The 54494-nt window shown below is 72.3% G+C and carries 54 protein-coding genes (2 of these 54 only partly in view); 18 read left to right on the forward strand and 36 right to left on the reverse strand.

Annotation, left to right across the window (positions count from 1 at the left end):
• The 13 genes in view from ACFPLC_RS37405 to ACFPLC_RS37465 are tightly spaced (at most 15 nt apart) and all read right to left on the reverse strand, a layout consistent with a single transcriptional unit that may run on beyond the window.
• Positions 1–217 carry the beginning of a zinc ribbon domain-containing protein gene (locus tag ACFPLC_RS37405; RefSeq protein ID WP_378197960.1) on the reverse strand. The gene continues 764 nt to the left of window position 1, outside the view, so the window shows 217 of its 981 coding nt (coding positions 1–217); its start codon is at positions 215–217; the stop codon falls past the left edge of the window.
• A gap of 5 nt (positions 218–222) precedes the next feature.
• Positions 223–762 carry a phage tail protein gene (locus ACFPLC_RS37410; protein WP_378197958.1) on the reverse strand — a complete coding sequence of 180 codons (540 nt, stop codon included), beginning with the start codon at positions 760–762 and terminating at the stop codon, positions 223–225.
• A complete protein-coding gene (locus tag ACFPLC_RS37415; protein ID WP_378197956.1) occupies positions 759–2720 on the reverse strand; it encodes a putative baseplate assembly protein in 1962 nt (653 codons plus the stop codon). The genes ACFPLC_RS37410 and ACFPLC_RS37415 overlap by 4 nt, the downstream gene beginning before the upstream one ends.
• Positions 2720–3130, reverse strand: coding sequence for a GPW/gp25 family protein (locus tag ACFPLC_RS37420; protein ID WP_378197954.1), 411 nt, complete (start codon positions 3128–3130; stop codon positions 2720–2722). The genes ACFPLC_RS37415 and ACFPLC_RS37420 overlap by 1 nt, the downstream gene beginning before the upstream one ends.
• Before the next feature lies 1 nt (position 3131).
• Positions 3132–3413 carry a PAAR domain-containing protein gene (locus ACFPLC_RS37425; RefSeq protein ID WP_310972882.1) on the reverse strand — a complete coding sequence of 94 codons (282 nt, stop codon included), beginning with the start codon at positions 3411–3413 and terminating at the stop codon, positions 3132–3134.
• A gap of 12 nt (positions 3414–3425) precedes the next feature.
• Positions 3426–5249, reverse strand: coding sequence for a VgrG-related protein (locus ACFPLC_RS37430; RefSeq protein ID WP_378197952.1), 1824 nt, complete (start codon positions 5247–5249; stop codon positions 3426–3428).
• Positions 5242–6009, reverse strand: coding sequence for a CIS tube protein (locus ACFPLC_RS37435; protein ID WP_191306137.1), 768 nt, complete (start codon positions 6007–6009; stop codon positions 5242–5244). The genes ACFPLC_RS37430 and ACFPLC_RS37435 overlap by 8 nt, the downstream gene beginning before the upstream one ends.
• Before the next feature lie 3 nt (positions 6010–6012).
• Positions 6013–6459, reverse strand: coding sequence for a phage tail protein (locus ACFPLC_RS37440; protein ID WP_086680386.1), 447 nt, complete (start codon positions 6457–6459; stop codon positions 6013–6015).
• Positions 6460–6470: 11 nt separating this feature from the next.
• Complete coding sequence (locus tag ACFPLC_RS37445) at positions 6471–9134, reverse strand: hypothetical protein (protein WP_378236068.1); 2664 nt, start codon at positions 9132–9134, stop codon at positions 6471–6473.
• A 6-nt stretch (positions 9135–9140) separates the two neighbouring features.
• Positions 9141–9299, reverse strand: coding sequence for a DUF6760 family protein (locus ACFPLC_RS37450; RefSeq protein ID WP_003098516.1), 159 nt, complete (start codon positions 9297–9299; stop codon positions 9141–9143).
• On the reverse strand, positions 9296–9742 hold the full coding sequence (locus tag ACFPLC_RS37455) for a hypothetical protein (protein ID WP_378197949.1): 447 nt from the start codon (positions 9740–9742) through the stop codon (positions 9296–9298). The genes ACFPLC_RS37450 and ACFPLC_RS37455 overlap by 4 nt, the downstream gene beginning before the upstream one ends.
• 4 nt (positions 9743–9746) lie before the next feature.
• Positions 9747–10190 (reverse strand): phage tail protein, encoded by a 444-nt coding sequence (locus ACFPLC_RS37460; protein WP_086682601.1) that lies wholly within the window; start codon positions 10188–10190, stop codon positions 9747–9749.
• A 15-nt stretch (positions 10191–10205) separates the two neighbouring features.
• Positions 10206–11759, reverse strand: coding sequence for a phage tail sheath family protein (locus tag ACFPLC_RS37465; RefSeq protein ID WP_378197946.1), 1554 nt, complete (start codon positions 11757–11759; stop codon positions 10206–10208).
• A 190-nt stretch (positions 11760–11949) separates the two neighbouring features.
• On the opposite strand from ACFPLC_RS37465, the gene ACFPLC_RS37470 reads away from it, so the two are divergent.
• Complete coding sequence (locus ACFPLC_RS37470) at positions 11950–15207, forward strand: phage tail protein (RefSeq protein ID WP_378197944.1); 3258 nt, start codon at positions 11950–11952, stop codon at positions 15205–15207.
• Between the two features lie 28 nt (positions 15208–15235).
• On the opposite strand, the gene ACFPLC_RS37475 is transcribed toward ACFPLC_RS37470, so the two are convergent.
• From ACFPLC_RS37475 to ACFPLC_RS37485, 3 genes are all read right to left on the reverse strand, one after another.
• Positions 15236–16000 carry an eCIS core domain-containing protein gene (locus ACFPLC_RS37475; protein WP_378197942.1) on the reverse strand — a complete coding sequence of 255 codons (765 nt, stop codon included), beginning with the start codon at positions 15998–16000 and terminating at the stop codon, positions 15236–15238.
• A 103-nt stretch (positions 16001–16103) separates the two neighbouring features.
• On the reverse strand, positions 16104–18089 hold the full coding sequence (locus ACFPLC_RS37480) for an ATP-binding protein (RefSeq protein WP_378197940.1): 1986 nt from the start codon (positions 18087–18089) through the stop codon (positions 16104–16106).
• Positions 18086–18745, reverse strand: a complete 660-nt coding sequence (locus tag ACFPLC_RS37485) for a Pvc16 family protein (protein WP_378197938.1) — start codon at positions 18743–18745, stop codon at positions 18086–18088. Before ACFPLC_RS37485 ends, ACFPLC_RS37480 begins: the two co-directional genes overlap by 4 nt.
• A gap of 118 nt (positions 18746–18863) precedes the next feature.
• Between ACFPLC_RS37485 and ACFPLC_RS37490 the strand changes: the two genes are divergently transcribed.
• Positions 18864–19307, forward strand: a complete 444-nt coding sequence (locus tag ACFPLC_RS37490; RefSeq protein WP_378197936.1) for a GNAT family N-acetyltransferase — start codon at positions 18864–18866, stop codon at positions 19305–19307.
• A gap of 141 nt (positions 19308–19448) precedes the next feature.
• Here ACFPLC_RS37490 and ACFPLC_RS37495 read toward each other — a convergent pair whose 3' ends face one another.
• Entirely contained in the window at positions 19449–20246 is a 798-nt protein-coding gene (locus tag ACFPLC_RS37495) for a hypothetical protein (RefSeq protein ID WP_378197934.1), read from the reverse strand.
• Positions 20247–20849: 603 nt separating this feature from the next.
• Here ACFPLC_RS37495 and ACFPLC_RS37500 point away from each other — a divergent pair.
• A complete protein-coding gene (locus ACFPLC_RS37500) occupies positions 20850–22340 on the forward strand; it encodes a right-handed parallel beta-helix repeat-containing protein (protein WP_378197933.1) in 1491 nt (496 codons plus the stop codon).
• On the opposite strand, the gene ACFPLC_RS37505 is transcribed toward ACFPLC_RS37500, so the two are convergent.
• Together ACFPLC_RS37505 and ACFPLC_RS37510 are read right to left on the reverse strand one after the other, a co-directional pair.
• Entirely contained in the window at positions 22324–22821 is a 498-nt protein-coding gene (locus ACFPLC_RS37505; protein WP_378197931.1) for a hypothetical protein, read from the reverse strand. The genes ACFPLC_RS37500 and ACFPLC_RS37505 overlap by 17 nt on opposite strands.
• Before the next feature lie 16 nt (positions 22822–22837).
• Positions 22838–24262: an amidohydrolase family protein gene (locus ACFPLC_RS37510; RefSeq protein WP_378197929.1), complete on the reverse strand. Its 1425-nt coding sequence runs from the start codon at positions 24260–24262 to the stop codon at positions 22838–22840.
• A gap of 130 nt (positions 24263–24392) precedes the next feature.
• Here ACFPLC_RS37510 and ACFPLC_RS37515 point away from each other — a divergent pair, with 130 nt between their 5' ends.
• The 5 genes from ACFPLC_RS37515 to ACFPLC_RS37535 all read left to right on the forward strand — a co-directional run bounded on the left by ACFPLC_RS37515 (position 24393) and on the right by ACFPLC_RS37535 (position 29068).
• Positions 24393–25205 carry an IclR family transcriptional regulator domain-containing protein gene (locus ACFPLC_RS37515; RefSeq protein WP_378197927.1) on the forward strand — a complete coding sequence of 271 codons (813 nt, stop codon included), beginning with the start codon at positions 24393–24395 and terminating at the stop codon, positions 25203–25205.
• A gap of 107 nt (positions 25206–25312) precedes the next feature.
• Positions 25313–26470: a CaiB/BaiF CoA transferase family protein gene (locus tag ACFPLC_RS37520; RefSeq protein ID WP_378197926.1), complete on the forward strand. Its 1158-nt coding sequence runs from the start codon at positions 25313–25315 to the stop codon at positions 26468–26470.
• Positions 26463–27257: a citryl-CoA lyase gene (locus ACFPLC_RS37525; RefSeq protein ID WP_378197924.1), complete on the forward strand. Its 795-nt coding sequence runs from the start codon at positions 26463–26465 to the stop codon at positions 27255–27257. Before ACFPLC_RS37520 ends, ACFPLC_RS37525 begins: the two co-directional genes overlap by 8 nt.
• Positions 27258–27268: 11 nt before the next feature.
• Entirely contained in the window at positions 27269–28129 is an 861-nt protein-coding gene (locus ACFPLC_RS37530) for a dioxygenase family protein (protein ID WP_378197922.1), read from the forward strand.
• Positions 28130–28132: 3 nt separating this feature from the next.
• The gene (locus tag ACFPLC_RS37535; protein ID WP_378197920.1) at positions 28133–29068 is read left to right on the forward strand and encodes a quinone oxidoreductase family protein; all 936 of its coding nucleotides are present in this window, start codon (positions 28133–28135) and stop codon (positions 29066–29068) included.
• Positions 29069–29096: 28 nt separating this feature from the next.
• On the opposite strand, the gene ACFPLC_RS37540 is transcribed toward ACFPLC_RS37535, so the two are convergent.
• From ACFPLC_RS37540 to ACFPLC_RS37555, 4 genes are all read right to left on the reverse strand, one after another.
• On the reverse strand, positions 29097–29252 hold the full coding sequence (locus ACFPLC_RS37540; RefSeq protein WP_191306152.1) for a hypothetical protein: 156 nt from the start codon (positions 29250–29252) through the stop codon (positions 29097–29099).
• Entirely contained in the window at positions 29249–29533 is a 285-nt protein-coding gene (locus ACFPLC_RS37545) for a hypothetical protein (protein ID WP_378236069.1), read from the reverse strand. Before ACFPLC_RS37545 ends, ACFPLC_RS37540 begins: the two co-directional genes overlap by 4 nt.
• A 53-nt stretch (positions 29534–29586) precedes the next feature.
• Positions 29587–30120: a carboxymuconolactone decarboxylase family protein gene (locus ACFPLC_RS37550; RefSeq protein ID WP_378197918.1), complete on the reverse strand. Its 534-nt coding sequence runs from the start codon at positions 30118–30120 to the stop codon at positions 29587–29589.
• A gap of 102 nt (positions 30121–30222) precedes the next feature.
• The gene (locus ACFPLC_RS37555) at positions 30223–31965 is read right to left on the reverse strand and encodes a glycosyl hydrolase family 18 protein (RefSeq protein ID WP_378197916.1); all 1743 of its coding nucleotides are present in this window, start codon (positions 31963–31965) and stop codon (positions 30223–30225) included.
• Positions 31966–32224: 259 nt separating this feature from the next.
• Here ACFPLC_RS37555 and ACFPLC_RS37560 point away from each other — a divergent pair, with 259 nt between their 5' ends.
• From ACFPLC_RS37560 to ACFPLC_RS37570, 3 genes are read left to right on the forward strand one after another with little or no spacing between them, the layout of a single operon-like run.
• The gene (locus ACFPLC_RS37560) at positions 32225–34807 is read left to right on the forward strand and encodes an FtsX-like permease family protein (protein ID WP_378197914.1); all 2583 of its coding nucleotides are present in this window, start codon (positions 32225–32227) and stop codon (positions 34805–34807) included.
• Positions 34800–35492: an ABC transporter ATP-binding protein gene (locus ACFPLC_RS37565; RefSeq protein ID WP_378197912.1), complete on the forward strand. Its 693-nt coding sequence runs from the start codon at positions 34800–34802 to the stop codon at positions 35490–35492. Before ACFPLC_RS37560 ends, ACFPLC_RS37565 begins: the two co-directional genes overlap by 8 nt.
• Positions 35489–36157: an ABC transporter ATP-binding protein gene (locus ACFPLC_RS37570; RefSeq protein ID WP_378197910.1), complete on the forward strand. Its 669-nt coding sequence runs from the start codon at positions 35489–35491 to the stop codon at positions 36155–36157. Before ACFPLC_RS37565 ends, ACFPLC_RS37570 begins: the two co-directional genes overlap by 4 nt.
• A 36-nt stretch (positions 36158–36193) precedes the next feature.
• Here the strand turns inward: ACFPLC_RS37570 and ACFPLC_RS37575 are convergent, their stop codons facing one another.
• A complete protein-coding gene (locus ACFPLC_RS37575) occupies positions 36194–37378 on the reverse strand; it encodes an FAD-dependent monooxygenase (protein WP_378197908.1) in 1185 nt (394 codons plus the stop codon).
• 147 nt (positions 37379–37525) lie between these two features.
• Between ACFPLC_RS37575 and ACFPLC_RS37580 the strand changes: the two genes are divergently transcribed.
• Positions 37526–37879 carry a VOC family protein gene (locus tag ACFPLC_RS37580; RefSeq protein ID WP_378197906.1) on the forward strand — a complete coding sequence of 118 codons (354 nt, stop codon included), beginning with the start codon at positions 37526–37528 and terminating at the stop codon, positions 37877–37879.
• Here the strand turns inward: ACFPLC_RS37580 and ACFPLC_RS37585 are convergent.
• Entirely contained in the window at positions 37876–38715 is an 840-nt protein-coding gene (locus ACFPLC_RS37585; RefSeq protein ID WP_378197904.1) for an oxidoreductase, read from the reverse strand. The genes ACFPLC_RS37580 and ACFPLC_RS37585 overlap by 4 nt on opposite strands.
• 97 nt (positions 38716–38812) lie before the next feature.
• On the opposite strand from ACFPLC_RS37585, the gene ACFPLC_RS37590 reads away from it, so the two are divergent.
• On the forward strand, positions 38813–39715 hold the full coding sequence (locus ACFPLC_RS37590) for a LysR substrate-binding domain-containing protein (RefSeq protein ID WP_378197902.1): 903 nt from the start codon (positions 38813–38815) through the stop codon (positions 39713–39715).
• Here ACFPLC_RS37590 and ACFPLC_RS37595 read toward each other — a convergent pair.
• Positions 39703–40038: a rhodanese-like domain-containing protein gene (locus ACFPLC_RS37595; RefSeq protein ID WP_378197900.1), complete on the reverse strand. Its 336-nt coding sequence runs from the start codon at positions 40036–40038 to the stop codon at positions 39703–39705. The two genes, ACFPLC_RS37590 and ACFPLC_RS37595, sit on opposite strands and share 13 nt — an antisense overlap.
• 10 nt (positions 40039–40048) lie before the next feature.
• Positions 40049–40678 carry an FMN-dependent NADH-azoreductase gene (locus tag ACFPLC_RS37600; RefSeq protein WP_378197898.1) on the reverse strand — a complete coding sequence of 210 codons (630 nt, stop codon included), beginning with the start codon at positions 40676–40678 and terminating at the stop codon, positions 40049–40051.
• 62 nt (positions 40679–40740) lie between these two features.
• On the opposite strand from ACFPLC_RS37600, the gene ACFPLC_RS37605 reads away from it, so the two are divergent.
• Together ACFPLC_RS37605 and ACFPLC_RS37610 are read left to right on the forward strand one after the other, a co-directional pair.
• Positions 40741–41373, forward strand: a complete 633-nt coding sequence (locus ACFPLC_RS37605) for a TetR/AcrR family transcriptional regulator (protein ID WP_378197896.1) — start codon at positions 40741–40743, stop codon at positions 41371–41373.
• Between the two features lie 43 nt (positions 41374–41416).
• On the forward strand, positions 41417–42496 hold the full coding sequence (locus ACFPLC_RS37610) for a GDSL-type esterase/lipase family protein (protein ID WP_378197894.1): 1080 nt from the start codon (positions 41417–41419) through the stop codon (positions 42494–42496).
• Positions 42497–42660: 164 nt separating this feature from the next.
• Here the strand turns inward: ACFPLC_RS37610 and ACFPLC_RS37615 are convergent, their stop codons facing one another.
• Positions 42661–43128 carry a winged helix-turn-helix transcriptional regulator gene (locus ACFPLC_RS37615; protein WP_378197892.1) on the reverse strand — a complete coding sequence of 156 codons (468 nt, stop codon included), beginning with the start codon at positions 43126–43128 and terminating at the stop codon, positions 42661–42663.
• Between the two features lie 37 nt (positions 43129–43165).
• Between ACFPLC_RS37615 and ACFPLC_RS37620 the strand changes: the two genes are divergently transcribed.
• Positions 43166–44401, forward strand: a complete 1236-nt coding sequence (locus tag ACFPLC_RS37620) for an MFS transporter (RefSeq protein WP_378197890.1) — start codon at positions 43166–43168, stop codon at positions 44399–44401.
• On the opposite strand, the gene ACFPLC_RS37625 is transcribed toward ACFPLC_RS37620, so the two are convergent.
• From ACFPLC_RS37625 to ACFPLC_RS37640, 4 genes are read right to left on the reverse strand one after another with little or no spacing between them, the layout of a single operon-like run.
• Complete coding sequence (locus ACFPLC_RS37625; RefSeq protein ID WP_191306169.1) at positions 44298–44597, reverse strand: hypothetical protein; 300 nt, start codon at positions 44595–44597, stop codon at positions 44298–44300. The genes ACFPLC_RS37620 and ACFPLC_RS37625 overlap by 104 nt on opposite strands.
• Positions 44584–44808: a hypothetical protein gene (locus tag ACFPLC_RS37630; protein ID WP_191306170.1), complete on the reverse strand. Its 225-nt coding sequence runs from the start codon at positions 44806–44808 to the stop codon at positions 44584–44586. Before ACFPLC_RS37630 ends, ACFPLC_RS37625 begins: the two co-directional genes overlap by 14 nt.
• A gap of 46 nt (positions 44809–44854) precedes the next feature.
• The gene (locus tag ACFPLC_RS37635) at positions 44855–45310 is read right to left on the reverse strand and encodes an Lrp/AsnC family transcriptional regulator (protein ID WP_176169504.1); all 456 of its coding nucleotides are present in this window, start codon (positions 45308–45310) and stop codon (positions 44855–44857) included.
• A complete protein-coding gene (locus tag ACFPLC_RS37640) occupies positions 45307–46449 on the reverse strand; it encodes a M24 family metallopeptidase (RefSeq protein WP_378197887.1) in 1143 nt (380 codons plus the stop codon). The genes ACFPLC_RS37635 and ACFPLC_RS37640 overlap by 4 nt, the downstream gene beginning before the upstream one ends.
• 208 nt (positions 46450–46657) lie before the next feature.
• Here ACFPLC_RS37640 and ACFPLC_RS37645 point away from each other — a divergent pair, with 208 nt between their 5' ends.
• A complete protein-coding gene (locus tag ACFPLC_RS37645; protein ID WP_378197885.1) occupies positions 46658–47602 on the forward strand; it encodes a 5'-3' exonuclease in 945 nt (314 codons plus the stop codon).
• Here ACFPLC_RS37645 and ACFPLC_RS37650 read toward each other — a convergent pair.
• The 4 genes from ACFPLC_RS37650 to ACFPLC_RS37665 form a co-directional block, all read right to left on the reverse strand.
• Positions 47599–48816: a GNAT family N-acetyltransferase gene (locus tag ACFPLC_RS37650; protein WP_378197884.1), complete on the reverse strand. Its 1218-nt coding sequence runs from the start codon at positions 48814–48816 to the stop codon at positions 47599–47601. The two genes, ACFPLC_RS37645 and ACFPLC_RS37650, sit on opposite strands and share 4 nt — an antisense overlap.
• Positions 48817–48868: 52 nt before the next feature.
• On the reverse strand, positions 48869–50071 hold the full coding sequence (locus ACFPLC_RS37655) for a GNAT family N-acetyltransferase (RefSeq protein ID WP_378197882.1): 1203 nt from the start codon (positions 50069–50071) through the stop codon (positions 48869–48871).
• A gap of 69 nt (positions 50072–50140) precedes the next feature.
• Positions 50141–50908, reverse strand: coding sequence for a DUF4333 domain-containing protein (locus tag ACFPLC_RS37660; protein ID WP_378197880.1), 768 nt, complete (start codon positions 50906–50908; stop codon positions 50141–50143).
• 159 nt (positions 50909–51067) lie between these two features.
• Entirely contained in the window at positions 51068–53845 is a 2778-nt protein-coding gene (locus tag ACFPLC_RS37665; protein ID WP_378197878.1) for a DEAD/DEAH box helicase, read from the reverse strand.
• Positions 53846–53966: 121 nt separating this feature from the next.
• Between ACFPLC_RS37665 and ACFPLC_RS37670 the strand changes: the two genes are divergently transcribed.
• Positions 53967–54494 carry the 5' portion of a hypothetical protein gene (locus ACFPLC_RS37670; protein WP_378197876.1) on the forward strand. 48 nt of this gene lie beyond the right edge of the window, so 528 of the gene's 576 nt are visible here — the first part of the coding sequence; it begins with the start codon at positions 53967–53969; its stop codon lies beyond the right edge, outside the window.

A 54494-nucleotide genomic window follows, 5' to 3' on the forward strand; every position in this document is an offset into this window, starting at 1 on the left:
CGCCGGGGCGGAGGACCTGCTCCTCCACGGTCTGCTGCACCGGCTGCCGGACCGGGGCGATCGGCTCCGCGGGCTGCACGACCTGCTGTTGTTGCACCACCGGCTGCGCCTTGACCGCGACCGGGCCGTCGTCGTCCCACTTCAGGTAGCGGCCGCATTCGCCGCAGAACTCGACGTCGGCGGGCCCCTGGTGCCCACACTCCGCGTAGATGACCATCTCCGTCAGCCCTCCAGCACTTCCACCGTGACCCGCAGGTGGGCGGGCACCGCATCCACGACCGTCGCCGTCAGCCGGCGCACGTCGACCCGGGCCGGGTCGGGCACCCGCACGCGCACCTGCACCCATGGCGGCCCCGGGTCCGGCAGCGGCGCGCCCGGCCGCGGGTCGGCGACGACGCCCCCGCTGTCGGTCACCTCGACGACGCCGCCGGTCAGCAGCCGCACGTGCTCGGTGAGGCCGCGCCGCGTGCCGCGCCACCGGTGCAGCTCGACCGAGCGCGTCACCAGCTGCCGCAGCTGCTCCGGGCTCCAGCTCTCGTCCACGCGCAACGCGACCCAGTGGGCCAGCCAGCCGACGAAGTCGGCGGGCGCGACACCCGGGTCGAGGTAGCCCGCGAAGTTGTCCAAAGTGGAGATGACGGGGGCGAGGACCTCGTCGAGCGCGCCGGTGAAGCCCTGCACGAACCGGTCCTCGGCGTACACCGCGGGCAGTTGCTCGCCGATCGGGTGCGGGCTGGCCAGCCCGGGGATGCCGGTCCTCATGCGCCCGCCTCCCGCACCCGCACCTGGTGCCCGAACGAAAACGCCAGCGCGTTCGGCGGCAGATCCAGCCGGTCCACCTGCTCGCCGCGCTCCCGCGTGATCGGGTTCGCCGCGAACAACCGCACGTCCTCCACCAGCTCGACGCCGGGCAGCCGTTGCAGCACCGCGAACACCTCGCCCGACTGCACCGGCCGCCCGAACGGCCAGCCGTCGCCATCCGGGCCGCCGCTGATCGGGTTGAAGTAGTCGTACAGGGCCTGGCTCGCCCGGGCGCCGAGCGTGCCCGCCGTCGTCCGGCGCCGGGCGCGCAGCCGCGCCACCACCGTGACCCCCTGGTAGAAGGGCGGCTCCACGGACACGAGCGCACCCACGCACCGCCGTTCGCCGAGGTGGCGCTCGATCCGGGCGCGCATGCCGGCTTCGAGCATCAGCGTCGCGAAGGCGAGTTCGCCGGTGTCGGGCACCGCCGGCACGACCAGGACCCGGATCGCGCCGGTCTCCCGCCCGTCGGTGCCGTGCGCGGGGATGCACCGCACCCGGGCCGCCTCCGGCGCCGCCTCGCGCGCGAGCTGCTCGTAGTCCTCGGCGGTGACCGCGCGGTCGCGGGTGCGCAGCAGCAGCGGGCCGCGGACCGCCGCGTCGCGCACCGACTCGCCGTCCACCCCGCCGATCGCCGGACGGCGGTTCACCACGCTGCTGACGAACGGGATCGGGTCCCGCTGCACCTCGAGCACCTCGCGGGCGACGTTGCCGCGCCGCCCGCCCCCGGACCGGTACTCGGGCACGCGGATCGCGGCGGACTTGGCCGGGACGGCCCCGTAGTACCGGAGACCGCCCTCAGGCTGGCGCACCGCGGGCCCGAACTCGACCTGCCCGCCGACGCGGTCGAGCATGACGTGCCGGTCGTCCGGGCCGGAGTCGGCGAAGGAGCGGACCTCGGTCCACGGCTGCCAGCCGTCCGGGCCCGAGACCTCGACGACCAGCTCGCCCTCGCCGACGACAACCGGGGGCCGGCCGAGCGGGAACCGCTGGCCCGGCGTGCCGTCGGAGGTCCCGACGACCTCGTTGCGGATGATCTCGGCGTGCACGGCGGCGACCGTGCCGCCGATGGTCGAGGCCTCGGCCGTGTGCAGCCGCGGCGAGCGCTGGTAGAACGGCTGGTTCTGCTTGGCCTCGACCAGGCGGCAGCGCAGCCAGCCGGCCCGCTGCCGGGCGAGCACCGACATCGCGTGCCCCTCCGGGACGTGCACCACGATGTCGCCGGCCCGGTTGAACGCGCCGGTGCTGTCCCGGTCGACCTCGCACGCCGCCCAGCCGGTGCCGTCCCAGGCCTCCCACAGCCACGGCGGGTCGCGCGGGTCGACGCCCTGGCCTTCGACTTCGCAGTCCATCCGCAGCAGCACCGCGCAGCCGGGGACGGCGTCCGACAGTCCGAAGAGGACCGCGTCGCCGGGGGCCGGCGTCTCGGGGAAGGCCGCGGGGCCACCGCCGACGAGCAGTTCGTCGGTGCGGTCGACCGGCGGCAAGCCGGTGTCGGCCGTGCTGGTCGCCAGGTGCGCGAGCGAGCACGGCACGATGTTCAGCGTGCGTTCGACGGTGAACACCACCGGGTCCTCGACCTCGTTGCGCACGCTCGCGACCTGCTTGCCGGCCGCGACGACCACCGGGACGTCCCGGGCGGCCGAAAGCCAGAACGTCACGTCGGTCCGCGCCGCGGCGGGCGGGAACAGCCGGACGCCGATCAGGTCGAGGAAGCGCAGGTAGTGCAGGTCGGGCACCCGGTTGAGCCGGTAGAGCAGCTGGTCGACCATCTGCGCGAAGGTCTCGATCAGCGTGACGCCGGGGTCGGAGACGTTGTGGTCGGTCCACTCCGGGCAGTTGCGCTGGACCAGGTACTTGGCTTCGTCCACCAGGTCCTGGAACCGGCGGTCGTCGAGGTTGGGCAGCGGCAGGGACATCACGCACCGTCCACTGCGGACTCGTGCGGCGGGATGACGTAGAACGGGAAGACGAGGTTGCGCGGGTCGTTGGTGCCGCGCAGGCGGTAGCGGATGTCGATCAGCAGGGTGCCGCGGTCGGCCTGGTCGAAGCTGACGACGACGTCGTCGAGGGTGATCCGCGGCTCCCAGCGCTCGAGCGCGACCCGGACCTCGTAGGCGATCTGCCCGGCGGTCGCCGCGTCGGCGGGCGCGAACACGAGGTCGTGCACCGCGCAGCCGAACTCGGGGCGCATCGGGCGTTCGCCCGGCGAGGTCGCCAGGATCAGGCGGATGCTTTCGACGACCTCGCGTTCGCCGCCGACCAGCGCGATGGAACCGGTCGCGTCGGTGTGCAGCGGGAACGCCAGTCCCCGGCCCAGGAAATCCATCTCAGCCTCCGATCAGGACGGTCGGGCAGCCCATGACGATCGGCGCGCCGCAGGCGGCCATGTCGCCCATCCGGGCCGCCGGCAGGCCGCCGATGAGCACCGTCGGGCAGCCCGGCGGCGCGATCGGCGTCGGCGGGTGCACCGCTGGCGGCGGGAACGAGCACGTGTGCAGCGTCCCGACGTTCGCGGCGGGCATCCCGCCGATCAGCACGGTCGGCACCCCCGGGCCGGCGATGACGCCCGGGTGCCCGGTCGGGTCGCCGACCCTCGCGGCTGGTGGCATGCGCACTCCCCGTCAGTTGATCTTGACCACGCTGCCGCGCACGGTGACGACACCGCTCGCGGTCAGCTCCGTCTGGCCCTGGCCCGCCACCGAAACCGTGGCGCCCTCCACCTTCACGCCCGCGGTGCCGTTCAGCTTCAGCTGGCTGGTCGCCTCGATGCTGGCGTCGGTCTGGGACTTCACGGACACCTTCTGGCCCTTGAGCTCCAGCGGCCCGGTGCCGGCGTCGATGCTCACGCCGTTCTGCGCCTTGACCGTGACGCTCTTACCGCTGGTCACCTCGATGACCTGGTTCTTCTGGTCGATCTTGACCACGAACTTCGCGTCCCCCGACGCCAGGATGATCCCGTCGTCCTCGGCGAACTCGAGCTTGTGGCCCTTCCGCGAGACGAACCCGCGCAGCGCCACCTCGCCGCTGTTGCCGTCGACGACGGGTTTGGTGAACTTCGACGGCGCGGCATCCTTGCTGTTGTAGAGGCCGCCGAGCACGTAGGGCGCTTCGAAGTCGCCGTGTTCGAAGCCCACCAGGACCTCGTCGCCGACTTCGGGCAGCACGACCGCGCCGCGGTCCTGGCCCGCGCCGGGCTGGACCGTGCGCGCCCAGGTGCTGGTGAACTCCCGGTCCAGCCACGGGAAGGTGAGCTTGACGCGGCCCAGCTTCGCCGGGTCCTTGAGGTCGCTCACCACCGCCGGCACGACGCCCGGCCAGGTCGAGCTCTTCGCCCCGCCCGCGACCAGGCCGTAGAGCGAGCGTTCCTGGCGGCCGGACACGGCGAACTCGGTGGTGTAGCCGACCTCGTCGTTGAACAGGTGGCGCGTGCTGGTGAGCGTGTACTTGCCGGAGAAGGGCTGGCCGACGCCGGTGAGCGTGACGGCGGTGCCGGCGCGCAGCTTCGGGTTGCCCTTGGCGACTCCGTCGAGCTCGGTGCACGCGCTGCCCAGCCGGTCGGCCAGTGCTTTCGCGGTCGCGTCCGCCTCGCCCTGGGTGCGCCGGGGCGGCGCGGCGTCGAGGAAGGGCGGGCTCGCGAACTTCCCCGCGAGCGTCACCGGGTCCACTCCCGGCACGTCGGTGCCGGCGTTCTTCGGGGTTGCCGTGGCGGCGATCGGCCGCTTGTTCTCGTAGTCCCAGCCGGTGACCCGCACCTCGGGGACCTGCTCGGCCGCGGTGACGCTGGCGCGCAGGGTGAGCAGCGTCCCGTGTGCCTCGAGGACGAGCGGGTCGGCGGTGGCCTTGGTGGTGGTCGGGGGCGCGCCGGACGGCTTCTCCGGGAGTTCGAAGTTCAGCTTCCCGTCCCGCACGGCGATCTGCGCGCCGACCACGTCGGCCAGCCGGGACAGGAACTCCCAGTCGCTGACGTTGTCCTGGGACAGCTGGGTGTTCGGGCGGCCGCCGAAGCCCTGGACGCTGTCGATCCTGCCGACCGGGAGGTTCGCGCGCTGGGCGACCTTGCGCACGACGTCGGAGACGGTCATGTTCGGGTACGCGGTGACCCGGCGCCCGCGGAACAGCCGGTGCGCGTGGTCGTACCCGCGGACCTCGGTGAACGTGCCGTGCGGGTCGAGGTCGATCGCGACCGCGGTGACCTCGCCCGAGAGCAGGTCCTGCGGGCCTTCCGGGTCCGACGTCTGGACCTTGAGCTTGACCTTGGCCCCGACCTTGAACTTCCCCTTGTCCAGCACGACGGTGCCGGGGTCGCGGAAGCGCAGCACGAACGTGTCCGGCAGGTTCCGGCTGTCGTCGACGTAGGCGTAGCTGAGCATCACCCGGACGTCGTCGGGCAGCGCGGTGCCCTCGACCTCGACCAGGAGGGTGTTCGTGAAGGTCTCGTTAGCCATGGAGCTCCTCCAGCGCGGGCACCAGGAGGCGGGTGCCCGGCCGCAGCCGCATCGGGTCGTCGATGTCGTTGGCGTCGGCGATCTCGCGCCACTTCCCGGCGTCGCCGTAGGCGCGGAAGGCCACCGACGGCAGCGAATCCCCGGCGACGAGCACGTGCGTGTCCCGCGCGGCGAGCGCGCCGGAGGTCGGGTTCTGGCCGCCCAGCTCGCCGGAGATCTCCTCCAGGTTCACGGTGCAGACCGCGCGCACCGGCGTCCCCGCCGGCGTGAACAGCGTGTACTTCGCGGTGACGCTGGAGACGTACGCGGGGAAGCCGGTCATGCCACCCCACTTGAAGATCACCCACGGCGGTGACGGCTTCTTGTGCTGACGGCTGTCCTCGGTGGCCACGCAGCAGGTGAACAGCTGCTCGACCTTCTTGACGACGGCGTCGTCCATCTTGTCGGTGGCGTCGAGGAACATCTCGAGCGCGAGCTTGGCCGGATCGGACCCCTTGAACTGCGGTGGCGCGCTCTTCTTGGCGTTCGGCTGCGCGTCCCGGCCCCACTTGGCGTTCTTGCTCAGGGACAGTTCCTTGGGGTTGAACTGGAAGTCGATGTCGAACATGAAGTCACCGGGCGGCTGCCCGGTCCCGCCCGACTGCGGCGGCTTGTGGACCTTGAGCTTCGCGCGCTGCAGGTTGCTGGGCGCCGGCGCCCCGGACCCGTAGGCGGCGGGCGGCTGGGAGCCGGCCGAGGTGAAGGTGACGGGTGAGGACACGGGTCAGCCCTTCTTCGCCGGGCTGAGGAAGCCGTGGTGGGCCAGTTCGAGGGTCTCGGTGGCGACCTTCGGCGAGTCGGGCGAGAGCTGCGGGCCACTCCAGCGCACCGGGACGACGCCTTCGAGGGCCCAGCTGGCGATCACCTTGCCTTCGAGGGTGCGTGCCTCGATGGTGGCGGTCTTGCGTTCGATCCCGCTCGCCAGGCTGGCGAACCACTTGGTGATCTGCGCACTGGCCTCGGTGACCGGGCGCGAAAGCTTGATGTTCGAGTACTTGATCCGGGTCGGCAGCTGCCAGACCATGCCGTTGTTGCCGCCTTCTTCCCGCTGTTCCATGACGAATTCGCAGCCGAGGCCATCACAGCTGGAGAACGCGCCGAGGTTGCCGAGGTTCTTGTCGTCCAGCTTGACGACGTAGCACACGGCAACGGCCTCTTCGGTGTCCGGCATCGGCTCCTCCTTCAGTGCGGGCGGTCGGTGAGCGCGCCCCGGCGCTCACGGTCGAGACGCAGTTCGGTCTTCAGGCGCCGCAGGAGCGGGTCGAAGAGTTTCTTGACGAGCTCTTCGGTTTCCACGGGCGGTTGCTGCTGCGGTGCGGGCGCGGGGGTGGGTGCGGGTTCCGGGTCGCGCTGGACGACCTGGGTGAAGGTGGGGCCGGGCGCCGGGTCCGGTGTGGACGGTGGAGAGCTGTGGTCGTTGACGTGGTCGGTGATCCGCGCGGCCGGGAGGACCGGGGGTGGCGCCGGGGCTTCGGGGGTGTGCGGGATCGGGGTGACCGGGAGCGGTGGCGCGGTGATTTCGGAGCTTCCGGCGGCTCCGGCTATCGGGAGTGCCGGGGCGTCGATCGCGCGCGCGACCAGAAGCGGTGCCGCGGTGGTTTCGGAGGTTCCCGCTGCGCGGGCCACCGGAAGTCCCGGGGCATCGATCGCGCGCGCGACCAGAAGCGGCGGCACGGCGGCTCCGGCCACGGGCGCCTGGCCGTCGGCGGGCCGTGCCACCGGCAGCACCGGGTGTCCGGTCGGCGAGGAGCCTTCGGCCGCGCGGCTGACGGGGAGTCCCGGGGTTTCGCCAGCACGGGCGACCTGCGCCGGACCGTCGACGGCCCGAGCCTGGGTCTTGGCCACTCGCGCGACCGGGAGCGTGGCTGACGAGCCGTCAAGTGTGCGAGCCACCGGGAGTGCCGCACCGGAGTCGGCCGGGATCTGGTCGGCCCGGGCCACCGGGAGCAGCGGCACCGCGGCGCGCGAGGGCTCGAGGGTGCCGGCGACCTGCGGTGCCGCTCCCGCCGGGGAAGCAGGCGCGTCCTCGACCGCTCGCGCGATTGAAGGCAGCGGCCCCGCCCCGGCGGGCAGTGCCGCTTTCGTGGTGGGCAGTGCCGGAAGCTCCGTTGGTCGCAGCACCGGAAGCGGTGCCCGCTCGGCCACTCGCGCCACGGGGTCGGCCGGGGTCTCGGCCACGCGCAGGACCGGAAGCGGTGAAGATTCCGGGACCACGGGGAGAGCCGTAGTCCCGATCCCTCGCGTCGACAGAGGCAACGGATCCTCCACCATCCTGTCCACCGCAAGCGGCGAGTCCCCGGCGCCCGCTGCCGATGACCCCGCCGCCGGGGACTGGAGCAGTGGCGGAGATTCGGCCGCCGGCGAGACCGGAGACTGCGCCGCGGTCGGCGGCGGCTCGACCACCCGCGAAACCGCCAGTGAAAACTCCGCCGTGGTCTCGACTGCCCGAGAAGCGACCAACGGCGCCTCCGCCGCCGGCACCACCGGACTCGCAGCTACCCGCGACGACTCCCCCGCGACCGGCAAGACCGGGACCTCGACCGCCCGCGAACCCGCCAGCGGGGACTCCCCCATCACCGGAGTTTCGACAGCTCGCGAGACCACCGGAGATTCCGCCACGGTCGGCGCGGCCTCAGCCGCCCGAGGAGCCGCCGGACTCTCGATCGCCCGCGAAACCACCAGCGGAGACTCCCCCGCGATCGGCGCCATCGGGTGCTCAACCGCCCGCGAAGACTCCGCGGTCGACACCATCGGCAACGCCGGGCTCTCGACCATCCGCGAGACCACCGGCGGCGACTCGTGCGCCGCTCCCCCCATCGGGCCCCCGGAGCTCTCGACCACCCGCGAGACCACCGGCGGCAGCTCGTGCACCGGACCTCCAAGCAGGCTCCCGGAACTCTCGACTCCCGGCGGCGGCTTGTGCGCCGCTCCCCGAATCGGCTCCCCGGAGCTCTCGACCACCCGCGAGACCGTCGGCGCAGACTCCTGCACCGCGAGAGGCACCGGCGTCTCGACCGCCCGTGACACCGGCAAGCCCGTCTCCCGAGCTCCCGGCGCGACCGGGAGTCCCGAGACCGGAGCAGAAACGTTCGTCGAGCCGCCCGGTGTCCCGGGCGGCTCCGTGGTGTCGAGCGGGCGGAAGCTGTTCACCGGCGGTGAACCGGTCGGCGAGCCGGGTGAATCTTCGAGGCGCGACACCGGAACCGACGGGGCAGGCCCCGGCAGCATCGGCGCGCCGAGCCCCAACCGCCGTGGCGCCGCCTGCTCCGTCCGCTGGACGAGAGGCAGCTCTGGCCGCGTCGGCTCGACCGGCGCCGGTTCGGGCGCCGGCGGTTCAGGCACCGTCAGCGGGACCACCGGGGTGTCCGCGGCCGCCGGAGTGTCCACGGGGGACGGTTCCGCGATCGCCTGCAGCGTCCGCACCGGCGGGGTGACCGCACTCCCGGCCGACGTCAACGGCGGCACGGCCGCGGGCGCCGCGACCACCGGCAGCACCAGCGGCAGGTCCACGGCCGGGGACACGGCCCGCTGCACCGCCGGCCCGGGAGTCACCACCGGCAGGGCCGGTCGCACGAGGTCGCCGATGACGCCCGCGGGCTCGCCCGGGCCCACGCTGTGCCCGAGCGGCTCGAGGTAGCCCGGGCTCCGCCACGACGTCAGCGCCGAGCTGAACCGCTGCACCGGGTTGACCAGCGGGTGCTCGGCCAGCACCCGCTGGATCGGCGCGACGCTCCGCCACTCCCCGCGCGTCACCGGCAAGGCGGCCGGTTCAGGCGAAGGCGCAGGCCCTGGCGCCGGCGCGGACGAGACCGACGGCGGCCGTGCCTCCTTCCTGCGGAACCACATCGTGCGTCACCGTCCCTGGCTCATCCGGGTGTTGATCCGGGCGATCTCGGCGACGTAGGTCAACCGGTCGGGGTGTTCGAGGTCGAGGATGTCGTCGAGGGACCAGTGCAGGTGGTAGGCGACGTACGCGACTTCCTCGTGCAGCCGGTCGGCCGCGTACGTCACGATTCCCCCAGGCGGCCACCGGCGACGTCGACGACGAAGCTGTGGCCGCACTCGGGACACGCCACGCCCGCCCTGGTGTGGCCCTCGCTGTTGACCCGGCGGTACATGTCCTGCAGAAACGCCAGGTCGGAGGCGAACAGGTTCTCGATGATCCCCGCGTGCACATCGGTGATGTCGCCGATCCGGGTGACCACCCGGGCCAGCAGCACCACCGTGAGGAACGCCGAGTTCTCGCGCACCCGGTCGTCCCGCAGCGGGATCAGCTCGTCGCGGGCGGTGGCCAGGCGCATCACGCCGGAGTGGTGCACCTTGCCCTCGTCGTCGACGTACCCGCGCGGGAGCTCGAACGCGAACTCCGTCCGCAGCTTCGGCCGCTCGGTCCGGGGCTCGCCCGCCGGAGCGGGCGCTTCCTCGACCGGCGCCGACGCCATCACCCTGCGCATCGGCTCACTCGACTTCCATCTGCTCGTAGGTGATGACGAGCTTCTCGGTGAGCACGCTCGTGTCGCCGGCCTTCAGCGAACCGATCTCCAGGCTCTTCGGCCAGGCGTTGGTCAGCTTGTAGCGCTTGAGCGCGGTGCCTTCGTAGTCGTAGACGATGATCGCGCCGCCCTTGCGGGCGGTCGTCATCTTGCCGAAGTGGGCGTCCTTGACCCACTTCTCGAAGCTGTTGTCCTCGGTGAGGCCGCGGGTCAGCGTGACCTCGCCCGCCTTGGGGCGGCCGGGCAGCTTCTTGATGACGTACTTGCCGTCGACGGTGTTCTGCTTGAGCTCGATGACGTCCTGCTCCATCTTGAGGCCGGAGACCTCGGAGATCTGCTTGATCTGGACGCCGTCGATCTCGAGCCCGAAGGAGTGGCCGACAGCCTTGTCGAGATCGGGAAGTGCCATGTCAGAACCCCTTCATCACTCGTTGACGAGGCTGGTGCCGCCGGACATCTGGGCCAGCCGGAAGATCACGAACTCCGCCGGTTTCACCGGGGCGATGCCGACTTCGCAGATCACCTGGCCGAGGTCGATGCCCTCGGCCGGGTTGGTCTCGCGGTCGCACTTGACGAAGAAGGCCTCGTCCGGGGTGAGCCCGAACAACGCGCCCTTGCGCCACTCCATCACCAGGAACGCGCTGATCGTGCGCCGGATCCGGGCCCACAGCGCGTCGTCGTTCGGCTCGAACACGACCCACTGGGTGCCGCCGAGGATGGACTCCTCGAGGTAGTTGAACAGCCGCCGGACGTTCAGGTAGCGCCACGCCGGATCGCTCGACAGCGTCCGCGCGCCCCAGACCCGGATGCCCTTGCCGGAGAACGACCGCACGCAGTTGACGCCGATCGGGTTGAGCAGTTCCTGTTCCGCCTTGGTCAGGTGCGTCTCGAGCGCGAGCGCGCCGCGGACGACCTCGTTGGCCGGGGCCTTGTGCACGCCGCGGGTGGCGTCGGTGCGGGCCCACACGCCGGCCATGTGGCCGCTCGGCGGGATGTACGTGTTGGTGCCCGAGGCGGGGTCGAGGACCTGGACCCAGGGGTAGTACAGCGCGGCGTACTTCGAGTCGTACCCGGCCGCGTCCATCCGCCAGCTGCGGACCTCCTGGGGGTTGAGCGCGGGCGGCGGGTCGATGATCGCCATCCGGTCGCCCATCAGCTCGCAGTGCGCGATCATCGCCAGCTGCACGGCCTTGACCGTGTCGAGGTCGATCAGGTCGCGCTGGTAGGCGGCCATCAGGTCCGGCGCCGCGACCATGGTGATCTCGTCGATCGCCTCCAGGCCGCCGAAGCCGGTCCGGTCGGCGACGTCGCCGACGTAGTCGTCTGCCGCGACCCGGCCCGGGACCGGCGGGGCGTCCGACTCCTTCGGCGGCGGCGAAAGCACCGCCGTGCCCTTGTCGGGCTTGGTCACCGCACCGCCGGTGGCGACCTCTTCGACGGTGATCAGGCCGGACTTCTCCCGCACCGCGGTGACGACGTTCTCCTTGGTGCGCTTGGTGGTCACGTTGTGCGTTTCGACGACCTTGCCGTCCTGCTTGACCAGCACGGTGAACCGGTCGTCGGCGGGGTTCTCGCCGCTCGCGTCGGCGACCTCGACGGTGATCTCGCCGGCCTGCTTGCCCTCCGGCAGCTCCTTGGCGACGAAGCGGTAGCCGCCGAGCACGGCCTGGCGGGCCGTGAGCTGCTTCGGCGCGGCGCCGTTGTCCTGGGCGCGCGATCCGCCGATGCGGACGATGTAGCAGTTGGTGCCCCCGTTGAGGAAGTAGCCGTAGACCGACTGGGCCAGGTAGCAGCCCTCCATGAAGTCACCGAAGGTCTGGGTGAACTGACCCCAGTTGGACACCAGCGTCGGGGTGTTGAAGGGACCGTCCGCCGCGAAGCCGACGAAGGCGGCCACTGCGGTGCCCACGCCCTCGATCGGCCGTGCGCCGGCTTCGATCTCCTCGACGTACACCCCCGGCGTGAGATAGGTGGGCATGCGTGCCTCCCTTGTCGACGCACAAGTCTTGTCTTCGGCGATGCTGCTGCCAGGGCGTTCCCCGCGGAACGACCGTGCGGCTAGGCCCGCGGGAACCGATCTCTGCCCTTAAAGGCAACTGCCCGGAGGGGCAGCCGGACCTGCCCCGACGGCCGTTGGCAACCGCCCCGGCGCGGCCGACAGTGAAGCCATGCCACCGGCGCGCGACAAGGCGCCACGCGAGCTGTCCGGGCAGCCCGCGCGGCCACCTCGCCCTGCGCGCCGGCCGGTCCCGCCGGCGTTGCTGCGTCTGCAGGCCTCCGCGGGCAACGCGGCCGTGTCGAGACTCGTCGCGCTGCAGCGGCAGAGCTGCCCCGCTCCCCCGGTCGCGCCGCCGGGCGTGACATCGGCGTCCGACCCGAAGTTCCAGTCACTGAAGAAGGACGTCGGCGACAAGGCCAAGACGGCGAAGGCGCACCCGCCCGCCGCCGCGGAGGTCAAGAAGGCCCAGGACGCCGCGGTGGCGCCCGCCGACGACAAGGACGCGCAGGCCAAGGCGGCCCAGGCGGACAAGATGGCGGCGGCGAAGCCGGCCGGCTTCGACAAGGCGGCCTTCATCGCCGCGGTGAACGCCGCCATCGCCAAGCAGGCGCCGAAGAACCTCGACGAGGCCGACAAGTTCGCCACGTCCGGCAAGGCGGACCAGGTCAAAACCGAGGTGCTGGGCAAGGTCACCAGCGGCAAGGACGCTTCGGCCAAGGACGTCACGGACCGGACGAAGGAGCCGCCCGATCCCGGCCGCGCCGTGGAAAAGCCGGTCACCCCGCTGCCGGAAGCCCCGGCCCCGCCCGCGTTGACCCCGCCGGACGCACGCAAGGCCACTCCGGACAAGGCGCCCCCCGAGCAGACCGACCTGCGCGCCGACCAGTGCGAAACCCACGGCGCGATGGCCGCGGCGGGCGTCACCGACCAGCAGCTGGCCGAGTCCAACGAGCCGGCGTTCACCGGCGCGCTGGCGGCGAAGCAGGCGGGCGAGCAGCACACGGCTTCGGCGCCGGCCGCGGTCCGCGAGTCCGAAGCCGGGCAGCTGGCCGCGGTGACCGGCGCGGCCCAGGCGTCCGGGCAGGCCGCGATGGCGGGCATGACGGGCGCGCGTTCGTCGTCGGCCCAGCGCGGCCAGGCGGCGAAGTCGGCCACCAAGTCGAAGGACGAGCAGGACCGGGCCCGGATCACCGGCGAGATCAAGGCGATCTTCGACGAGACCAAGACGAAGGTCGAGGGCGTGCTGGGAGCGCTCGACGACCAGGTGGCGAAGAGGTTCGAGGCGGGCGAGGCGCAGGCCAAGGCCGCGTTCACCGCCGACCACCAGGCGCGGATGAAGCGCTACAAGGACGAGCGCTACGACGGCGTCACCGGCGCGGCGCGCTGGGCGTACGACCTCTTCGCCGACCTGCCGGCCGAAGCGAACAACCTGTTCCTGGAGGCCAAGAAGGTCTACGAGTCGAAGATGCAGGCCGTCATCAGTGATATAGCGGACTTCGTCGGCCAGAAGCTGACCGAGGCGAAACAGCTCATTGCGGACGGGCGCGCGAAGGTCCAGCAGAAGGTGGCGTCGCAGTCCCCGGCGTTGCGCAAGATCGCGGGCGAGGCGGCGAAGGAGTTCGGCGGCCAGTTCGACGACCTCGAGAAGTCCGTCGACGAGAAGCAGGAATCGCTGGTCGAGGACCTCGCCCAGAAGTACACCGAGGCCCGCAACGCGGTCGACGAGGAGATCAAGGCACTGCAGGCCGAGAACAAGGGCCTGTGGAGCAAGGCGAAGGAGGCCGTCGGCGGCGCGATCGAGACGATCCTCTCGCTGAAGAACCTGCTCCTCGGCGTGCTGTCCCGGGCGGCGAACGCGGTCGGGTTGATCATCGCCAAGCCGATCGAGTTCCTCGGCAACCTGGTCAACGCGGTCAAGACCGGCGTCATGAACTTCGGCGCCAACATCGTCCAGCACCTCAAAGACGGGCTGAAGGGATGGCTGCTGGGCAACCTGGCGAGCGCGGGCATCGAGATCCCCGAGTCACTGGACGCCAAGGGCATCCTGAAGATGGTCCTGTCCCTGCTCGGCCTGACCTGGGCGAGCGTCCGCGCCCGCATCCTGCGCTTCATCCCGGAGCCGGTACTGGCCAAACTGGAGCAGACGTTCGAGGTCGTCAAGATCCTGATCACCGAGGGCGTCCCGGGCCTGTGGCGGTGGATCGTCGAGAAACTGGGCGACCTGAAGGAGATGGTCCTCGGCCAGATCAAGGAATTCGTGATCGAGAAGATCGTCAAGGCAGGCATCACCTGGATCATCTCGATGCTCAACCCGGCGGCAGCGTTCATCAAGGCCTGCAAGGCGATCTACGACATCGTGATGTTCTTCGTGGACAAGGCGGCGCAGATCAAGGAATTCGTGGACTCGGTACTCGACTCGGTGGAATCGATCGCCCGCGGCGGGGCCGGGGCGGTCGCGGGGCTGATCGAGCGGACGCTGGCGAAGGCGTTGCCGATGGTGCTGGGGTTCTTGGCCAGCTTGCTGGGGCTGGGCGGGATTTCGGAGAAGATCAAGTCGGTGCTGGAGAAGGTCCAGGCCCCGGTGGGCAAGGTGATCGACTCCGTCGTGGGGACGATCGTGAAGGCGGGGAAGAAGGTCTGGTCGAAGCTCAAGGGCGAGAAGAACAAGGACAAGCGTTCCCCGGCTGAGCGCAAGGCCGCCCTGGATGCCGCGATGGCCGAGGGGCAAGCAGCCTTGACCGACAAGCACCTCGACGAAAAGGGAATCAGAGCCAAGCTCGCGTCGATCAAGAGCGCACGAAAGGTGAAGAAGCTCGAGCTGGTCGTCGAGAACAGGACCGAAGTATCGGAAACCGCACACGTTGCCGGAGCCAACAGCCCATCAGTGAAAGGACCCTCCGTCACCAGGTTCAAAGCCCCGGAAATACAACGCTCCACCGACGGTGGCGATATCCTCGCCTCCGGAGCGCCTGCCAGCGTAGCATTGCAGGACAAGGAAAAGCTGATAGCCGAAGTGACGGACAAGCTCCGCCAGATGGCTCACCGCACGCGCGATACGCTTTTCAACGAACCCGACCGACTCCGCGGCCTCCTCTCGGAAAAGGAACTCCGGCAACAGCAGGTCGACTTCTGGAGATTCCGCATGCACTTCGGCCGGGCGATCGAACAGGCGATGATCCTCCTGATCGAGACGGACCCCAAACTCAATCAGCTTCTCAAGCACGTCGGCGGCGGTGGCAGTCCGGTCGATTTCATCGGCATCGGCCCCATCGAGGGGCACACCTTCGAACTCACCACAGATCACCCACGGGAGATCGCGAACCACCTCAGCCGGCTCCAGGTCGAGACTCTGATCACCTATCCGAGGATCGCGGAGGTGGTCCACCCTTCAGGTTGGCAGCCTTGGCCGTCGAGGGGGAAGAAGTAATCACTGGGGTCTTCCGAAGAGACGAGAATCAGGAGGCCTCTTCTTCGCCCTCTTCCTCACGCTGGACAAACGTCTGCGCCATCTTCTCCTCTTCGCCCTCATCGGCGGCAGGAGCTTCTTCCTCACGCTGGACGGCCACCCGCTGCACCTGCTCATCCTGGGCAGCACCCCCATCCTCACACCGCTGAACCGCAGGCCCGCCAGCCACAGCCGGAGCAGGAGCAGACATCAGCCGATCCGCGTTCGCCACCGCCTCACGCTCAAACCGATCCGAAGGATCCGAAACCTTGACCCCACCCCCGGCATCCGTCCCCTCCACCGGACCGCTCCGCTGCTGAACCACATGCGTCAGCTCATGCGCAAGCATGTGCTTCCCGGAATCCGACGACGGATCGTACTTGTCCCGCTGAAAAACGATGTTCGACCCCACCGTGTAAGCCTGCGCGTTCACCGACTTCGCCGAGTCGTGCGCCGCCCCGTCGGTGTGGACGCGGACGTCGGAGAAGTCGGTCCCGAAGCGCGTCTCCATGTCCTCGCGCGTCGAAGAATCGAGTGGCGCTCCGCCGCCCGAACCGACCACGTCGTGGACCGGCGAGCGCTCCTCCTCCACCAGCGATGCCGTCCCCGCGTTGCCCACCGCGCGCTGGAGACCCAGCATGCCCGCCGGGCCCAGGACGTCGGTGCGGCCGGCCGCGGCCGCGCGGCCCAGGAGGTCGTGGTCCTCCCGGTCGACGCGGTCACCCTTCGGCCGCAAGGTCGGGTCGAAGTCGTTGTCATGGCTGTACCCGCGCATGTTCGCTCCCTCCACCGCCCGTAAAGCTTGCCCTGCCGCGGCACCGAACACCAGACTGCGCCGCCCGTCCGAACGGGCAGCGAAACCTGCCCCGATGGGCAGCTCAGGCGTCGGTCACCATCGCCAGGTACGGTCCGAACTCGCGGTCGAGGCACAGCCGGCCCAGCTTGCGGTACTCCCGCGCGACCGCGCCGACCAGGTCGCTCATCGCCACCGGACGCCCCGCCTCGGCGGCCAGGTACGCGCCGGTGACCGCCGCCGAGCGGATGTGGCCGCCCGCCAGCTCGAACGCCTCCGCGAGGAACCCCAGGTCCAGGTCCGCGCCCCGGGGCATCCGCGCGCCCAGGCAGCGGTCCCACAGCCGGTGGCGGAGCTCGACGTCCGGCAGCGGGAAGTCGACGATGACGTCGAGCCGCCGGGTGAAGGCCTCGTCGAGGTTCGCCCGGAGGTTGGTGGCCAGCACCGCGATCCCGTCGAACGTCTCCATCCGCTGCAGCAGGTACGCGCTCTCGATGTTGGCGTACCGGTCGTGCGCGTCGCGGACCTCCGACCGCTTGCCGAAGATCGCGTCCGCCTCGTCGAAGAGCAGGACGCCGTTGACCCCGGACGCCTCGGTGAAGATCCGCTCCAGGTTCTTCTCCGTCTCGCCGACGTACTTGTCGACCACGGTCGCCAGGTTCACGGTGTAGAGGTCCAGCCCGAGCGACGCGGCGATGACCTCGGCGGACATCGTCTTGCCGGTTCCCGAATCCCCCGCGAAGAGCCCGGTGACGCCCCGGCCGCGGCCGCCGCCCGGGCGCATCCGCCACTCGTCGAGCACCTGGTCGCGGTAGCGGGCCCGCGCCGCCAGTTCGTCCAACAGCGACAGCACGCCCGCCGGCAGCACCAGATCGGACCAGCCGACGACCGGTTCGATCCGCCGCGCCAGCCGCTGCAGGCCGGCCGCGTTCTGGCTGCGCGCGCCCGCCCGGACGTGGCCGGTGCGGACCAGCCCGTCGTCGGCCAGCGCGGTCACCGCCGCCGCCTTCGCCGCGCGGGCGATCTGCCCGGGCCCCAGCACGAAGTGGGCGGTCTCCTCGCCGGGGTCGACACCCGGGGCGAGCCGGCCGTCGAGACGGCTGCGCCAGAGTTCCGCGCGGTCAACGGCGGACAGCGGTAGCGCGTCGAGCTGCAACGGCGGGGTCGCGCTCCAGCGCGGGTCCCAGGCGCCGGTGCCGTGCGCCACCAGCGGGATCGCCGGGTGCGCCAGCTCCTCCAGCCGCGGGTCCTCCACCGGGCCCAGCACGATCCCGGCCCCGCGCAGCAACGCCTCCCGGCGCAGCGACGCGGTGAGCTCGGCGCGGCCGGGCTCGGCCTGCCATCGCGCCGCGTCCACCACCAGCGCCGGGTACCCCGCCGCCGCCAGCCCGCCGACGCCGAGCTCCTCGGCCCCGCCCCCGGGGTGCTCCTTCAGGTAGACCAGCCCGACCCGGCCGCGGATGGCCCGCGCGAGCCGTTCCCGGCCCGGCACCTCGACCAGCTCCGTGCCCAGGCGCGCGCAGCCGGCCAGCTCGGGCGCCAGCCGGTCGTCGCCGAGCAGGTGGTTGACGACCCGGTCGGGCACGCGCAGCGTGCGCGAGAGGAACGGCCGTTCCTCCTCGCCCACGGCGAGCAGGCCGCAGGTGACCAGCGGGGAGTCGGCGTCGAGCCGGGCGCGGCCGGCGGCCGAGGCCTCGGGGATCCCGCACAGGCGCAGCGCCAGCCCCGCGCTGGCGCGGCGGCGGGTCACGTCGTCGTTGAGGTAGCCGTAGAACTGCTCGAACCGGCTGTCCAGGTCGGGGGCGAGCGCGACGAGCAGCAGTTCGACGTCGACGCCGGTGAGCCCCGCGCGTTCGGCGAGCGGGCGCAGCCGCCCGTCCGGGACGGAGTCGGTGAAGGGCGCGAACGGCTCGCGCAGCCCTTCCAGCAGCGCGTCGATCGTCTCGTTGGACAGGTAGAGGCCGCGGAAGGGGTCGTCGGGGTTGGGGTCGGCCGCGCGGCGGCTGTCGACGGCGTCGCGGATGCGCTGTTCGAGCCGGGCCAGCCGCTCGAACAGGTATTCCAGGCTCACCGGGGCTTCCGGTGGGTGCGCGCCATGGCGACCCGGCGCTGCCCCTCGACGGCCCCCGTCGCGGTCACGTGGTGCCCGAGGAGCTCGCCGTCGCCGGTGTCGAGCTTGAGGCCTTCCTTGGCGGGCGGCCCGGCCGGGTAGACGCGTCCGCTGTGGATCGGCGCGGAGACGACGACGTCCAGCGACGGCTTGAGCTCGCCGCCCAGCGCGGTCCACACGTCGGCGAACGCGCGGTCTTCCGGTGGCGGCAGCGCGACGGTCATCGGCACCGGCAGTCCCATCTCGGCCAGCGACCCGGTGAGCACCTCGGCCGGCACGGCCTCGTGGCTCAACAGGCCGAGCAGCAGGTCGGACAGCACCCGGTGCTCGTCCTCGGGGCGCTGGGTCCATGCGGTGACCAGGTAGGACAGTTTGACGTGCTTGGGCGGCAGGTGCCGCGCGGCGACCTCGCCGCGCTGGTCGTACTCGTTGAGCAGCCCCCGCGACCGGCGGCGCATGTCCTCGCGCACGTCGTAGAGGTAGATGTTCACGGTCGGTGCGTTGCGCCGGGCGGCCCAGTCCTTGGTGGGTGCGTCGAAGGCGACGTCGACCTCGCTGCCGCGCAGCGCCTCGTCCTTCACCAGCCGGCGCAGCGCCTCGTCGACCTCGTGGATCACCGCGGACCTCCTCGCACTGGCGGTGCTTCCACGATGATCGCGACCGGCGGGAGCGGCCAGCCACGCAGCGGCAAACCTTCGGGTACGCCCGGCTGCCCGTAAGGGCAAAGTGGCCGGCATGACGATCACGACCAGGCTCGCCTCCGAGGCGGACGTTCCGGCCCTGCTCGCCCTGTTCCGGGAACTGCACCCGGACGACCCGCCCCCGACCGCACCGGCGACGACCGCCGCCTGGCGGGCCATCGCGGCCCAGTCCGGCCGGGCGATCCTCGTCGCCGAATCCGGCGGCGCGGTGATCGGGACGGTCGACTGCGCGACGCTGCCGAACCTCACGCGGGGAGCCCGGCCGTTCATGCTCGTCGAGAACGTCGTGGTCGCTGCGCGTCACCGGCGATCGGGCGTGGGTGCGGCGCTCATGGAGGCGGCCTTCGCGGCGGCCAGGCAGGCGCACTGTTACAAGGTCCAGCTGCTGTCCCGGGCGAGCCGCGAAGCGGCGCACGCCTTCTACGAGTCGCTGGGATTCCGCGCCACCGCCCAGGGCTACCGCGTCTACCTCGACTGAGGACCGGCGACCGGCCCCCTCATCGGCCGCGGCTCCGGACGCACCCCGCTGAGTGTGGCGCTTCGACCCGGAACGAGCTGAGCGAGCCGGGTCCGCAGTGCGCGGACCCGGCTCGCTCAGCCTCGGCTTCGATCGGGAGCGTCAGCCCCGGTCGTAGTCGTAGTCGCTGTCCGCGTCGTGGTCGGCCCAGACGTTGTCGTGGTCCGTGGCGTCGGCCACCGAGGTGACCGAGTGCGCCGCGGCACCGCCCACGCCGGCCGCGGTGTACCAGGCGTGGTAACCCGCGTAGTCCGGCACCGCCACCGCGTGCGCACCCTCCGACGATGCGCCGAACGGCCCGGCGGTGTACTTCTCCGCGTCGTACGTGGCGTGGTGGTCACCCGCGTGGCTGACCACGTGCCCCGAGGTCGCACCGTCGATCCCGGCCGAGTGCTGCTCGGCGTAGTAGCCCACGTCGTCGGCGTCGTCGTTGTCGACGACGTGGTACACCGGGCGGACGACGTCGTGGTCCACCGGGTCGGGGTGGCTCACCACGTGGTGCACGACGATGTTGTCGTCGTCATCGTCGTAGTCGCCGGTGCCGTGACCGTCGTAGTCGTCGCAGTCGCCGTCGTCGTCGCCGTACCAGCCGTCGTGCGCGGTGTGGTGCCAGGGGCGGTTCCAGCCGTGGTCGCCGGACTCGCCGTTGTGCGTGACGTACGCGCCGCCGATGCCGGCCACGGCGGACTCCGACTCCGACCAGTGGTGTCCCCACCAGGTGGCGCCTTCGTCGGTGTCGGTCGTGCCCGCGCCGCCGATGCCCGCCCAGCTGCTGGAGCTCTCGCTGGTCCAGGAGTCGTGCGGCCAGCCGAGCGGGTGCGCCGTCGCCGGCCCGGCGATGACGAGGGAAAGCGGCAGCGCGAATGCGCCGGCGACAGCCAGTCGTCGCAATGTGGACATGATTTCTCGGGGTTCCTTCCTGGGTGCGGCTACCGGGTTTCATTCGGGGCCCGGGCGCCGGGGCAGAAGCTCTGTCCGATAGGTGACGTTACCGCCTCGGTGAGGTCTTCATACGGCCGTGACCTGCGCGAATACCCGATCGGTTCACGGGAACGCACCTATGGAGGACAGACGCGAAATGGGGTTGGACAAGCCTAGTTCGCCACCAGGGGAGTGACCGCAATGAATGGCGGGAAATCACTCGCTCAGGTAGTCCTCCGTTTAGAGGAAAAAACCGTGGGTCCGGCCGCCGGGCGCCGGGACGGCGCCGCGGGGGCCACCCGGCCCCCTCCCCCGGTCGACCGCCGCCGCGCTCGGCCGAGCGGTCGACCGCCACGCGGCAGGTGGCCCACCCGCGCGACGCCCGGCACCGCGTCCCGGCGGGGAATTCCGGTCGCCGTCCGCCGTCGAACCACGGTAACAGAGCCTTCCACCGATTGTTCCCACGGTATTCACAGTAGTGGAGTAATCACTGCATTTTTCGTTACCTGGTACACCCGAAAAGCACATGAATGGACTCGTTCGGACCAAGCCGTTGCGCGGTCAATTGCGTAGGTTCACGGCATGTCGCCGATGAGATCCATTCTGGCCGCCGTTCTGCTGGCCGCGTTCGTCGTGCCACCCGCCTCGCCGGTGGCCGCGGCCGCGGTGACGCCCGGACCGGTGTGCGATCAGCAGCCGCTCGCCAACACGACGGCTCCCGCGGGTGCGGTCACCGTCGACGCCGCGGTGCCCGGCGACCTCTACCGCAAGTCGCAGGAGTCGCCGCCCGGCACGACGTTCTGGCTGCCCCCGGGCACGCACCTGCTGGCGGCGGACCCGTTCGGGCAGGTCATCCCCAAGGACGGCGACGTCTACCTCGGCGCACCCGGCGCGGTGCTCGACGGCCAGGGCATCAACCGCGCGGCCTTCACCCAGCAGGCGAAGGACGTCGTCATCCGCGGGCTCACCATCCAGAACTTCGTCGCCCCGCAGGACCAGGGCGTGGTGAACCACGATTCCGGCGAGCATTGGATCATCGAAAACACCACCGTGCAGAACAACAAAGGCGCGGGAATCATGGCCGGCGCACGCCAGGAGGTGCGGCACAGCTGCCTGCGCAACAACGGCCAGTACGGCATGAACGCCTACCGGTCGGACAGCACGATCTCCGCGCTGATCATCGAAGGCAACGAAATCTCGGGCAACAACACCGACGACTGGGAAACGCGCAGTCCCGGCTGCGGGTGCAGCGGCGGGATCAAGTTCTGGGTGGTCGACAAGGCCGACGTCCGCGGGAACTGGATCCACCACAACCACGGCGCCGGGCTTTGGGCCGACACCGACAACAACGACTTCCTGATCGAGAACAACCTCATCGAGGACAACGACGCCGAGGCGCTGTTCTACGAGATCAGCTACAACCTCGTCTTCCGCGACAACGTCCTGCGCCGCAACAGCCTGGTCGCCGGCAAGCGCCGCGCCGACAAGGGCGACAACTTCCCGGTGGCGAGCGTCTACCTGTCCGAGTCCGGCGGCGAGCCGCGGGTGCCGGCGCGCACGCACCTGGTCGACATCTACGACAACACCTTCGAGGACAACTGGTCCGGCATCACCGCCTGGGAGAACGCCGACCGGTTCTGCAACAGCCCGGCCAACACCTCGATCAACACCTGCACCAAGCTCGTCGCCGACCGCACGCAGTGCTCGGCACCCGGGATCGCGTCACCGCCGCTGTACGACGACTGCCGGTGGAAGACCCAGCTGGTCGAGGTGCACGACAACACGTTCCGCTTCGACCCGGTCCGCGCCGGCTGCACGAACGGCTCCTGCGGCAAGATGGCCCTGTTGTCCAACTGGGGGACCTACCCGTCCTGGTCGCCGTACCAGGGCAAGGTCATCCAGGACGCGATCACCCACGACCAGGGCAACTACTGGTTCAGCAACGCCTACTACGGCCCCTGGAAGTTCGTCGCGGGCGACACGTCCCGGATCCTGACGGCCGAGCAGTGGCAGTCGACGCCGTGGGACCAGGACAACTGCGCGTCCTTCGACGACGTCATGCCGCACTGCTGAGCAGGCCCAGCACCGCGGCCGACTTCGCCTCGTCGAGGAACCGCAGGCCCATGAAGTTGTCGCCGGGGTTGAAGCCGGGCAGCGCCCAGACCGCTTCGTACGGCAGCTCGACCCGACGGTAGCGGCGCAGGCTGTAGACGTTGCTGAACAGGCACTTCCCCGGGTCCGGGTGCCAGAGCCGGCGCGCGAAGGCGGGATTGCGGAACCCGTGCCCCACCTCCGCGGTGGCCTGGACGTGCTTGCGGCCGGTGAAGAGCACGACGTCGCCGGTGGTCACGGTGTCCATCCGGCGGTCGTACTTGTCCTTGGCGCCCCAGAACCGGGCCCGCCCGCCCGGGTGCAGGACGTCGAGGCGGGCGAGGTCCGCGGGGTCGAGCAGGTCGGCGAGCTCGCGGAAGGCCACGGTCCGTTCGAGGGATCGCGCGCCGTAGCGGCGGGCGTCCGCGGTGCCGTAGGCGGGCTGGACGAATACCTGGACCACGATCCGGAACGGTAGCTCAGCCGCCGTGGGTGCGGTCGCTCTGGTAGTCGGTGTAGGTGTAGGGGTTGTCGAGGATCTTGGTTTCCGGGACGTCGGGGTTCATCCCCTGCCGCCACGCCTCCTCCCCCAGCTGCGCGCGCAGGTGCTCCACCGTGTCCTCGACGCGCCGCCGGAGGGCGGGCAGGTCCACGCCGACCAGGCGGCCGTCGCGCTTGACCACCCGGCCGCCGACCAGCACGGTGTGGACGTCGGCGCGCTGGGCCTGGAACGCCACGTGGCCGAACGGGTTCAGCAGCGGGAACGACACCGGCGAGTGATCGTTCTTCAGCAGCACGACGTCGGCCTTCTTGCCTGCCTCGAGACTGCCGATGTTCGAGCGGCCCAGTGCCGCGGCGCCGCCACGGGTGGCCCACTCCACGACCTGTTCCGCGCGCAGCGCCGCGTGCGTCACCGTTTCGCCCTTGGCGTGGGCCTCCAGGTGCTCCCGGGACCGGTCGGCGCCCAGGGTGGCGCGCATGGCCGAGAACAGGTCGCCGCTCCACCACACCGAGGTGTCCATCGACAGGGACACCGGGATGCCGTACTGGCGCAGCGTCCAGGTGGGCGGGTAGCCCTGGCCGGCGCTCTGCTCGCTTTCGGTCGAGACCGACACCGACCCGCCGGTCGCGGCGATCCGCTGGTAGGAGTCGGCTGAGAGCGACGCGCCGTGGACGTAGATCGTCTCCGGGGTCATGAACCCGTGGTCGTATATCAGCCGGATGCCGTCGTCGCCGGTCGCGCCCCACACGCCGGCGTGCGTGGTCACCGGGACGCCGAGCTCGCGGGCGACCTCGAAGGCCGGCTTCTCGGGGAAGGCCGGGTCGCCGGTGACGTCGAAGGCGAGCTGGAAGCCTTCGAGGCCACGGTCTCCGCCCGTGCGCCGTGAGACGAAGTCGCGGAACTCCGGCGTGGCCGTCCAGTTCGCCGGGGCGTCCTGGATGTTGCCGTAGGCCAGCACGAACCGGCCGGGGACGGCTTCGAGCGCGTCGGCCGCCGCGTCGGCGTGCTGAGTGGTCTGCAGGCCGTGGGACCAGTCGACGGTGGTCGTGACGCCGGCCTCGAGGGCTTCCCACGCGCCGAGCAGGTTGCCCGCGTGGATGTCTTCGGGGCGGAACACCTTGCCCCACTCGAGGTAGTACCAGACGAAGTACTGGGTCAGTGTCCAGTCGGCGCCGTAGCCGCGCATGGCGGTCTGCCACAGGTGCCGGTGGGTGTCGATCATCCCGGGCATGACGATGCCGCCGGCGGCGTCGATCTCGGTCGTCCCGGCCGGGACCTCCAGCGCCGGGCCGATCGCGGTGATGCGGTCGCCTTCGACGAGGACGTCTTCGCCGGGCAAGACGCGGCGCGCGTCGTCGAGGGTCAGCACCGTGCCACCGCGCAGGACGATCGATCCGGACATGGCTGCCTCCAGTGCGTACAATTGTCCGCTGGACGGACACCCGATGGGTGACGTCACTTTCGTCCAGCGCCGCGCCGGTGTCAATCCCCGCGGTTACGCTGCCCGGAGGGCTACTGCAGAGGGAGGCGGCATGCCACGCGAGGGAACCGGTCCCGACTTCATCGAGGCGCTGGCGCGCGGGCTCGAGGTGATCACGGCGTTCCGCCCGGGCCGTCCGGCGATGACGCTGGCCGAGGTCGCCGCCGCGGCCGGGCTGGCCCGCCCGACCGCGCGCCGGATCCTGCTGACCCTCGAGGAGCTCGGCTACGTCCGCACCGACGGGCGCGACTACTCCCTGACCCCGCGGGTGCTCGACCTCGGCGTCGCCTACGTGCACTCCACCGGTCTGTGGGACGTCGCCCGCCCGCACCTGGAACGGCTGGTCGCGCGCACGAACGAGTCGTGCTCGATCGCCCAGCTCGACGGCTCCGACATCGTCTACGTCGCCCGGGTGGCGGTCCCGAAGATCGTCGGGCTGAGCGTGCAGATCGGCACCCGGTTCCCGGCGCTGCCGACGTCGCTGGGCAAGGTGCAGCTCGCGGCGCTGCCGCCGGAGGAGCTGGAGGCGGTGCTGGCCGAGCCGACCCGGTCGGGGCTGGTCCCCCGCTGGCAACCGGACCGCGCCGAACGCGACGCCGAACTGCGCGAGGTCCGGGCCCGCGGCTGGGCGCTGACCGACGAGCAGCTCGCACTGGGCATCCGCTCGGTGGCCGCGCCGCTGCGCGACGGCTCCGGCCGGGTGATCGCCGGCGTCAACGTCAACTGCCACGCCGCCGAGACGCCGGTCGAGCGGCTGGTGGAGCACCACCTGCCGCTGCTGCTGCAGACGGCCGGCGAGATCAGCGCCGACTTCGCCCGCCTCGACACCATCCCGGCCGTGGTCGTGAGTGGTAAGGCGGGTTAGAACCCGCCTTACCACTCACGAGGGCCGCGGCAGACTCCTTGACCGGCGGCCGCACACTGTCGCAGACTGGCGGACAACAGTCCGTCTGACGGACAGAAGGAGCTGCCTTGGATTCCCCCACCGGCCCGCTGTCGGGGCTGCTGGTCGCGGACTTCTCGCGGGTGCTGGCCGGCCCGTACGCCACGATGCTGCTGGCCGACCTCGGCGCGGACGTCGTCAAGGTCGAGGGCCCGCAGGGCGATGAGACGCGCACGTGGATGCCGCCGGTGCGCGGGGACGTCTCGACCTACTATCTCGGCGTCAACCGCGGCAAGCGGTCCATCGCGCTGGACCTGCGCGACGAGGCCGACGCCGTCGTCGCCCGCGAGCTGGCGGCCCGGGCCGACGTGCTGATCGAGAACTTCAAGCCCGGCGGCCTGGCCAAGTACGGCCTGGACTACGCGGCGGTGAGCGCGGCCAACCCCGGCAGCGTCTACGCCTCGATCAGCGGGTTCGGGGCGGGCGAAGGCGCGCACGTGCCCGGCTACGACCTGATGGTGCAGGCGATCTCGGGCCTGATGAGCCTGACCGGCGATCCGGACGGCCCGCCGTACCGGGCTGGGATCTCGGTGTTCGACGTCATGGCGGGCAACCACGCGGTGATCGGCATCCTGGCCGCGCTGCGCCACCGCGACGCGACCGGTGCGGGCCAGCACGTCGAGGTCAACCTGCTGTCCTCGGCGCTGACCGGGCTGGTCAACCACAGCTCGGCCTTCGCCGCCGGCGGGGTGGTGCCGTACCGGATGGGCAACGCCCACCCCAGCGTGTTCCCCTACGAACCGCTGCCGACCGCCGACCACGACCTGATCGTCGCCGCGGCCAACGACGGGCAGTTCCGCCGGCTGTGCGAGGTCCTCGACCTGCCCGGCGTCCCGGACGACCCGCGGTTCGCCCGCAACGCCGACCGCACGAAGAACCGCGAGGAGCTCAGGCCGATCCTCGTCGAGCGACTGGCGAAACGCGGTGCGGTGGACTGGTTCGACGCGCTGACGAAGGTCGGTGTCCCGTGTGGACCGATCAACACGATCGACGGCGGGTTCGCGATGGCCGAACGCTTCGGGCTGGACCCGATCGTCGAAGTCGGCGAGGGCGACCGCGCGGTCCCGACCACCCGTCACCCCATCCGGTTCTCCGCGACGCCGGCCGGGTACCGGCTGCCGCCACCGGAACTCGACGAGCACGGCGCCGAACTGCGGGCGTGGCTGACGGAGGCCGCCGATGGCTGACCCGGTCTACGAAACCGCGCTCGGGGCATCCACAAAGGACAAGATCACGCTGCTCGGGCAGGACCTGGCCGAGGACGTCATGGGCACGGTCGGGTTCGGCGAGCTGGCCTTCTGGCTGGCGACGCAGCGACGTCCGTCCCAAGGAGAAACCCGGGTCTTCGAGGCGGTGCTGGCCGCGCTGGCCGACCACGGCTTCACCCCGACCGCGATCGTCACTCGGCTGACGTACCTGTCGGCCCCGGACTCGGTCCAGGGTGCCCTGGCGGCCGGCCTGCTGGGCGGCGGCTCGCGCTTCCTCGGCGTCACCGAGGACTGCGGCCGGTTCCTGCACGCCGTCCTGTCCGAAGTGGACACGCTCCCGGGCGACGACGGCGGCTGGGACGCACTCGCGCTCGAAACCGTCGAAAAGTGCCGCGCGGAGAAGCGGTTCCTCCCCGGGCTCGGCCACCACGTGCACAAGGACGGCGACCCGCGCACCCCGCGGCTGTTCGCCATCGCCGACGAAGAAGGCTTGCGCGGCCCGCACCTGGAACTGTTCGCCGCGATCGGCCGGGTGCACCCGCGGGTGCTGGGCAAGACGCTGCCGCTCAACGGGGCCGGCGTCTGCGGCGCCGCGCTCGCCGACCTCGGGCTGCCGCTGGAACTGCTGCGCGGCTTCGCGCTGCTGGCCCGGACCGCCGGGCTGATCGGCCAGCTCGCCGAGGAGCTGCGCCACCCCGTCGCCAACGACATCTTCCTGTCCGTCGACTTGAACAACCGGTCGGTCCCGCCGGATCCGCACGCGTGAGAGGAACGCCGATGCAGCTGGTCACCGAGGACAACATCACCGAACTCGCCGCGCGGCGCTGGGCGAGCGCGCACGATCCGAGGACGGCCGAGGTGATGGCGGCGCTCGTGCGCCACCTGCACGCCTTCGCCCGCGAGGTGCGGCTGAGCGAGCCCGAGTGGATGGCCGCGATGCGGTGGCTGACCGAGACCGGGCAGATCAGCGACGAGAAGCGCGAGGAGTTCATCCTCGCCTCCGACGTGCTCGGCCTGAGCATGCTGGTCGTGCAGATGAACCACGCCTTCGACGCCAAGGCGACCCCGGCCACCGTGCTCGGTCCCTTCCACATCGAGGGTTCGCCGGAGAAGGAGTTCGGCGGTGACATGTCCGACGGCCTGCCCGGCACGCCGCTCTACATCACCGGCACGGTCCGCGGTCTCGACGGCTTCCCGGTCGTCGGCGCGGTTCTCGACGTCTGGCAGGCCGACGAGGAAGGCGCGTATGAGTCGCAGATCCCGGACGTCGACGAGGCCCGCCTGCGCGCGAAGTACACCAGCCGCGCCGACGGGACCTACTGCGTGCGGACCATCGCGCCGAAGGGGTACTCGATCCCGATGGACGGCCCGGTCGGCGCGCTGATCCGCGGCACCGACATCAGCCACTTCCGGCCCGCCCACGTGCATTTCCTGATCAACGCCGCCGGGTACGAGCCGCTGATCACGCACCTGTTCCAGGAGGGCGCGCAGTACCTGGACAGCGACGTCGTGTTCGGCACCAAGCAGGAACTGGTGGTCGCGTTCGAGCCGCGCGATCCGGGGCCGACGCCGGACGGCGGCGAATCGGCGCACCCGTGGCTGGAGGCGCGCTACGACTTCGTTCTGCAGCCGGTCTGACCGGTGCGCGCGGCGGAAATCCGGACGGCCGGGCAGCCCCCGGTCGTCACCGACCGGGCCGAGCCCGAGCCGGGGGCCGGGCAGGTCGCCGTCCGCGTGACGGCGGCGCCGATCACCCCGCTCGACCGGCTCTGCGCGTCCGGCACGTCCTACTTCGGCGTGCCCGCCACGCCGTACGTGCCGGGAGTGCAGGGGGTCGGGCTGCTGGCCGGGACGCCGGTCTGGTTCGCCACGGCGGCGGGCATGCGTCCGGGCGACGGCAGCATGGCCGAGTGCGCGGTGGCCGCGTCGGCCGATGTGGTCGTCCTGCCGGAGGGGGCCGATCACGCCCTCGTCGCGGCGCTCGGGCTGTCGGCGGTCGCGGCGTGGATGTGCTTGACGGGCGCGGGAGGACTCGCCGCGGGCGAGACCGTGCTGGTGCTCGGCGCGGGCGGGGTGGTCGGGCAGACGGCCGTCCAGCTGGCGCGGGTGGCCGGGGCCGGGCGGGTGGTGGCGTGCGCGCGGTCGGAGGCCGCGCTGGAGCGGGCCCGCCGGCTCGGCGCGGACGCGGCGGTCGGGCTCGAGGACGGCGAAGACGTCGAACGCCTGGCGCAGCGGCTCGAGGCGGTGGCAGGCCCGGTCGATCTGGTGCTCGACCCGGTGTGCGGGCGGCCGGCCGCGGCGGCGCTGCGCACGCTGCGTCCCGGCGGGCGGCTGGTCAACCTGGGCAGCGCGGCCGGCGAGGTGTGCCCGGTTCCCTCGGCCGTCCTGCGCAGCCGGTCGCTGCGCATCCTCGGCTACACGAACAACGAGCTTTCCGCCGACCAGCGCCGGGAAGCACTGCGGACGGTGGTGACGCAGGCGATGGCGGGTGCGCTCACGGTCGACCACGAGCGTGTTCCGCTGCACGACGCGGCCCGGGCGTGGAGCCGCCCGGGCCGCGTCGTGCTGGTGCCCTGAACCGGGCATCCGGCGGTGACCGTCGTGGTCACCGGCCCCCAGGGCCGGGTTTCGGCACGTCGCCGATGTAGGGACCGCTTCCCACCCCGCCGACCGGGTTGGGGTCGCTCGTCGCGGACGCCGCGGGGGCGAGCACGGCGAGCGCGGCCGCGGTGAGCAGGGCGGCAGCTACAGCACGTTTCATCGGTGAGCTCCTTCGCGTTCCCCCGCATTGTGCTCGATCCGGCTTCCAAACCGCTTCCGCTTTCCGGAATCCACTGCCGCGGCGGCCGGGTTCGCGCGGATCGGCCGCGCACGGTGCCGGCGCGGGTACGGGGAGCGATCACCGTCACGACGGCGGGGCGCGGCCTGGCCGCCGTGCCGTTGCCGGTCCTGGGTCAGCCAGTTCTGGTCGCACGCGCGTGTGCCGGAGTACCGAGGCCGGGGTAGCACTGCTTCCGGCCCGCGGCCACCGGCCACGGTCACCGTGGCGCAGCGCGCGTGGGTTCTCGACGTCCGGGTGGGCCCCGACGACGGCTCTAGCGGCCGTATCCCTCGGTGGCCAGCACCTTGCCCATCAGCTCGTAGGCCGCCGGGTCGTCCGGGGCCACCGTGGCGAGGCCGTCGACGTAGCGGTTGAACATGCAGAAGGCCGCGGCGATCAGGACCGTGTCGTGCAGTTCGACGTCGGTCGCGCCTTCCGCGCGGGCCGCCTCGATCAGCTCGGGCGTCACGGCCCGGCCGGTCTCGCGCGTGGCCAGGGCGATCCGCAGCAGCGCCTTCAGCTTCTCCCCCACCGGGGCGTCGTCGATGCCGGCGCAGGCCGCGTCGACCACCGCGCGGCCGCCGTCGAGGGTTTCGGCCGCCACGGCGGCGTGGCTGCCGTGGCAGAAGCGGCACTCGTTGCCGTTCGAGACCACCGCCGCGATCAGTTCACGCTCGCCCACGGTGAGACTGCTCGGGCCGCGCAGCAGCGTCTGCGCCAGGTCGTTCAGCGGGACGGCGGTCTCGGGCCGGAACGCGAACAGCGACCGGATGCCGGGCAGCTGCGGGTCGAGCGGGATGTGCGGCATCGGTGCCTCCTGGCGCGGGCGGAAGATCGTCCCGCACAGTCTTTCGCCCCGCGGCGGCCCGGCCAACCTCCGTGTTGCCGAACCGGGCCGCCGCCGGAAGCGCTAGCCGATGGCGAAGTCGTCCGCGTAGACGGCACTTTGGCCGTACCAGCCGTGGACGTACACCGTCACCGCACCGGACGCGCCGGTGGTGAAGGGCACCGACAGCTTCGTCCAGCCGCTGCCGGAGGTCCACGCACTCGCCGTGGCCCCGCCGCGGACGCCGACGTAGGCGTAGCTGCCCTGCACCCACGCGGTCAGCGTGTAGGAGTGGTTCGGGGCCAGCGTGACGTTCTGCGCCGCTTCGCCGGTGGCCGACGCCGAGGGCGTCACCTGCAGCGCGTGGGTGCCCGAGTGCGCCGGCGAGGCGACGACCGCGTCGCCGGGTGCGGTCCACGGGCTCAGCGCACCGGTTTCGAAGCCGCCGTTGACCACGCCACCGGCGGGCGGGGTGCCCTTGACGGTGAGGGTGAAGGTGGCGCTGTGGCTGCCGGAGGCGCCGGTGCCGGTCACCGTGAGCGGGTAGACGCCGGGGACGGCGGCCGTGGTGGTGGCCACCGACAGCGTCGCGCTGCCGCCCGCGGTCACCGTGCCGGGGCTGACCGTTGCGGTGACGCCGGCGGGCGCGCCGGTGACCGACAGCGTGACCTGCTGGGCGGAGCCGGACGTCACCGCCGTGCTCACGGTCGCCGACGCCGAGCCGCCCGGGTCCACCGCGGCCGAGGCGGGACTGGCGGCGAGGGAGAAGTCGTTGCCGGGCACAGAGGTGCCGCCGGTGAAGGGTTCGAAAGCGTGGCTGAAGAACCAGGTGTCCTGCGCGATGCCGGAGCAGTTGTCGGCCGCGGCGCCGCCGGGGCAGCTGCCGTTGTCGCGTTGCAGAGCCCAGAACGACAGCGTGTTGATGCCCTTGGCCACCGCCCAGTTGTAGACGGTGGCGGCGTCGCCGGTGGTGAACGTTTCGGCCGGCCCGAAGTCGTCGACGCCGATCATTTCGGTGACGCCGACCATCGCCCACAGCTGGGCCTGCGTCTTGCCCGGGTAGAGCGCGCCCAGCTGGGAGACCAGGCCGGTCGCGGCGGTCTGGGTGTCGGTGGCCATCTGGTGGGCGGCGTTGTCGTAGTAGTCGAAGGTCATCAGGTTGACGACGTCGACGCGGGTGCCGTTGGCGACGGCGTTGCGCAGCACGGCCAGGCCGCTGTCGGCCAGCCCGCGGGTGGTCGTCGGCAGGGTGTAGGAGATCTGCAGCGAGCGCCCGGAGGCCGCGGCCCAGTCCTGGACCTTCTTGAGGGCCTTGTTGCGGCGGTCGATCCCGGCGGTGTTGGTCAGCGAGTTGTCCTCGATGTCCATGTCCAGCCGGGGGACGTCGTAGGTGGTGATCACCGACTCGTAGGCGGCGGCGATGGAATCCACGTTGGTGCAGCTGTCGGCGATTTCGGTGCCGGTGTTGTCGGCGGTGTACCCGCCGAAGGACGGGATGACGTCGCCGCCGCGGGAGCGGATGGTGGCGATGTCCGACCCGAACACGCCGGTGGAGATCGGCATGCCGGTGTCGCCGTTCCAGTACACCGTGCAGGAGCCCTTGGTGGCGGCCTGGATGAAGGCCATCGTGAGGTGCTTGGCGCCGGACTGCTGCGCGAGCGCGGCCGGGCTCTCGCCGGTCCAGGCTTCGAAGTACGGCGCGAAGACGTGGGCGGGCAGCGGCGTGGCGGCGTGGGCGGTCCCGGCGGCGGCGACCAGGGAACCGGCCGAGAACGCCGCCAGGGCCAGGGAAACGGACAATCGGGAGAAAGGTCTGCGTCGACGCATCTGCGCTCCTGAACCGGCGGGGAGCCGTGCGGCGGCGTGGCACGGCGGGACCACCCCAGGATTGGATCAGACCAATTGGCCCGTCAAGGTCTAGACCACTAAACCGGCCGGATGGCGGCAGCGGTTGCTCGGTCGACATAACCGGGGCATGAACACACTTGGTGAGCAACGATCGTGACAAAAACGTTCCAACTCCGCGGTGCGGCCGGTAGCGTCCTCGGCCATGCGGGTGATGTGGGGGAAGAATGGACGACGCAGAGTGACCAAGCCGTGGCGGGCGGCCCCGAGGGCCGCCCTCTCCAGCCCGCTGACGCTGATCGTGGCGGCCGTGACCTCCCTGCTGGCCTGCTTCCTCGGCACGGCCGCGGTGCTGCAGGCCTCCGCGGCCGGCGGCGCGGCCGTGCGGTACCAGACGGGCATCACCTGCCCGGACAGCTACGGCCCGATGTTCGGCAAGGGCAACATGCCGGTGCGGGACATCCCGGCGGTGACCGGCGCGATCCGGCGCCACGCCGCCGCGCACGGGTTCGGCGCCCCCGTCGTCGGCCAGTTCACGAACGTGCTGCGGGGAACCGAGTTCAACGGCGACCCGCACTACAAGATCCGCCTCGGCTACCGCGACCAAGCAGGCCTGGACAGCCTGACGCTGCAGCAGGGCACGCGCGCGCCGGGGCTGTGGCTGGGCAACGTGGTGGCCGACGCCGAGCACATCGGCGTCGGCACGAAGCCGAGCCTGCAGGGCGTGCCGCTGCCGCCGGTCACCGGCATCTACCGCGACCTGCTCGACCCGCCGCCGCGGTGGTGGTGCTCCCAGCAGTCCGGCGCCGTCATCGACCGCCTGGTCGACGACCCGATCGACTCGATCGTCTTCGCCACCGACGGCAAGACCTTCGACGACACGATCAAGGCCATCGGCCTGCCGACGATGCAGTACTTCCACGTCTCCTTCTACGAGCCGGCACCGGCGACGCTGAGCGCGGCCGAAGACCTGTTGCAGCGCTCGAAGGACCTCGTCGCCGACGTCCGCGCCGACCTGACCGCCCAGGGCCTCGGCTCGCTGATCGCCGCCGACGTCCCGGACTTCGGGCGGTCGGTGCAGATCTCCCGCCAGGCGCAGGACAACGTGTTCGTCTCGATCCTGCCGCTCGCGCTGATCAGCGTCCTGGTCGGCTGCGCGGGCCTCGGCACGGTGGCGCTGCAGTGGTACCAGCGGCGGCACGCGCAGCTGCGGCTGCTCTCCGCGCGCGGCAGCGGCCCGGCGGCGCTCGGCGGCCTGGCCGTCGCCGAATTGGGGCTGCCGATCCTGCTCGGCGGCGCGGTGGGTGCGCTCGCGGCGCGGCTCCTGCTCGGCGTGTACGGCCCGCCCGGTGCCCCCGATCCGTCGGCCGAGCTGCGCGCCGCCGGGGTCGCGGCCGGGACCCTGGCCGTGTCGGTGGTGCTGCTGGCGCTGGTCGTGGCGGTGCGGGTGCACCGGGAGTTCGAGCTGGGCCGGGTGCGCCGCGGCGGCAACCGGGTGCGGGTGCTGGCGTACTTCCCGTGGGAGCTGGCGACGGCGGGCATGGCGTGGCTGGGCTGGACGCGCCTGGCGCACTACGGCACGACGTCGCGGCTGGGCAATCCCCTGCCGCAGGTGGACCCGCTGGCGCTGACCTACCCGGTGTTCGTGGTGCTGACGGTGGGACTGCTGACCGCGCGGCTGGCGTGGCTGGCGCTGCACGCCTCGCACCGGGCCCGGTTCTGGTCGCGCCCGGCGCTGCAGCTGGCCATCCGGCGGCTGGCCGGCGCCCGCGCCCCGGTGACCGGGGTGCTCGTCATCGGCACCCTCGCCATCGGCACGCTGGCCACCGGCATCGGCATCGCCAACGGCCAGGAAGAGGCCCTGGACACCAAGTCGGCGATCTTCGTCGGCAGCAACGCCCGCCTCGACACCGACAGCCCGATCGGCATGGGCCAGGTGGCGATGCCCGCGGCCATGGCCGGCACCAGCACGGTGGTCGGTGAGCTGACCGGCACCGGCAGCGTGGTGCTGGTGGTCGACCCGGCGACGTTCACCCGCGGCGCCGCGGTGGACCGCGTCCCCGGTGACGACCTGGCCGGGCTGCTCGAGCGGATCTCGCGGCCGGACCCGCGCGGGACGCCGGTGATCCGGGTCGGGCACACGGCCAAGCAGAACACCAAGCTGCCCGACGACCTGCCCGACGCGATCGTCGCCGGTGATCTGCCGGTGTTCCCGATGATCGGCACCTCCCCCGGGTACGTCGTCTCGCGCACGGTGCTCAGCCACGCCCAGCTGGACGGCATTCCGAAGTGGAGCGTGCTGACCACCGCGCCGATGGCGGAGGCGACCACGGCGCTGCGGGCGGCGGGGGTGTTCATCCCGAACCGGATCAGCCGGGAGTCCGCTTTGGACGGTCTGCCGTTCTTCGTGGTGTCGTGGACGTTCTCGTTCGTGGCGCTGCTGGGCGCGGTGCTCGGCGTGGTGGCGGTGCTGGCCCTGCTGGTGGCGGTCGAGGTCCGGCGGCGGCAGAACGCGCTGGCCGGTGCGCTGGTGCTGCGGATGGGCATGCGGCCGCGGACGCTGCTGGCCAGTCACCTGATGGAGCTGGGTGCGCTCAGCGGGCTGGCGATCGTGGTCGGGGTGGTGTGCGGGGTTTCGGTGGCCGGCCTGTCGGTGCCGCGGTTCGACCCGGCGACGTTCCTCGCGCCGCGGTCGGAGCTGCCGGATCCGCTGCCGTTCGTGCTGACCGTCGTCGTGATCGGCGTGGCGGTGGTCGCGCTGGCCGGCTGGATCGCGGTGCGCTCGGTGCGCACCGCCCGGACCGCGGAGCTGATCCGTGCCTGAGAAACCCATCTTTTCCCTGCGCGGCATCGGCGTCGACTACCCGACGCCCGCCGGGGTCGTCACCGGTGTCGACGACGTCAGCCTCGACGTGCCCGCGCGCGGGATGACCGTGCTCGCCGGCCCGTCCGGGTCGGGGAAGTCGACGCTGCTGCGGGTGCTGGGGCTGTTCGAGCAGCCCGCGCGCGGCACGCTGACGTTCCAGGGCGCCGATGTCCGCAAGCTCAAGCACCGCGAGCGGCGGGCGCTGCGGCGGCACCACCTCGGCCTGGTGTTCCAGAACCCGGGCGACAACCTGCTGGGCTACCTGACGGTCGCGGAGAACCTGCACGCCGCGGCCGAGGCCGCCGGCACCGAGTGCAACGCCGAGGACATCCTCGGGCAGCTGGGCCTGCACGGCACCGGCGGCTGGAAGATTCCGGCGCTCTCGGGCGGGCAGCAGCAGCGGCTGGCGTTCGGGTGCGTGCTCGCCGCGCGCTCGACGGTGATCCTGGCCGACGAGCCGACGTCGCAGCTGGACGAGGCGTCGGCCGATCTGGTGCTGGACACCCTGCGGTACCTGGTGGACCAGGACTTCGCGGTCCTGGTCGCCTCGCACGACGAACGCCTGATCGACCTCGGCGCCCGGGTCGCCCGGCTGCACAAGGGCGCGCTCGAGGGCATCGAAGAACGGGAGCTGCCGGCATGACAGTCGTGGAAGCGGTCGGCCTGCGCCGCAGTTTCACCCACCCCAGCGGCGACATCGAGGTGCTGCGCGGGCTGGAACTGCGCGTCGGCGCCGGGGAGCTGGTGACGGTGTCGGGCCGGTCCGGGTCGGGCAAGAGCGCGCTGCTGGCGCTGCTGTGCGGGTTCGACTCCCCCGATTCGGGATGCGTGCTGCTCGACGGCGTCCCGATCAGCGGCGCGCCGCCGTGGCACACCTGCGCGGTGCTGCCGCAGGCGCTCGGGCTGGCCAACGAGCTGACGATCGCCGAGAACGTGGCCTTGCCGCTGCGGCTGCGCTCGGACGTCCCGCGCCCGTCGCCCGCGGCGATCGCCGAGCGGGTGGGCGGGCTGCTGGACGAGCTGGGCATCGGCGACCTCGGCGACCGCTACCCCCTGGAGGTGTCGTTCGGGCAGCAGCAGCGGGTGGCCTTGGCCCGCGCGGTCGCCGGACGGCCGCGGGTCCTGCTCACCGACGAGCCGACCGCGCACCTGGACGCCGGCTCGACGCCCCGGGTGCTCCGGCTGCTGCGCCGGTGCGCCGAGGAGGGCGCGGCGGTGATCGTCGCGACGCACGACGACGAGGTCCACCGCATCGCCGACCGCCGCGTCCGCCTGCTCGACGGGGTCCTCACCGCGCTGCTGGACTGACGGAGCGTCCGGGTCCGGCCGCGCCCGGCCGCCTCTTTACCGCGTCGCCGAACCGACCGAACTCCCCGAGCCCGGCACCTCGGCGTAGTCCGGCAGCTCGACGCCGTTGATCGCGCGCTCGACCACCGGCATGACCGCCTCCATGTCGAGCTCGGCGCCGTCGCGGCTCTGGACGTGCAGGCGGCCGATCTCCTGGTTGGCCTCGACGTACGGGCGCATCAGCGTCTCGTACGCGGCGAACCCGGCCTCCGGGTCCCACCCGGCGGCGGCCAGCTCGCCCGCCAGCAGGTAGGCGCCGACCAGGGCCAGCCCGGTGCCGCCGCCGGACATCGGTGACGAGCAGAACGCCGCGTCGCCGATCAGCCCCACCCGGCCGTGCGACCAGCGGTCCATGACCACCTGGGCGACCTGGTCGAGGTAGAAGTCCGGGGTGTCGTCCAGGTGCGCGAGGATCTCCGCGGTCCGCCAGCCCAGGCCGGCCATCCGCTCGCGCAGCAGGTTCTTCTGCGCTTCGATGTCGCGGTGGTCGACGTCGAAGCCGTCGGCCGGAAAGGACAGCATCGCCATCGCCCGGGTGTCGTCCTTGAGCGGCCGCAGGCCGGCGGAGCGGCCTTCGTGCTGGTAGTCGAGCACCCAGCGGTCGATGCCGAACTCGTTGGGCACGCTGTAGAAGGCCAGCACCATCCCGAGGTGGCGGACGAACCGCTCGCGCGGCCCGAAGACCATCGCCCGCAGGGCCGAGTGCAGCCCGTCGGCCCCGATCACCAGGTCGAAGCGCCGGCGGCTGCCGCTCGCGAAGGTGACGTCGACGCCGTCGGCGTCCTGGGCCAGCTCGGCGATCCGGTCGCCGAACAGGTATTCCACGCCGTCCCGGGTGTCGTCGTAGAGCACCTGGGACAGGTCTCCGCGCAGGATCTCGATGTCGGCGATGTAGCCGTCGCCCCCGTCGTCCTCCGCGCTGAAGGTCTCCAGCACGTTCCCGTCGGCGTCCACGTGGTGCGCGCCGGCGGTCTCCGTGCGGGCCGCGCGCACCGCCGCGTCCAGCCCCATCAGCCGGATGACCTCCTTGGCCACCCCGCGCGCGTCCACCGCCTGCCCGCCGGGCCGCAGTCCCGGCGCCCGCTCCACGACGGTCACCTCGGCGCCCCGCCGCCGCAGCCAATGCGCCAGCGCGGGCCCCGCGATGCTCGCCCCGGCCACCAACACCCTGCTCCCGCTCACCGCGGTCCCCCCATCGCCGTCCGGATGCCGGTCCGGAGTGTAGCGGCGCGGGCCGCGCCAATCGATCAGGAATCGAGAAGCGCTGGTCAGCGGAGCGCGAATAGCGTCAGCGACGTACCGCAGACCACGACTTCAGGAGCACCGAAGATGAGCACCCAGGGGATCAAGACCGTCCTGCACCCCGTCACCGACCTGGCCGCCGCCAAGGCCGTCTACACCGCGCTGCTGGGCACCGAGCCGCAGGCCGACGCGCCCTACTACGTCGGCTACGACGCCGAGGGCCAGCACATCGGGCTGGTGCCGAACGGCGCGCAGCAGGGCATGACCGGGCCGGTGACCTACTGGCACGTCGGCGACATCGAGGCGAAGCTCGCCGAGGTGACCGCGGCGGGCGGGAAGGTCAAGGACGAGCCGAAGGACGTCGGCAACGGGCGCCTGGTGGCGACCTTCACCGACCCCGACGGCAACGTCCTCGGCGTGCTGCAGGACCCGCAGTCCTAGTCGAGCGCGGTGGCCCGGCTGACCTCCTCCCAGGCGGCCAGGTCCGCCGCGACGGCCTCGTGGTGGGCGCGGATCGCTTCGACGGCGTCCGCGCCCAGCGCGAGGCGCAGCGGGGCGTCGTCGCTGCCGACCGCCCGGACGATCGCCGCGGCGGCCTTGGCCGGGTCGCCGGGCTGGGTGCCGTCCATGTTTTCGACCGCTTCGCGGGTTCCGCCGGTCGACACCGCGTAGGCGTCGATCGTGCGGGAGCGGTGCATGCGGCCGCCGCCGAACTCGGTGCGGAACGCGCCCGGCTCGACGATCAGCACCTTGACCCCGAACGGCGCCACCTCGGCGGCCAGCGCTTCCGAGATGCCTTCCAGGGCGAATTTCGCCGCGCAGTAGGCGGCGAAACCCGGCGGGGCCACCTGCCCGCCCATGGAGCTGAGCTGCACGACCGTGCCGCTGCCCTGCGCGCGCAGGTGCGGCAGCACCGCCTTGGTGACCGCGACCGCGCCGAAGAACATGACCTCCATCAGCGCGCGCAGCTCGTCCATGGTGAGTTCTTCGACCGCGCCGACCGATCCGCTGCCGGCGTTGTTGACCACGACGTCGATCCGGCCGAACGTTTCGAGCGCGGTCTTGACCGCCGCGTCGATCTGCCCGGGGTCGGTGACGTCCAGTGCCGCGGTCCGGAGCCGGTCGCCGCCGCGCGCCTGGAGCTCGGCGAGGGTTTCCGGCCGGCGGGCGGTGGCCAGCACGCGGTCGCCCGCGGCCAGCGCGGCCAGCGCGATCTCCCGGCCGAAGCCCGCGGAGCAGCCGGTGATCAGCCAGACGCGGCCGTCGGTGTTCGTCATTTTCGGTTCCTCCCAGTGCTTTCCTCCCTTCCATCCTGGGGACGATCACGGCCGGGCCGCCAACACCGATGTCCTGCCGCGGCTACAGTCGGAGCCTGTGACCCCCGAGTTGCGCCAGCTCCGGTACTTCGTGGCCGTCGCCGAGGCGACCAGCTTCACCCGCGCGGCCGCCGGGCTGCACCTGGCGCAGCAGTCGCTGTCCCAGCAGATCACCGTGCTCGAACGCGCCCTCGGCGTGCGGCTGTTCGACCGCGACCCGCGCGGGACACGGCTCACCGCCGTCGGCCGGCTCTTCCTGCCCGAGGCCCGTGCGGTGCTGGCGCGCGCCGACGAAGCCGTGGCGACGCTCGGGCGGGCGGTCCGCGGCGAGATCGGCGACGTCCGGCTCGTCTTCCTCGCCACGACGGCGAACTACCTGCTGCCGCCGGTGGTCCGCGCGGTCCGGGAGCAGCTGCCCGGGCTGGCGGTGACGACGGCCGAGGCATCGATCGCCGAGCTCGTCGAGGGCCTGCGCGAGGGCCGGTTCGACCTGGCGTTCACCCGGCCGCCGCTGGTCGCGGATCTGGAGTCGCGCACGTTGCTGACCGAAGAGGTGTGCGCGGTGCTCCCTGCCGAGCACCCGCTGGCCGGGCGGGCGTCGCTGAAGCTGGCCGACCTGGCCGACGAGCCGTGGGTGCTCACCCCGCGCGCGAGCTGGGAGCCGTGGCACCGGAGCTACGACGACGACTTCGCCGCCGCCGGCTTCACCCCGCGGGTGGTGCAGCGGGCCGCGACCGTGCAGGGCCTGCTCGGGCTGGTCGCGGCGGGCGTCGGTGTCACCCGGCTGGCCCGCTCGTCCCACAGCCTGCGCCGGTCCGGGGTGGCGTTCGTGCCCCTGGACGGCGATGTCGCCCGCACGGAACTGGTGTGGGTGCCCGGCGAGGACACCCCGGCGGTGCGGGCGATCGCCGAGGTGGCGGTCGCCCTGGCGGCGGCGACGGACCTGACTCAGGCGGGCTGACCGCTTTCGGTGGGCAGGCCGGCGCTCACCCAGTCTTCGATGCCCGCGGCGTACTTGCGGACGTCGGTGTAGCCCAGCCGTTCCAGCTGCGCGGCGACCTGGCCGCTGTTGGCGCAGGCGGGGTTGGAGCAGTAGGTGACGATCGCGGCGGCCTTGTCCGGCAGGAGCCGCGGTGCCTTGGCGGCGACGTCGTCGGCGACGACGTTGATCGCTCCGGGCAGGTGCCGGGTCTCGTAGTAGGAGGCGGGCAGCGCGTCGACGAGGACGAGCGTGCCGGCGGCGAGCCCGGCGCGGAGCGTGGCGCGGTCGATGGTCTCGGTCATGGCGGGCCTTTCAGAAGGTCTTGGCGGTGTCGCGGGCGGCCTCGTGGGCGATCCGGCCGAGTTCTTCGGCGTCGCCGGTGAGGGTGGGGTGGAAGCGGATCTCGGTGACGTCGTCGATGCCGGTCCAGTTGAGCCAGCCGGTGAAGAACGGGGCCTGGAAGTCCACGCCGAACTCCGGGCCGAGCCCGGGCGCCCACACCGCGCTGGTGTAGATGACCGCGGCGCGCTTGCCGCGGCCTTCGAGCAGGTGGCGGTAGCCGGTGACCGGGTCGACGCCGAAGACCCAGCCGGGCTGGGACACGACGTCGACGAACTGCTTGAGGACGTAGGGCACGCCGGAGTTCCACATCGGCACGCTGACCAGGATCCGGTCGGCGGCGTCGAACCGGGCGAACGCCGCCCGCGCCGCCGCCCACGCTTCGGCTTCCTCGCCCTGCGGGGTGCCGCCGCCGAAGACGGTCATCTTGGCGCGGGCCGCGGCCGGGCCGAAGGTGGGAAGGGAGCCGTCCCAGAGGTCCCATTCGTCGATCTCGGCGTCCGGGTGGAGGCTGCGGTAGGTGTCCAGGAAAGTAGCTGCCAGGCGCAGCGATTGGGACGCTTCGCCTCGTGGGGACGCGGAAATGTGCAGCAGATCGGGCATGGCGATGCTCCTCGTTGGGGTGGCGGCTTTCGCCGGAGCGAGAATCGGACTAGAGTCCGCTTATGTCCTCGAACCGTAGCGGACCGCAGTCCGCTTCGTCAACGCCCCCCGGGCTGCCGGTGCTCGGCGCTCCCGTCCGCGAGCGGGCCGACGCCGCCCGCAACCGGATCCGCGTCCTGGAAGCCGCCGAGACGCTCTTCGCCGAACGCGGGGTCGACGCGGTCACCATGGACGACGTCGCGGGCGCCGCCGGCGTCGGCAAGGGCACGCTCTACCGCCGCTTCGGCGACAAGGGCGGCCTCGCCATGGCCCTGCTCGACCAGCGGGAACGCGAACTGCAGGAGCGGATCCTCACCGGGCCGCCACCCCTGGGCCCCGGCGCCGGCCCCGCGGACCGGCTCGGCGCGTTCATCGAGGCCTACCTCGGCCTCCTCGACCGGCAGCTGGACCTCGTCCTGCTGTCCGAGACCGCCACGACCGGGGCCCGGTTCCGCACCGGCGCGCACACGCTGTGGCGGCAGCACTGCCGACACCTGCTCGAAGCCGGCGGCGCGAAGGGTGCCGAGATCGCCGCGGACGTCCTGCTCGCGGCCCTCTCCGCCGAACAGGTGCGGCACTGGCGGCGGGACCGGGAGATCGGCTCGGCGACCCTGGCGGAGTCGCTCGTCCGGCTGGTGCGGAGCTGGCTACCGTGACGCACCGTGTCCGACGCCGGGCCGGTCCGTAGAATCGGGGGCGATGCGACGTCTTCGGTGGTACTGGGGAGCCCTCGTCCTCGCGTGCGTGGCCTTGCTGGCCGGCTTGTTCGTCTTCTTCGGCTCCGAAAGCCAACCCGGGCGGCCGCAGCCACGGCAGGGTCCGCCGGGCACCGGCCCGCTCACCGTCGTCGCGATGGGGGACAGCACGGTTTCCGGCGAAGGCGCCGGCCAGTACACCGCCGCCACCAACGGCCAGGGCGGCAACTGGTGCCACCGCTCCCCCAACGCCTTCGTCGGGAAGATCGCCGCTCCGGGCATCACCGCGCACGTCAACCTCGGCTGTTCCGGCGCACCCGCCGAGCAGGTCGCGCTCGGCGAGGTCAAGCAGTGGACCGAGGTGTCGCAGGCGCAGCAGCTGGCCGCGCTGGTGAAGGACCACCGGGTGGCCGCGGTGGTGATCGCGGTCGGCGCGAACGACGAGCCGAAATTCTCCAACCAGGTCAACGAGTGCTTCAAGGCGTGGTTCGACCCCGGCGGCCCGGCGTGCAGCGACGCGCTGAAGCAGACCTGGCAGTCCAAAGTGGACGCGATGGTGCCGAAGGTCGCGAAGGCGGTCTCGGACGTGAAGGCGGTGCTCGCGCGAGCGGGGTACGTCCCGGCGGACTACCAGCTGATCCTGCAGTCCTACGCGGCCCCGATCGGCCCCGACCTGCCGGAGGACCTGCGCAGCCTCAACGGCTGCCCGTTCCGCTCCGAAGACCTGCGCTGGATCGCCCAGACCGGCATCGGCGTGCTGTCCTCGGGCCTGAAGGCGGCCGCCCAGCAGACCGGGGCCCGGTTCCTGGACCTGGCCAAGGCGGGCGTCAAGCACGAGGCCTGCAGCGGCGGCGCCAACCCGGCGACGGAGTGGTTCACCCGGCTGACGCTGCAGCTGTCCGACCTCACCCAGGCCGAGCGCGCCGGCCACGCGCTCCAGGAGTCGTTCCACCCCAACGCCGCCGGCCACACGGCGATCGCCAACTGCCTCACGGAGTTCATCGCGGCCAAGGACGGCAACGCCTCCTGCCTCGCCGGCGCGGACGGCAAGCTCCACGCGGTCCCTGAGGTCGTGGCCCGCTGACCCAAAGGGTCGCCGCACGTACCCAGAGAGTCGGCCTGCGTACCCAGAGGGTCGGCCTGCGTACCTGGAGGGTCGGCTCGCCATCCGACCCTCCAGGTACGCAAACCGACCGCCCAGGTACGCAGGCCGACTGCCTGGGTACGCGATCCGACCCTCCGGGTACGTCAGCCGACTTTGCGGACCGCGGTCGTTTCCATGTCGGCGGGGGTGCCGTCCGAGCCGAGCGGGGTCAGCCGGGGCAGCGGGAGGCCGTGGTCGTCGACGAGGACCGAGTGCTCCTCGCCGGGGGCGAACGCGTGCCGTTCGCCCCACTGCCGCAGGGCCACGACGACCGTGAACAGGTCGCGCCCGGCCGGGGTCAGCACGTAGACCTGCCGACGGCCCGTGGGCGCGGTCCGCCGGTCGAGGACGCCGCGGTCGACCAGGCGGCGGAGCCGGTCGGTGAGGATGTTGCGGGCGATGCCGGTGCGCTGCTGGAAGTCGGTGAACGACCGGGCGCCGTCCATGGCGTCGCGCACGACGAGCAGACTCCAGCGGTCGCCGACGAGGTCGAGCGTGCGCGCCACGGGACAGCTCGGGTCGGTCCAGTCCTCGGCCACCACACCTCCGGAAGAGTTGCTGTTCGAAACCATTCTGCCGTACGGTCAGATCAGTTGCAAACTGCTACTGATGGGGGCTGGCATGGGCCGGAACACGGTGCTGGCGGCGGTGTGCGCAGTCGCGGTCGCGAGCATCTACGCAGCTCAGCCCGCACTCGCCGGGATGGGCGCGGACCTGGCCGTGCCGGCGGCCGGCCTCGGCTGGATCGTCGCGGCCGGCCAGCTCGGCTACCTGGCCGGGCTGGCGCTGCTCGTTCCCCTGGGCGACCTTCGGGACCGGCGCAAGCTCATCGCGGCGCACCTGATCATGACGGCGGTGGGCGCGGTGGTCGCCGCGGCCGCGACCCGGCTCTGGATGCTGCTGGCCGGACTCGCGCTCGCCGGCCTGTTCGCGGTCGTCGTCCAGACGACGGTCGCCTACGCCGCGGCGAGCGCCACCCCCGCCGAACGCGGCCGCACCCTCGGCGCGGTGACGTCCGGAGTCGTCCTCGGCATCCTCGGCGCCCGGGTCGCGGCGGGAGCACTGACCACGGCGTGGGGCTGGCGCAGCGTGTACGTCGTGCTCGCCGGGCTCCTGGTGACGCTGGCGGCGGTGGTGCTCAAGACGCTGCCGCCCGACCCGCGCACCGGCCCTTCCTCGTACCGGGAAGTGCTGACGTCGCTGGGAAAACTGTTCCGCGAACGGCTGTTCGTCTCCCGCGGCTTGATCGCGTTCTTCCTGTTCGCCTCGTTCGGCACGCTGTGGAGCGGGCTCGCGCTGCCGCTCGCGGCCGCACCGTGGCGGCTGAGCCCGGCGCAGATCGGCCTGTTCGGCTTGGCGGGCCTGGTCGGGGCGCTGGGTGCCGCCCGGGCGGGCCGCTGGGCCGACGCGGGCTTCGCGCGCCCGGTCACCGTCGGCGCCCTCGCCCTGCTCGCCGTCTCGTGGGCGGCGATCGGGCCGGTGTCGTGGTCGCTGTGGCCGGTGATCGGCGGTGTGATCGTGCTCGACTTCGCCGTGCAGGCCGTGCACGTGAGCAACCAGCACCTGCTGACCACCGCGCACCCGGACACCACCAGCAGCGCGATCGGCGGCTACATGCTCTTCTACTCGCTCGGCTCGGCCCTGGGCGCCACGGCGACGACGGCCGCGTTCGCCGTCGCCGGCTGGGCGGGTTCCAGCGCGCTCGGCGCGGGGTTCGCCTTGTGCGCCCTGGCGGCCGCTCTCACAGGTCGAGCGCGGCCCGCAACGCGATGTCGATGCGCTCCTGGACGTCCTGGTCGATTTCGGCGACGCGCTCGTCGAACCACGGGCGGTAGAGCCGGGTGAGGTTGAGCGTCGACACCCAGTAGCGGGCGTCAACGGCCACGCCGAGGATGTCCATCGGGTCGCGGTCGAGCAGTTCGGTGCCGAGCAGCCACGGGCGCTCGGACTCGTTCACCCCGTCCGAGGACAGCAGCACCACCGTGCGCTGCCGGGCCGGGTCGGTCGGGGGGTGGTACGTCCAGACTTCACCCCTGCGCACGCAGATCCTTCTCCGCCGCGCTCAGCTCGGCCTCGTCCGATTCCGCGGCGGCCGGTTCCGGCTTCTGCGGGGTGTAACCCGTGCGCACCGCCTCGCGCCTGGCCGCCTTCGACAGCCAGGACGAGACCGAGATTCCGTGGGCTTTCGCGGCTCGTTCGGCGAATTCCAGCGCGCCGCTGTCCAGCGAAAGGGTGACCTTACGTGTTGCCATACCTTTTACCGTACCAGTGCCCCGGCCGCCGGACGGGGCACCGGCGTCAGAACGTCGGCGAACGTCCCTCGAACGGCGTAGAGAGCACCACCGTCGTGCGGGTCGACACCTTCGCCGCCTCCCGGATCCGCCGCAGCAGGTCCTCCAGGGCCAGCGGCGACTGGACCCGCACCAGCAGGATGTAGGACTCGTCGCCGGCCACGGAGTAGCACGACTCGATCTCCTTGATGTGCTGGATCCGCTGCGGGTAGTCGTCCGGGGCCGCGGGGTCGTTGGGGGTCAGCGAAATCAGCGCCGTCAGCGGGAGCCCGATCTGCTCGCCGTCGAGCCGGGCGGTGTAGCCGAGGATGACCCCGCGCTGCTCGAGGCGGCGCACCCGCTGGTGCACCGCCGACACCGACAGCCCGACCCGCTCGGCGAGGTCGGTGAAGCTGCGCCGCCCGTCCGCCGCGAGCTCCTGGACGATCGACTGGTCCAGCGGCTCCAGGCCGCCGGCGGTCATGCGTCCAGCACGACGAGCTCGTGCGGCTGGTTGTTGACGGACTCGGCACCGTCGGCGGTGACGATCACGATGTCTTCGATCCGGGCGCCCCACCGGCCCGGCTGGTAGATGCCCGGCTCGACGCTGAAGGCCATGCCCGGCTCCAGCGGCAGCGCGTTGCCGGCGATGATGTACGGCTCCTCGTGCACGTCCAGGCCGATGCCGTGGCCGGTGCGGTGGATGAAGTACTCGCCGAACCCCGCCTCGGCGATGACGTCGCGCGCGGCGGCGTCCACGGCCTCGGCGGTGACGCCCGGCTTGACCGCGGCCACCGCGGCGGCCTGGGCGCGCTGCAGCACCGCGTAGGTCTCGGCCACGTCGGCGTCCCGCGGCGTCCCGACGGCGTAGGTGCGCGTGGAGTCGGAGTTGTAGCCGGCCGGCAGCGGGCCGCCGATGTCGACGACCACGACGTCACCCTTCTCGATGACCCGCTCGGAGACGTCGTGGTGCGGGCTGGCCCCGTTCGGACCGGACCCGACGATCACGAAGTCCGCCTGGACGTGGCCCTCCTCGACGATGGCCGCGGCGATGTCGGCGCCGACCTCGGCCTCGGTGCGGCCCGGCCGCAGCCACTCGTGGACGCGGGCGTGCACGCGGTCGATCGCCGCGCCGGCTTCGCGCAGCGACGCGATCTCGGCGGCGTCCTTGCGCATCCGCAGTTCCCGGACCACGGGACCGGCCAGCGTCTGCTCGGCGTCGCCGAGGGCGGCCCGCAGGGCGAGGACGTGCAGGGCGGGGGTGAAGTCGCTGACGGCGACCCGCCCCGGCTTGCCGAGCCGGTCCGCGACGAGCTTGTACGGGTCGTCGCCGTCCACCCAGGTGAGCAGCTCGACGCCGAGGTCGTCGGTCGGGACGTCGGCGTACCCGGGCGCCTCCAGCTTCGGCACGACCAGCGCGGGGGTGCCGTCGGCGGGGACGACGAGGGTGGTCAGCCGCTCGAACGAGCCGCCGGCCTGCCCGAGCAGGTACCGCAGGTCGGAGCCGGGCGCGATCAGCAGGGCATCGGTGCTCGCGGCGGCCGCGGCAGCGCGGGCACGGTCCAGCCGCGCCCGCAGGGCGGCGGCGTCGGGAGCGGGGGTGTGAAGGGATCGGCGCGACATGAACGCGAGCCTAGTGGGGCGGCGGGCGAAGCGAACGCGCCCGGGGCGCGACATGCCGGGCCGGGTGACCCGCGCCGCCACTCCCCCCTCCCGGTCGTGAGTGGTAAGGCGGGTTAGAACCCGCCTTACCACTCACGACCCCGGGGCGGGAAGGAGATCGCGGTGCGTCGTGCCCCGCCACCGGCGTCCACCATGGCAGGCTGTGCGGGTGACCGGATCCCTTGCGCTGCTCGACTCCGCGAGCCTGTACTTCCGCTCCTTCTTCGCCCTGCCCGACTCGATGCGCGCCGCGGACGGGACGCAGGTCAACGCCGTGCGCGGGTTCGCCGACACGATCGCGCGGATCCTCACCGACCGGCGGCCCGCGCGGCTGGTCTGCTGCCTCGACGCCGACTGGCGGCCGAAGTTCCGGACCGACCTGCTGCCCAGCTACAAGGCGCACCGGGTGGCCGAGGAGACCGGCAGCGGCCCGGACGTCGAAGAAGTGCCCGACACGCTCACCCCGCAGGTGCCGATCATCCTCGATCTGCTCGAAGCGTTCGGGTTCGCCACCGCCGAAGCCGCCGGCTACGAGGCCGACGACGTCATCGGCGCCCTCGCCACCCGCGAGAAGTCCGACCCGGTCGAGGTCATCACCGGCGATCGGGACCTCTTCCAGCTCGTGCGCGCCGAACCCACCCCCACCTCGGTCATCTACGTCGGCAAGGGCTGGGCCAAGGCCGAAGTGCTGGGCCCGGCCGAGATCGCCGAGCGCTACAGCCTCCCCCGCGACACCGCCGGGCCCGCCTACGCGGACATGGCCGCCCTGCGTGGCGACCCGTCCGACGGACTGCCCGGGGTCGCGGGCATCGGCGAGACGACCGCCGCGAAGCTGATCACGCAGTTCGGGTCGCTCGAAGCCCTCGTCGCCGCGGGCCGAGCCGGGGACTCCGCACTCCCCCTCAAGACGCGGTTGCGGCTGAAGGACGCGGCGGACTACCTCGCGGTCGCCCCGACCGTGGTCCGCGTGGCCGTCGACGCGCCCGTCGAGCAGTCACGCCCCGACACCGTGCCCGCGACGCCGGCCGACCCCGGGCGGGTCGCCGAGCTGGCCGAACGGTGGAACCTCGGCAACTCCGTCGAACGGCTGCTCAAGGCCCTGCCCGGCGCCTAGAAGTGGGTGCCGCACCACGGCGCGGCCGTCGTGGTGAACAGCTCGTCGGCCCGGGCGAGCGCCACCGGGTCGCGCACGTCGATGCGGCCCGCCTCGGCCAGCGTCGTCGCGGCCCAGTGCCCGAGGTAGAGCATGCCGAGCGTGTCGACGTCGAGCGCCAGGTCCGCGGCCGCGTCGGTGCGCCGGGCGCCGTCCGGGCCGACCTCGTAGTGCCCCGCGTTGGCCGGCAGCACCCGGTCGGTCACCGCGAGCACCACCGGGCCGGCCGCGCGGTAGGTGCGGGCGGCGAGCGCGGCCGCGACGTCGACCGGGCGCAGCCACAGGTCGTCCTCGACCGACGCGGTGGCCGCGTGCCGGTGGTCGGTCAGCATCAGGGCGAGGGGCTCGTCGACCGGGCGGTGGCGGGCGTGGACCTCCGAAACCAGGTCCACCGACAGCAGGTACCGCCAGAGCGCGGCCCGCGCCGCCGGGCCGGCCGCGTGCAGGTCGTGGACGTCCAGCACGGCCCCGTGGTCGGGTGCATCGAACGACCGGCGGGTGATGGTGTCGTACACGACGAACCCGTCGTCGCCGTCCGGTCCACTGTGGACGGCGACGAGGTGGCCGTCGTCCGGGCCCACGTGCCGGTCGTGCGAAATCGGCCACCACCGCGCCGGGCGCCCGATCATGCCCGGCCGGTGCAGGCCGATCCGCCGGTACAGCCCCGGAATCTCCTCCACCGCCTCCTCGGGCGTGAGCAGCCGGACGTCGCCCCCGGTCGCGACACGCTCGTGGAGCCGCGCCGCCGGCCGCGACACCCGCAGGGTCTTGCCGAGCGCGGCCGAGCCGTAGCCGAACCGCCCGTAGATGGTCGGCTCGCTGGCGTGCAGGACCGCCAGCGGCAGCCCCCGCGCGGCGAAGTCGGCCAGCTGGACGGCCATCATCGCGCTGAGCACCCCGCGGCGGGTCCGGTCGGCGCGGACGCCGACACCTTCCACCGCGGCGACCGGCAGCGTCCGCCCGCCCGGGACGGCGATCTCGGTGTCGTAGGCGCTGACGATCCCGATCGGGCTCCCGCCGTCGAACGCGCCGAACTTGTGCGCGGCCGGCCAGGACTCCCCGGCCCGGGCCCAGAGGTCGTCGGTGGCGCGCCGGCTGTGCAACGCGCGGCGCAGCAGGTCGAACGTGCTGCGCCGCTCGTCTTCGGTGATCGGGCGGACGTCGAAGTCGGTCATCCTCCCGATCCTGCCGCGGGACCTCCGGCCCGGCACCCGGTTTTCCGCGCCCTCAGAAGTGGCTGCCGCTCCAGGCCGCCGACCCGGTCCCGAACAGCAGGTCCGCCGCTTCCGGGGCGGCCGGGTCACGCACCTCGATCCGCCCGGCCGCCGCCAGCGCCGAAGGCCGCCAGGTCCCGAGGTACATCATGGCCAGGGTGGTGACGTCCAGGCGGAGCCCGGCCGGCCGGTCCGTGCGCTCGGCGCCGTCCGGGCCGACGCGGTAGGTGCCGCCGTTGGCGGGCAGCAGCGGGTCGGTCACCTCGAGCACCACCGGGTCGGCGGGTCCGTATACGCGGCCGGCCAGTGCGGCGGGGACGTCCACGAGCCGGATCCAGTGCTCGTCGCCGATCCGGTCGACGCTCCCGCACCGGTGGTCGGCGAGCAGCAGCTCGATCGGATCGTCGAGCGGGCACGACCCGACGACGACCCGGTCGACCAGGTCGACGCCGAGCAGGAACCGCCACAGCCCGGCGAACGCGCCCGGCGAACCGGCGAACAGGTCCGCCACCTCCAGGGTCCTGGTCCACGGGTGGGCGAGCGCTCCGCCGACGTGGTAGGTCGCGAACCCGTCCGGCCCGCCGGGGCCGTGGTGCACGACCGCCTTCGCCGGCGGGGTGTGCCGGCGCAGCTGCGTTTCGTAGAGCCGCCAGAGCACCTCCGGCCGGCTCATCATCCCCGGCCGGCGCTCGAGGCCGTCGTAGACACCCGGGCAGACGGCCATCGCCTCGCCGAGGTCCAGCAGCTCCAGCTCCCCGCCCGCCGGAGCGTCCGGACGCAGCCGCGCCCGGTGCCGGTCGACGCTGTAGGTGCGGTGCCGCGTCGCCAAGCCGTAGCCGTACCGGCCGTAGATCCCGGCTTCGGTCGCGAGCAGGTTCGCGAACACCACCCCGCGCGCGGCGAAGTCCGCCAGCTGCGTCGTCATCAGCGCCCGCAGCACGCCCCGGCGGGTGCGGTCGGCCCGCACTCCCACCGACGTCACCCCCACCATCGGCAGCCGCGCGCCACCGGGCACCGTCAGCTCCGCGTCGAACGACCGGGCCGTCCCGACGAGCTCCGGATCGAACGCCCCGATCGCGCCGCCGGGCTGGTAGTACTGCGCCGCGTACTCCCATTCGGCGTCGTCGGACGGGGGGAAGTGCACACTCTCCCGGAACAGGTTGCTCGCCGCCCGGTGCTCCGCGGTCTCCAGCGTCCGGATCTCGAAGTCGCTCATGCCCGGATCTTCTCCGGAAACGCCGAAGCCCGGCCACCGGAAAAATCCGGCAGCCGGGCCGCGGGCACGCTACTTGGAGACGGGCGGGGAAACCTCGTAGTTGCCGCCGTCGCCCTTCACCGTGATCGGCACCTGCTGCGGCTTCCCGGCGATCGTGGCGGTGCACTCGAACTTCGCCCCGTCCTCCACCTTCTGCTCGGCGGGGCAGGTGACGCCGGTGACGCCGTCGATCTTGTAGGTCTCGGTCAGCAGCTTCTGCACGTCGGTCTGCATCTGGGTGTTGTTGAAGACCTGCGTCTTGAAGAACCCCGGTGCGACGAAACCCAGGATCAGGACCGCCGCGACCACGACGATCGCCGCGACCACCCCGATCAGCAGGCCCTTCTTCGACTTCGCCGGCTTCTCCTCCTCCGGAGCGGCGGTGCCGGGGAACTGCTGGCCGTAGTCGTACTGGCCACCGGGCTGCTGCCCGTACTGCGGCTGTGCCTGCGGCCCGCTCTGCGGGTACGCCCCGCCCGGCTGCTGGCCGTACTGCGGCTGCGCCTGCGGCCCGCTCTGTGGATACCCGCCTCCGGGCTGCTGGCCGTAGGGCGGCGGCTGCTGCCCCCACTGCGGCTGCTGCGGCGGGGTGTACCCACCCGGCTGCTGCCCCCACTGCTGCGGTTGCTGGGGCTGCTGCGGCCGGCCCCACTGCTGCTGCTGGTTCGGGTCGTAAGAAGGCTGCTGCGGCTGTCCCCACTGCGGCTGCTCCTGCGGGCCGCTCGGCGGGTACGCGCCGCCCGGCTGCTGCCCGTACTGGGGCTGCTGTGGGTCGTTGCCGCCATACGGCGTGCTCATCTTCTGCCTCCGCCTGCTTCGCTCATCTCGCTGACCACCCCGAAACCACCGTCAAGCCGCATACCGACGGTGTCGCAAACGATCCAACCACAGGTCGGAGCCGAGCACACGCGCCCACGCTCACCGCTTGCGCCGCTTGGAGCAGGCCTAACACGAAGTTCACGCCGCTCCCGCGGCCACGACTCCGCGGCGAAGCGCCTTCACCGCCTGGGCCGCCGCCGCACCCACCGGATCCGCCTTGCCGAGCACGTCCCGGATCTGGTCGAGCAGATCGATCACCTGACGCGACCAGCGCACGAAGTCACCGGCCGACAGCTCCTGGCCGTTGGCCTCGGCCGCGGTGAGGACCTTCTCCAGGGATTCACCCCGGGCCCACCGGTAAACCGGCCACGCGAACCCCGCGTCGGGCTCCCGGGTGCGGTCGAGCCGGTGCCGCCGCTCGTCCTCGGTCAGCTCCACCCACAGCCGCGCCGTCTCCTGCCACGCCTCGGGCACCGCCCCGCCCGGCAGCCGCGGCTCCCCCGCGGTGTCCCGGCGGGCCTCGAACACCAGCGTCGACACGACCGCCGCCAGCTCGGCCGGGTTGAGCTTGCGCCACACGCCGTGCCGGATGCACTCCGCGGCCAGCAGATCGGACTCGCTGTAGAGCCGCGTCAACCGACGACCGTGCTCGGTGACGCGGTCCTCGCCGTCCCCGGCCGACTCGGGCCCCAGGTAGCCGCGCTCACCCAGCAACGCCAGGATCCGGTCGAACGCCCGCGCCAGCGAGTGCGTCGTCGCCGCGACCTTGCGCTCCAGCTGCTGCGTTTCCGCCGCGAGCCGCTGGTATCGCTCCACCCAGCGCAGGTTCGCCTCGCGCTCGGCCAGCCCGTGGCACGGGTGCGCCCGCAACGCCCGCCGCAACGCCGCCAGCTCGCCGTCTTCGTTCGCCCCCGAGCCTCGCTTCTGCCTGCCCGGCAACGAAATCCCGGCGTTCCGCAGCGTCGAGGCGATGTCCCGGCGGGTCCGCGGCGACCGCAGCTCGACGTGCTTGGGCAGCCTGATCCGGCCCAGCGCCTCCACCGGCGCCGGGAAGTCCGCCACCGACAACGGCCCCGACCACCGGTCCTCGGTCACCACCACCGGCCGCGGCTCCCGGATCGGGTCCAGCCCCGGATCGACCACCACGGCCAGCCCCGCCCGCCGCCCCGCCGGCACGGCGATGACATCACCCTTGCGCAGCTTCTCCAGCGACTCGGCGGTCCCGGCGCGGCGCGCGGCCGTGTTCTGCCGCGACAACGCCTTTTCCCGCGCCGAAATCTTCGCCCGCAGCTCGACGTACTCGAGCATGTCGTCGAAATCGCCGGTCACCGCGGCCGTGTAGCCCTTCAGCGCTTCCTTGTTCCGCTCGATCCGCCGCGCGGTCCCCACCACCGACCGGTCGGCCTGGAACTGCGCGAACGACTGCTCCAGCAGCTCCCGCGCCTCGGCCGCCCCGACCTGCGCCACCAGGTTGACCGCCATGTTGTACCCCGGCCGGAACGACGACCGCAGCGGATACGTCCGGGTCGACGCCAACCCGGCCACCTGCTTCGGATCCACCCCCGGCTGCCACGCGACGACGGCGTGCCCCTCGATGTCGATGCCCCGCCGCCCGGCCCGGCCGGTGAGCTGCGTGTACTCCCCCGGCGTCAGGTCGACGTGCGCCTCGCCGTTGTACTTCACCAGCCGCTCGAGCACGACCGTGCGCGCCGGCATGTTGATCCCCAGGGCCAGGGTCTCCGTCGCGAACACGACCTTCACCAGCCCGCGGACGAACAGCTCCTCGACGGTCTCCTTGAACGCCGGCAGCAACCCCGCGTGGTGCCCGGCGATCCCGCGCTCCAGCGCTTCCCGCCACTCCCAGTACCCGAGCACGCCCAGATCGCCCTCGGGCAGGTCCGCCGTGCGCTCCTCGATGACCCGGCGGATCTCCTCGACCTCGCCCGGCCCGTTCAGCCGCAACCCCGACCGCACGCACTGCGCCACGGCGGCGTCGCACCCCGCCCGGGAGAAGATGAACACGATCGCCGGCAGCAACCCGGCCCGGTCCAGCTGCTCGACGACGTCCACCCGCGACGGCGGCCGGAACCGCGGCATCCGCGGCGGCGCACCACGCCGGCCCCGCGGGCTCCGGAACCCCGCCGGCGCGTACTGGCGGCCGATCTCCTCGGTGCGCCGCAGCAGGGTCGGGTTGATCCGCAGCTCGGCGTTCGGCGCGTGCACGTCGTCCCCGGCGAACAGGTCCAGCAGCCGGTTGCCCACCAGCATGTGCTGCCACAGCGGCACCGGCCGGTGCTCGTCGACGACCACCGTCGTGTCGCCCCGGACCTCCACCAGCCACTCGCCGAACTCCTCGGCGTTGCTGACCGTCGCCGACAGCCCGACCACGCGGACGTGCTCGGGCAGGTGCAGGATCACCTCTTCCCACACCGCGCCGCGGAACCGGTCGGCCAGGTAGTGGACCTCGTCCATCACCACGTACCCGAGGTCGGTGATCGTCGACGACCCGGCGTAGAGCATGTTGCGCAGCACCTCGGTGGTCATCACGACCACCTGCGCGTTGCCGTTGATCGAGGTGTCCCCGGTGAGCAGGCCGACGGCGTCGCTGCCGTAGCGCGCGACGAGGTCGGCGTACTTCTGGTTAGACAGCGCCTTGATCGGCGTCGTGTAGAAGCACTTGCGGCCCTCGGCGAGCGCCAGGTGCACGGCGAACTCGCCGACGACGGTCTTGCCCGCGCCGGTGGGCGCGCAGACCAGCACACCGTGCCCGTCTTCGAGGGCCTCGCACCCGCGGATCTGGAACTGGTCGAACTCGAAGGACACTTCCGCGGCGAAGCGCGTCAGCTGGGCGTACTTCCCGCGGCGCGCGGAGGCCGCATAGGCCTCGGCCGGGGACGGAGAAGGGCTACTGGCCACCTCGTCAGGGTTTCACACCCCTCCGACAGTTCGCACGTTGCGTGCATCGACCCGCCGTATAGACCGTTATACGGGAACGGGGTCCCGGAACCGGATCGCTTGCGGCCACGTCGGAGCGGGCATGACGGAACCGTGCCCGAGCTGCGGCTTGCTGGACCAGGTGCAGCACGTGCCCGCGGTCTACCACGGCGGTCACTCGTTCTTCCGCGGTCAGGGCCCGACGGTGGCCGTGCCGATCGGCGACGGCCTCGTTCATACGAGCAGCCAGGTCAGCGGCGTGTCGGTGACGGCGGTCGCCCGCTCCCTGGACCCCTTTCCCCCGCCCCGCCGCGGCGGCGGCCTGCTGGCGGCGACGATCCTGCTGGCCCTGGTCGGCAGCTGTTTCCTGCTGCTCCCGTTCTCGGTGTCCGACGACCCGCCACCGGGCGGCGCGGCGTCGGAGGCGCTGGGTACCGCGCTGTTCGCGCTGCCGTCGGTGTGCGTATACGTCGCGGCGGGGGTGCTGGTCTGGCTGTACGTGCGCCGGGTGCGGGCGCACCGGCGGCAGCGGCGCGGAGTGCCGGCGGCCCGGCAGGTGTGGGAGCAGGGCTGGTTCTGCCACCGCTGCGGCGGCGTCTACTTCGCCGACTCGGGACGGCTGCTGACGCCG

This window comes from Amycolatopsis plumensis (assembly GCF_042652605.1).
GTDB classification, from domain to species: domain Bacteria; phylum Actinomycetota; class Actinomycetes; order Mycobacteriales; family Pseudonocardiaceae; genus Amycolatopsis; species Amycolatopsis plumensis.

Excerpts from the sequence above, each read along its gene's own strand:
- ACFPLC_RS37570 (WP_378197910.1), top strand. The coding sequence starts at position 35,489 with ATGACAGTCGTGGAAGCGGTCGGCCTGCGCCGCAGTTTCACCCACCCC.
- ACFPLC_RS37470 (WP_378197944.1), top strand. The coding sequence starts at position 11,950 with ATGCCACCGGCGCGCGACAAGGCGCCACGCGAGCTGTCCGGGCAGCCC.
- ACFPLC_RS37490 (WP_378197936.1), top strand. The coding sequence starts at position 18,864 with ATGACGATCACGACCAGGCTCGCCTCCGAGGCGGACGTTCCGGCCCTG.
- ACFPLC_RS37585 (WP_378197904.1), bottom strand. The coding sequence starts at position 38,715 with ATGACGAACACCGACGGCCGCGTCTGGCTGATCACCGGCTGCTCCGCG.
- ACFPLC_RS37605 (WP_378197896.1), top strand. The coding sequence starts at position 40,741 with ATGTCCTCGAACCGTAGCGGACCGCAGTCCGCTTCGTCAACGCCCCCC.
- ACFPLC_RS37610 (WP_378197894.1), top strand. The coding sequence starts at position 41,417 with ATGCGACGTCTTCGGTGGTACTGGGGAGCCCTCGTCCTCGCGTGCGTG.
- ACFPLC_RS37455 (WP_378197949.1), bottom strand. The coding sequence starts at position 9,742 with ATGCGCAGGGTGATGGCGTCGGCGCCGGTCGAGGAAGCGCCCGCTCCG.
- ACFPLC_RS37425 (WP_310972882.1), bottom strand. The coding sequence starts at position 3,413 with ATGCCACCAGCCGCGAGGGTCGGCGACCCGACCGGGCACCCGGGCGTC.
- ACFPLC_RS37640 (WP_378197887.1), bottom strand. The coding sequence starts at position 46,449 with ATGTCGCGCCGATCCCTTCACACCCCCGCTCCCGACGCCGCCGCCCTG.
- ACFPLC_RS37660 (WP_378197880.1), bottom strand. The coding sequence starts at position 50,908 with ATGAGCACGCCGTATGGCGGCAACGACCCACAGCAGCCCCAGTACGGG.
- ACFPLC_RS37445 (WP_378236068.1), bottom strand. The coding sequence starts at position 9,134 with ATGTGGTTCCGCAGGAAGGAGGCACGGCCGCCGTCGGTCTCGTCCGCG.
- ACFPLC_RS37465 (WP_378197946.1), bottom strand. The coding sequence starts at position 11,759 with ATGCCCACCTATCTCACGCCGGGGGTGTACGTCGAGGAGATCGAAGCC.
- ACFPLC_RS37655 (WP_378197882.1), bottom strand. The coding sequence starts at position 50,071 with ATGAGCGACTTCGAGATCCGGACGCTGGAGACCGCGGAGCACCGGGCG.
- ACFPLC_RS37495 (WP_378197934.1), bottom strand. The coding sequence starts at position 20,246 with ATGTCCACATTGCGACGACTGGCTGTCGCCGGCGCATTCGCGCTGCCG.
- ACFPLC_RS37530 (WP_378197922.1), top strand. The coding sequence starts at position 27,269 with ATGCAGCTGGTCACCGAGGACAACATCACCGAACTCGCCGCGCGGCGC.
- ACFPLC_RS37635 (WP_176169504.1), bottom strand. The coding sequence starts at position 45,310 with ATGACCGCCGGCGGCCTGGAGCCGCTGGACCAGTCGATCGTCCAGGAG.
- ACFPLC_RS37410 (WP_378197958.1), bottom strand. The coding sequence starts at position 762 with ATGAGGACCGGCATCCCCGGGCTGGCCAGCCCGCACCCGATCGGCGAG.
- ACFPLC_RS37615 (WP_378197892.1), bottom strand. The coding sequence starts at position 43,128 with ATGGTTTCGAACAGCAACTCTTCCGGAGGTGTGGTGGCCGAGGACTGG.
- ACFPLC_RS37580 (WP_378197906.1), top strand. The coding sequence starts at position 37,526 with ATGAGCACCCAGGGGATCAAGACCGTCCTGCACCCCGTCACCGACCTG.
- ACFPLC_RS37550 (WP_378197918.1), bottom strand. The coding sequence starts at position 30,120 with ATGCCGCACATCCCGCTCGACCCGCAGCTGCCCGGCATCCGGTCGCTG.
- ACFPLC_RS37595 (WP_378197900.1), bottom strand. The coding sequence starts at position 40,038 with ATGACCGAGACCATCGACCGCGCCACGCTCCGCGCCGGGCTCGCCGCC.
- ACFPLC_RS37475 (WP_378197942.1), bottom strand. The coding sequence starts at position 16,000 with ATGCGCGGGTACAGCCATGACAACGACTTCGACCCGACCTTGCGGCCG.
- ACFPLC_RS37555 (WP_378197916.1), bottom strand. The coding sequence starts at position 31,965 with ATGCGTCGACGCAGACCTTTCTCCCGATTGTCCGTTTCCCTGGCCCTG.
- ACFPLC_RS37460 (WP_086682601.1), bottom strand. The coding sequence starts at position 10,190 with ATGGCACTTCCCGATCTCGACAAGGCTGTCGGCCACTCCTTCGGGCTC.
- ACFPLC_RS37515 (WP_378197927.1), top strand. The coding sequence starts at position 24,393 with ATGCCACGCGAGGGAACCGGTCCCGACTTCATCGAGGCGCTGGCGCGC.
- ACFPLC_RS37600 (WP_378197898.1), bottom strand. The coding sequence starts at position 40,678 with ATGCCCGATCTGCTGCACATTTCCGCGTCCCCACGAGGCGAAGCGTCC.
- ACFPLC_RS37420 (WP_378197954.1), bottom strand. The coding sequence starts at position 3,130 with ATGGATTTCCTGGGCCGGGGACTGGCGTTCCCGCTGCACACCGACGCG.
- ACFPLC_RS37510 (WP_378197929.1), bottom strand. The coding sequence starts at position 24,262 with ATGTCCGGATCGATCGTCCTGCGCGGTGGCACGGTGCTGACCCTCGAC.
- ACFPLC_RS37440 (WP_086680386.1), bottom strand. The coding sequence starts at position 6,459 with ATGCCGGACACCGAAGAGGCCGTTGCCGTGTGCTACGTCGTCAAGCTG.
- ACFPLC_RS37620 (WP_378197890.1), top strand. The coding sequence starts at position 43,166 with ATGGGGGCTGGCATGGGCCGGAACACGGTGCTGGCGGCGGTGTGCGCA.
- ACFPLC_RS37650 (WP_378197884.1), bottom strand. The coding sequence starts at position 48,816 with ATGACCGACTTCGACGTCCGCCCGATCACCGAAGACGAGCGGCGCAGC.
- ACFPLC_RS37500 (WP_378197933.1), top strand. The coding sequence starts at position 20,850 with ATGTCGCCGATGAGATCCATTCTGGCCGCCGTTCTGCTGGCCGCGTTC.
- ACFPLC_RS37415 (WP_378197956.1), bottom strand. The coding sequence starts at position 2,720 with ATGTCCCTGCCGCTGCCCAACCTCGACGACCGCCGGTTCCAGGACCTG.
- ACFPLC_RS37630 (WP_191306170.1), bottom strand. The coding sequence starts at position 44,808 with ATGGCAACACGTAAGGTCACCCTTTCGCTGGACAGCGGCGCGCTGGAA.
- ACFPLC_RS37525 (WP_378197924.1), top strand. The coding sequence starts at position 26,463 with ATGGCTGACCCGGTCTACGAAACCGCGCTCGGGGCATCCACAAAGGAC.
- ACFPLC_RS37430 (WP_378197952.1), bottom strand. The coding sequence starts at position 5,249 with ATGGCTAACGAGACCTTCACGAACACCCTCCTGGTCGAGGTCGAGGGC.
- ACFPLC_RS37540 (WP_191306152.1), bottom strand. The coding sequence starts at position 29,252 with ATGAAACGTGCTGTAGCTGCCGCCCTGCTCACCGCGGCCGCGCTCGCC.